Consider the following 57278-nt stretch of genomic DNA (forward strand, 5'->3'; position numbering starts at 1 on the left):
TTATATGGAAACCCGCCCGAAGGCGCGGGCGTCGCGGACGGCTGCGACCCGGAAGATCGTGCCCGTCGTGCCCCGCGATGCTCGGCGTACCCAGGAGCGGGTGCTTCGGATTGTCTTCCAGCCCTATATCGATGAACGCGGGCGCTTGCACGAGACGAGCGCGGTCCACGCGGTCGTGCAGAGCGGTGAATGGCAGCAACAGTCGCTGGCATCTGCAACGCTTATTCCTGATCGCAATGCGTCCTCGATGAGCGCGATGCCGGAATCGCTCGCAGACGCCGTCGATCGCGCCGACCCTGCGATCGTCGATGTCGCGGCGATCGATCCAGACCTTCCTGATCCTGCGGCGGTGGCCGCCGCGCGGGCGCGCAGTGCCGATCCGGTCGCAGCGATCAAGTCCGACGTTGCGGCTCGTCTAGCCCCCAAGGCGGGCCGCAACGCCCCGGGCCCCGTACCGACCGCGGGAAGGGGCCGGTTGCAGCCGGCGAAGGCACCCACACCAGCGCGGGAGGCCGCTGGCCCAACGGGTAACCCAGGCGCAGCGCCAGCCTTGTCGAAAACGACAATTGCCACTCCGTCCGGTGTGGCGATGGCGCCCAAAACGACCATCGGTGCCGAAGCGATCGCGCGGGTGAAAGCGAGTCCACAATATCAAGCGCAGGCAACCGAGGCTCAAGACGGGGCACGAAGCGCGGTCGGCGCAGGAACGCTGCCGGCAGCCAAGCCAGACGCCAAGCCAGTCGTCCGAGCCGCAGGATTCCCCGCGTCCGTGCCGCAGGAGAATTGAGATGGCGCGGCGCTTTTTCGACGATCTCCTCGCCGGCGTGTTCGGTGACAGCAAGCGTCCCGACGCGCAGCAGCCGGATCTCGCGGTCCCGATGCTCGCGCATTGGCTGCCCTATCGCAGCTACGATCCGAAGACGGGTATCTTCTACAACAGCGCGTCGCGCGGATTTGTGATCGAGGCGGCGCCACTGGTTGGAGCCGACGAGCGCACCGGCGAAATCCTGGCACAGTTCCTATCCGAGGGCATTCCAGCACCGGGATGTTTGCAGTTCCACCAGTGGATGTCACCGCGCATCGGCGAGCGGCTCTCGAAATGGTATCTGCCGCGCTATTCGGCCCGCGGCGTCTACGAACGGATGGCCAAGCACCGCGTCGATTTTCTGACGGACGGTGTCTGGGACTCGTTATCGGCCGACGCGCCATTCTGCCTCCGCAACCACCGTGTCGCAATTTCTTACTCGACCCCAGAATCGTCGAGCGTGTCTGTCGAGCAGATCGTCTCGGTGATGGAAGGGATCATCTCTTCGCTTGCGTCGATCAACGTCGCGGCGCGCACGATGGACCCGGTGGCACTGATCGGATGGATCGACGACATCACGTCGCCGACCACCGCCGCCGGCGATGACGCCGTCAGCTACAATCCGCTCGATCCGATCGCGGACCAGGCGATCCGCCGCGACATCGAGTTGCAGGTCGAGCCGGACCGGATGTTGCTACGGACCGAGCGCTTCCGGCCGACCGGAAAGACGGTCAAGGGCGCGCCGGAGATCGGCGAAATCTATCCCGACGTGTTCGATGTCCGGTCGTTTTCTGTCCGCAATCTGCCGACGCGCTGGGCGCCGTGGGACGTGGCGCGTCTGATCGGTGACATGTTCACCGACAAGCTCCGCATGCCGTGTCCGGTCGCGACGAACCTTTGCATCGATTTCCCCGACGCCCAGGCCTCGACCAACAAGGCGAGCTACAAGTTCATGCGGACGACGAGCCTCGCCGATTCAAAGTCGTCGAGATTCCTGCCACAGTTGCGCGACCAATCTCAGGAGTGGCGCTACGTCAACGAGGAGATCCGGCAGGGTCGCAAGCTCGTCCGGGTATTTTTTAGCGTCACCGCCTTTTCGCCCAAGGGCAGGGGTGACAGCAACGAGCGCGTGCTCAAGTCGGTATATCGGGCTGCAGGCTGGGACCTGCTCGACGACCGCTACCTGCAGGTCATGGGGCTGCTCTGCGCGATGCCGATGACGATGGCCAACGGCCTGTCGAAGGACCTCGAGCGCATGAAGCGGATGCGAACGCTGCTCACCACGACGGCGGCCAATCTGGCACCGATTCAGGGCGAATATCTGGGCGGCCAGATACCCCATTTGCTGTTGATCGGCCGGCGTGGCCAGCCCTTCTTCTGGAGCCCGTTCGAGAATGCCGCCGGCAACCACAATGTCGCGGTCTTCGGCAAGTCGGGTTCAGGCAAGTCGGTCGCGCTCCAGGAGCTGTGCGGCTCGCTCTGCGGCGCCGGTGCGAAGGTGGTCGTGATCGACGACGGCCGCTCGTTCGAGCACTCGGCAAAGCTGCAGGGCGGCGCCTTCGTCGAATTCACAATGAGCTCGGGCTTCTGCCTCAATCCCTTCTCGATGATCGACCAGGCTCAGGCTGCTGAGGACGAAGACTATCTCCTCGACTGCATGGCGATGCTCAAAGCGATCATCAATCAGATGTCGCGCCACATCAACGTGCTCGATGACACCGAGCGAGGCCTGATCGACGGTGCGGTCAACCAAGTCTGGGAGGAGCATGGCAGCAAGGGCTCGATCGATCTGGTGATCGCAGCCCTGGAGGCGACCGGCAACGTGCTGGCATCCAATCTCGGGATCGCGATGCGGCCCTTCTCGTCGGGAGGCACGTACGGGCGCTTTTTTCAGGGTGAAGTCTCGTTCGAGCTGCAAGCGCAGCTCACCGTCTTCGAACTGTCTGACCTGTCGGCGCGCGAGGAACTGCGCAGCGTCGTGCTGACCGCGATCATGTTCATGTCGCAGCAGATGATGCGCAAACTTGATCGCTCGATCCCCAAGGCGCTTCTGCTCGACGAGGCGTGGCAGATGCTCCGTGGCGGCGCGATGGCCGACTTCATCGAGACCTATGCTCGCACTTGCCGGAAATACGGCGCGTCGCTGGTCACCGCGACCCAGTCACTCAATGATTACTACAAGTCGGCCGGCTCGATCGCCGCGCTCGAGAACTCGGACTGGTTCGTCATCCTCCAGCAAAAGCCGGAGACGATCGCGGATTTCAAGAAGCACGATCGCTTCGAGATGGACGATTACACCGACGCCTTGCTGCGGTCGCTGAAGCGCAATGGCTTCGAATATTCGGACATCATGATCAAAGGGCCCGATACGCTCGCTGTCGGCCGCCTCGTGCTCGATCCCTATTCGGCCACGCTCTTCTCCTCGAGCCCGAGGACATTCGCTGCGATCGACGCGCTGATCGCAGAGGGCATGAGCATGGACGAAGCGATCGAGCGGATCGCCTTTCCCGACAATCCCGAAAAATGGGTGAGCAATCTCGTCGAGGCGGACGAGATCGCGATCGCCGCGGAGTAGGATCATGGCGACGGACGCTGACGATGTGACGACCTCCATTACGCGCAAGGGCAGGTTGACGGCGGCCGAGTGGCGGTCCGTCCTCTACTTCACGCTCCATGGGTTTGGATTCTTAGGTAGCACGTTGCTGATCACCTGGGGGCTGTTCTTCCTGTTCTTCCTCGCGATCGGGGGCTTCTCCTTCGACGGCTTCATCCACCAGCTCAACAATTTCACCACGCGCTATGTCGCCGCCGATCAGGCCCGGACCGGCGCATTTCTCAACATTTTCGCGATCGCGCACATGATCCTCTCGGCGGCCATCATCACCTTCCGCCGGGATCGCATCCTGCCCGACCGCACGCAGGAAGGGACCCGCGATCATGGCTGATCAACCCGAACTCGACCTCCCGCCCGCACCTCCCGCGTCCCAAGCCGCGCTTCCAAAGCGCCGGGTTGGCTTTGGAGGCTTCACGCGACAGCAGATCATCATCGGCCTGGTCATGTTGGCGCTGTTGATCTGGGGGATGTGGGTCACGCGCGCTCTCACGGCGCCGAAGCAGGATCACATCGTCTCGGCCAGGCTGTCGGCGCTGGTGGGCGATTATGTCGAGGCCCAGCGATTTTCGGGCTCACCGCCCGATCGGGTCCAGGCCGAGATGAGGGCTTTCATGTCTTCGCTCGACAAGGAGCTGCAACGCCGGAGCGAGGGCGGGCAAGTCGTGCTGGTCGGCGAGGCGGTCCTCACCAAGAATGTGCCGGACATCACGGAGAGCCTGAAGAAGGCGGTGTTCGCGTCCGGGGTTCCGGAGCCGAAACGCGTTTCCGTCGAGCAGCTGCAGCGCATGCAGGAGCTGTCGGCCGCTCAGGCTGCTCTCATCGCCGCGCGGCAACCGCCCTTGGCACCGTCGGGACAGATCGACCCTATGGCTGGTGCGCAGGCGATCTCTCCGCAGGATCCGTCCGCCAGCGGTTCGTTCGCGCAACCGTTGCCGCAGCCGGCGCCTGGGCAGGTGTCCGGACCGTCGGTCTCAACCTTTGGAGGCCCCGATGGCAACGGCGGTCAGTGAGCTCTCCGCCCCACGCTGGCGGCCGCGCAAGCGCCTGTGGGCGATGCTGGTCGTTGCGCTCGTCGGAACGGGGCTAGTTAGTGCGATGAGCTCATGGCGCGACGGCCACGTCTTCCTCATCAACGCGAGCGATTCCCTCCCCAATTGGGCTTTCCTCATCCGCCGGCACCAACCGCCGGCGCGCGGCGACTACGTGTTCTTCGATCCGCCGCAGAGCGCGCTTCTGCGCCGCCATTTTGGGACGAAACCTCAGATGTTCGGCAAGATCGTCTATGGCATGCCGGGCGATGTGGTCGCGCACCGCGGAATGGTCGTGACGATCAACGGCAAGCCCATCGGGCAGATGAAACCGCTCACGCGCTTTGGCGAGCCACTGACGCCGGGCGCGGAGGGCGCGATCCCCTCGGGTTGCTATTATGCCGGGTCTCCCCACCGCGATGGGTTCGACAGCCGTTACGCCGAAATCGGTTTCGTCTGCGGCCGCCAGATTGTCGGTGTCGGGGAGCCCGTGCTGTGAAGCGGCTGCTCGGCGTTGGTGGAGCGGCCGTGCTCCTCGGTATAGCCGCCTTTGCCATGAGCCCTGCGCGCATCGAGGCGCGTGACTATGGGCAGACTGGCCAGGCCTTCCCGGTCATCGAGCCGGATCTGCTTTCGACGATCGAAGCGCGGTTGAAACGCGCTGAGGCGACCGGCGAACTCGCGCGCACCAACGAGATGTTCGCCAAGCGCGTCGAAGCGAAGGTTCGGCGACCCACTCCCGTTGCGGGTCTTTCACCTGCGACCGAGACCAGAGACTGGACCTATGACCCGACTGTCCAGCTCGAGCACGATATTCGTGACCAGAAGGGCAACCTCATCGGCCGCGCCGGACAGCGCATCAATCCGCTCGACTTCGTCGCGATCAAACAGGCGCTCGTGTTCGTCGATGGCGACGATGCAAATCAGATCGCCTGGGCCACGAGCCGGTACACCGATCTCAATGCCAAGATCATTTTCGTCAGCGGCTCGCCAATCGAGGAGATGACGAACCGGAAACGCCGCTTCTACTTCGACCAGGAGGGCAAGCTCACCTCACGTTTCGGCATCGAACACACGCCCGCGGTCGTGCAGCAGAACGGTCGCGTGATGCGAGTGTCCGAGCAGGTGCTAAAGAAGGGGAGGGCCGGCTGATGCCGCTTTGGCTCGATCTTCTTCGAACGCCGATGGCTGCACCGGAGACCCCGGTGCTTCGTCGCATGCGGTTCACCTGGCAGGCGCTATGCCTCACTAGCGCGCTCGTCGTTGGTCTCTTCTCGCCGCTCCGCCACGCGATTGGCCGCGTGGCGCCAATCGGCGCCGCCCTGATCCTGTTCGCGACCGCCGCACACACCTGTCTTTACCTGCTCCGAAAGCAGCGCGCCGACCGAGCTTTCCTTGAAAGCGTGGGAGGCGGCGAATGACCGGGCTGCCTCGCCGCCTGTTCGGCCTCTTCGCGTTCTTGCTTGCGATGATCGCTCTGGCGCCCCCGGCAACCGCGGCCGGGCCGACCTGCAGTGGCAAGTTCGTCAATCCGATCACCGATGTCTGCTGGTCCTGCCTCTTCCCGCTGTCCGTCGGCGCCTTGAGGATTTGGCCGAGCAGCCGTCCCGATCCCAGCAATCCCGCGTCGCCGATCTGCGCCTGCGCCGACCCGCTCCCTCGCATCGGCATATCGGTCGGGTTCTGGGAGCCGGCGCGCCTCGCGGATGTGACGATGAAGCCGTGGTGTTTCCCCAACCTTGGCGGCATCCGGATCGCGCCCGGATTCGATATCGGTCAGGGCTATCTGACCGGGCCGTCCATGGTCGGCGGCCGCTCTCAAAGTACGGCAAAATGGCACGTCCACTGGTATGTCTATCCGCTTCTCTACTGGATGGAGATCCTGACCGACTTCGCCTGTTTCGAGCAGGCGTCGTTCGATATCGCCTACATGACCGAAGTCGACCCGCTCTGGCAGGATGACTCGCTGGCAGCGCTCATCAATCCCGAGGCGATCGTCTTCGCCAATCCCATCGCGCAGGCTGCCTGCGCCGGCGATTGCATCGCCGGCACCGTCCATCTGCCACTCGATCCGCTGTTCTGGTGCGCCGGCTGTCAGGGCTCGATGTATCCGCTCAACGGGAACATCCCGTCCTCGATCGGGCACGTCCAGTCCTCGCGGCTCGCGCTCTCGCGGTTCGCTTTCAAGATGCACCGTGAGGCGCTTGCCTGGGGGACGATGGGATCGGCCGGGCTCTGCAAGAAGTATCTGATGCCGATCATGCGCAAGCAGCAATATCGCTTCCAGATGGTCAACCCGATCCCGACCGTGAGCGGGCGCTTCGCCTGCTCCGCTATCGGTGCTTCCACCATGCCGCCCGACGCTGGACGTGCCTATCCCGCCGGCGGCGAGGACATGGGCTACCTCGTCTGGCGCAAGCGCAATTGCTGCGTGCTCTAGGGGGTCTGACGATGCGCTATCTCACCATCGGCATCCTCGCAGTCCTTGGTGCCGCTGGCGTGTCGGCGCTGCTCGCGCAGACCGTCGACGGCGTGGACGTCCAGGCGATCAAGAAGCGTTCGACCGATCTCGCCGCAGAAGCGCAAGCCTTCGTCGACCAGGTCAAGGACAGGGGCGACCAGTTCCGGGAAGAAGCCGCTCAGGTTCGCGAGGGCGGCACCGAAAATATGCGCAAGGTTGCGACGATCGATCTTCCAAAGGGTCCGGCAGGACCGGTCGATTTCGACGAGATCGTGAAGGGCGCGTCCCAGAATGCGAGCGCAAAGGGTGGGGAAGCGCCACAGTTCATCGTCTTCGCAAGCCTGTCGATGCCCGACGCGACGCTGAAACAGCTCGTGCGCGACACCTCAAGCGCAGGCGGCGTGGTCGTGTTCAGGGGCTTTCCGAACAATTCGGCGAAGGAGTTCGTGACGCGGCTCGGCAAGGTTGTCGACAAGGGGCAGTTCGCCAGTATTGGCATCGATCCCCGACTCTTCCGCGCGTTCGATGTTCAAGCCGTCCCAACCTACATCACGGTCTCGTCCGACTTCGACCTATGCGCCGGCTTCTCCTGTCAGACCAAGGTGCCGCCTTATGACCGCATGATCGGCAACGTGACGGTTGAATATGCTCTTTCGACCTTCGCCGAGGGAAGTGGCCCCGGCGCGCGTGTGGCCGCGGTGGCGCTCTCGAACATGAAGCGCGATCGGCAATGATCGCGCGGCGCCTCTTGGGAGGATTGTGCGCGCTGCTGCTCACGACTGAGCCCGTCGCCGCGCAGGAGATGACGGTCGACCAAGCCCGTGCTGAGGGCAGGGCGATGGCCCAGGAGAAGAGGAACGACTCCTCGCTGGTTCCTTCGAGCGACGCGCAGGCTGCGGCCGTTCCTGGCTACACAGGCACCAGCCAGCCACAGACGACCTATTATGACGACCCTGACAAGCTCGTCGCAGACGCCCAGGCGCTGAAGTCATCAGACCAAAGCTACCGGGTCACAACGGACGCCGATCACACCCGCGCGACATTCAGCAACGCCGAGATCCTGGCGACGACGAACCGCGCAACGACCGTCGAAAGCGACCCGTCGGCCTATCTCGCAGGCGAGGCGTATAGCAGCACCAGCGGAAGCTGCACGCCGCTTCCGCCGGGCTCAGGAACGAGCGGATACTACGAGGCCACATGCAACCAAGGAACTAAGATCGAGCAGGAGTCCCGATCGTGCTCGATCACGATGGTGCCCGAGACCACGACAGTCGACGCGTACAAGTTCTTTGTCGTGCCTAATGGAGCGTACGGCACCCCCTTTGCGCGATATGATGCGATGGCGCCGCACCTGGCTTCTGGTGTCTGCCGGCCGACGGGCATCGTGATGCAGGCTTGTCAGGCTCACAGGATTTACGGCGTTTCGACGAACAAATTCTGCGACGATTATAACGCCACCGAGTATGTCTGCTCTGAGAACCTGACCGATCTCTCCCTTCTTCCAAGCCCGATCACGGGCCAAGGCTGGCACGCCAAGACGACCGAAACCCAGGTGACCACCAAAAGGGTCGATGGTTGCGGAGCCATGGCCGGCGATACGATGTGCACGGCCGATGCCGCCGGGGAAGTCTGCACCGAAGGCCCGGAGACCCGGATGATCGACGGCGTACCTGTCACGCAATCGTGCTGGGCGTGGAAGCGCAACTTCACTTGCAATGTCATGTCGGCGGGCAACGATTGCGGCGATCTGGAGAGCAATCGGTCCTGCACGTTCCTTCGTGAAGATTGCCTTGATGATCCGCAGAGTGGGGCCTGCAAGGTCGCGGAGAAAGTGTATCGCTGCCCGACCCCATCGAGCACGGTCGGGGGCGACAAGCAGTATATATGCGGGGACGACGTCTACTGCATCAACGGCGATTGCGAGCCGATCGTCCGCGAGGCGTCGACCGAGTTCAGGGACGCGCTCGTCGGCCTTCATGCACTCGATCAAGCCGGCAAGGAGTTCAACGAAGCCGATTTCAAGGTTTTCACCGGCACACGCGAGACCTGCCACAAACCCGTATTCGGCTTAATCAATTGTTGCGCGGGAAAGGTGTCCGGTCTCGTGCCGCTCGGTGCTGGTGCAGCCGCGCTCGCCGGCGGGCCGGCCGCGATCGCCGCTTTCGCCACGCCGTTCCTTGTCCTGTTCGCATGTAGCCAGGACGAGATGAAGCTCGACATCAAAGATCGGATGGGCCTTTGCCATAATCTCGGCAGCTATTGCTCGTCGAGCTTCCTCGGGATCTGTTCGACCAAGCGAACCGCCTATTGCTGTTTCGAGAGCAAGCTTTCGCGCGTCCTGCAAGAGCAGGGCCGCCCACAGCTCGGCAAGCCTTGGGGTAGCGCGAAAAAGGAGCAGTGTCAGGGCTTCACCGTCGACGAGTTCGCGAGGCTCGACCTGTCGGTAATGGATTTCACCGATGTTTATTCCGACTTCATGGATGCAGCGAAGCTGCCCGATGAGGTCCAGACCATGTCCGAAATTCAGGACAAGATTCAGGACTATTATGATCTTCACGGCAAATGACCGTCGGCCGGCCGCGTCAGGCGCCCGGCACGAGTGGGACATGTCAATCTTCGAGCTGGCGATTTTCGTTGGCACCGATCGCGCCAAGACGCCCGCGCGCGCTGACTTCTTGTCGGAGTTCCTAGCCGGCTGGATCGACTGCAAGATCGCGGTCGAAGACATCGATCGGGCACTTTCGAACATGATCGATAGCGGATGGCTGGCGGTGGTCGGAGAGCGGTTGATGCCGACGGAGAAAGGCCGCCGCGCCGCCGGTGTGTTGCTCAATGGAGTGATCGGGATGGTCGACCAGGCGGATGCTGCTGAAAGGCGCTTCGCCAATGTGGATCGTGCAGAGGCTCGCAAAAAGGGAATCGGATCATGGTTTTGACGTTCGTTCAGCTGCCGGCGCTGATCGCACTTCTGTCAGCTTTGCCGCCCGCGAAGCCGGCCACATCACGCGGCTGTGGAGCCGCTGCCGTCCCCAGTGATGTCGATTGCTGCATCCACCTTGCGCTCTGGGACGGCCAAGCTGCGCACCCACAGCATCCTTCCACGCAATCCGCTGTATCCAACGAAAGGACGTCCAGCGATGCCAAGATTCGCTAGGCTTTCGATGCTCCTGCTGGGCCTGCCGCCGGTCGGCACGGCGGTTCCGCTCCGAGCCCAAGAAACTACCGCCGCTCGCGATGCGATTGAGCAGGACATGCCCGATGATTTCTATTGTGGAGAGCGTCGGCTCGGCCAGTGGTTCTATTGCGCGAAGCCGAAGCCGACCGAGACCCCGCTCAGCGCCGCGGCCGAGCCGCAGGTGAGCGCGGCCGATCGGATCGCGGCGATCGGCAGGCAGCTCGACGAATTGAAGGCGCGTGCGATCCTCGAGCCGAGCGAGGCCAACGTCATTGCCTATGTTCGCTTTCAACGTGAGCAGCTCGATCGCGCGTCCACCTTCTCCGATACCTGGCAGCGGGCGCTCTGGCAGAACCCCGATCTCGACTACACGCTTCAACGACCTGTCTCGACGGTCGGCAAGCGCCTCTGGCTCGACAACCGCAAGGCGGACCGGGATGAGGTCTTGACTAACCTTGGGCAGCGATATGGCTTGTTCTATTTCTACGCGCAGAGCTGCGGCGCCTGCGAGGTGTTTGCGCCGATCCTCCGCTCGGTCACCGACAGCCACAGGATGACGGTGATGGCCGTCTCGATGGACGGCGGCCCGAACCGGGAATTTCCCAACTATGTGGTCGATTCTGGCCAACGAGCCCGCATGGGCGTGCCCGGCAATGAGACGCCAGCGCTTGTCCTGTTTGACACGCAGACGAAGCGGACGATTCCGGTCGGCTACGGCGTGCTCAGTGCCGACGAGATCATGGACCGCATCTTTATGCTGACTAACACGAAGGTGGGGAGCGATTATTGATGGAACAGACACCAGAGCTTGGGCGGCGGTCCCCTCTCCACAGGAAGATAGCGGCGTGTCTGGCGATGGTTGCTGCGTCCCATTTCGCCTTGATCGGTGTGGCCCGGGCCGACGTCGCCTCGGAGATGAACGGCTTCTTCAACGACGCTGGCGGTGCCGCGAATGTGACTGGGCCAACGGCCTTCCAGGGCCAGTCGGCAGGCTATTATTCGCTCGGAAATGTCTGGACCCGCTTCCCCCAGAAGAGCGTTTCGCCGTTCAATCTGCAGCTGCCGAGCGCACGCGCCGGCTGCGGCGGTATTGACCTCTTCAGCGGCAGCTTTTCCTTCATCAACGCCTCCGAGATCGTCGCCATGTTGAAGGCGACGGCGAACAATGCGCTCGGTTTCGCCTTCAAGCTCGCCATCGATTCCGTGTCGCCGGAAATCGGGAAGGTGATGGATGAGTTCAGCCAGAAGGCACAGCTCCTCAACCAGATGAACATCTCGAGCTGCGAAACCGCGCAAGCGCTGGTCGGCGGAATCTGGCCGCAAATGGACTCCACCCGTTCGACGATCTGCGAAGCGGTCGGCAACAGCCAGGGCGTTTTCTCGGATTGGGCCGCGTCCCGCCAAGGCTGCAACAACGGCAACAAGCGGGATGCTACGATTGCTGGCAACACCGACGCCAACATGAAGGATCAGCTTGTCGGTGAACCCCATAACTACACGTGGGAGGCGTTGAAGAAATCGGCCAAGTTCGGCGCCTTCGACCAATCCTTTTCCGAATACATCATGACGCTGGTCGGCACTGTCGTGACCCAGCCTTCCACGGATCCGTCGGTGGGCGGCAAGGTCGTGATGTTCGGTCCGGCGGAGGAGGCCGTTGTCACGGCGCTGCTCGACGGCACGGCCGACGCGCCGGCGGTCAAGATGCTCAAATGCAATGATACCGACTGCTACGATGTCGGCGAGCAGACCCTGACCGTTCCGGCGTCGTCCGCGCTCCGGCCGCGGATTGCCGGCATGATCAAATCCATGAGCAGCAAGATCCGCACGGATACCGCGCTTGATGCGGCCGAGAAGCAGCTTCTGAACATTGCGACCGTCCCGATCTACAAGATCCTCGCCGTTCAGGCCTACGCACACTACGCGCTGACCGATGGCGAGATCGAAACGCTGTCGGAGATCGTGGCCGTCGATCTGTTGGCTGCTATGCTCGACAACATGCTTGATCGCGTCGAGCAGGCTCAGACGCATTATCAGACGTTTGACCAGGTGACCGCCAATCAGTGGAAGCAGCAGATCTCTGCGACGCGCCAGAAGTTTGCCCAGCGAGATGTAAAGCTCTCGAACAAGCTGCAGGTCACCATGCAGATTATCGACCGCAGCATCATGCTCGAGTCCACCCTCCAGAACTCGATGACGCCGGGGATGTCGTCCGCGCTCAATTTCTCGCGCGGGCTCAATGCACAAGGGCTGAACTAGGGCAGGGGAGCTGCGGGGATGGTGGAGGTCTTCACGGTTGGGGGTGGCGAGTATCTCGTCAACACCTTCAACGCCGTCGCTGCCTGGTCCGGGGGTGGGGGATATCGATCCTTGCTCCGCGTCGTGATGGTGATGGGCCTGATCTACTCGTTGCTCGTCGTCGCGTTCACGCTCAACTTTCGAGTCTGGCTGAACTGGTTCCTGCAATCGACACTGATTTATCTTTGCCTGATGGTACCGACGATCGATGTGAAGGTGACCGATCGGATCAATCCGTCGCTGGCACCGGCAACGGTTGCGAACGTACCGCTCGGGCTTGGGGTGCTTGCGAGTTTCACGACTCAGATTGGCGATTGGCTGACACGTACCGCCGAGACTGTCTTCGTTATGCCGGGCGAACTCAATTACTCGAGCAATGGCATGGTCTACGGCGCGCGTCTGTACGATGCGACCCGCAACTTCGTCATCCGCGACGCTGAGTTTTCGACGAACCTGGAAGAGCACTTCAAGAAATGCCTGTTTGGCGATGTGATGCTTTACCGCAAATCACTCACGGTCCTTGCGCAGTCGAAGGACCTCTGGACGGACATCGGGCCAGGATCGGAAGCTCGATCGCAGGAGTGGTTAGAGCGCCAGGGCGACGGCACGGTGAACAGCGCGATCGTCACCTGCCGGCAGGCCTACGATATGCTCAACGCCCAATGGGCGCCGATGATAGAGGCAAACACGCCGCTTTGGGGCAAGGAACTCTATCCGAAGCTGAGCAACACGCTCGCGGCCGACAAGCTCAAACACGATCTGCCGATCGCGAACGCTGCCTTCACTGGATCGGGCAGCAACTATTCTGACTCGATGCGACAGAACACGGCCATCAACGCATTCATGCAAGCACGAAACAGCATGGCGGGCGGGTCCGGCGCGGCGACGATCGATACCTTCGCGCAGACGCGCGCGGACATACAGGCGCGCAACACCTACAATTCGATCGCTCAGCAGGCGATGGCCTGGGTGCCGATTTTGAATATCGTCCTCACGGTTGTCTTCTTCGCGATGTTCCCGGTGATCTTCCCGTTGTTCCTCATGCCCCAAACGGGGCTGACGACGTTGAAGGGTTACGCGATGGGGTTCTTCTACCTCGCCGCATGGGGACCGCTGTACGTCATTCTCCATATGATCTGCATGACGAGGGCGGAGGCGGCTGCGGCCGGTGTTGCCAGTGGCGGCGTGACGCTTGGCACCTATGCCGGCATAGGTGCAGTGAATGGTGAGACGGCGACGATCGCCGGCTTCATGCTGATGAGCATCCCGTTCCTCGCTGCCGGCCTGGCGCGTGGAGCCATGTCGATTGCGGGGCAGGCGACGTCGATGCTCGCGCCCGCGCAGAATGCGGCGGAGGCGGCCGCACTCGAGCAGACGACAGGCAATTATTCCTACGGGAATGTGAGTTGGGCAAATTCCACGTCGAACATGCGCCAGAGCGATCAGTGGACGACGGCACCGAGCTACATGGGCGGCGCGACCAGCGTCGGCTGGCGGCAGGATAACGGCGCGGTCGTGTCTGGCTTCGGCAATGGTCAGGAGGTGTTCGACACCAGCGGCGCAATCTCGCGGCTAGGGTTCACGCCAACGATGAACTCCGGAACGGTGGCGGAGTGGCGGGAGATGGCGAGCGACGCGCATCGTCAGGCGCAGGCGTTCGAAAATGCCGCCCAAGAGATCCTGACCAGCACGCATACCAACCGCAGCGCCTTTGGAACCTCGACGGAACGCTCTTCGGGCTTCGAATCTGGTGCCGGTAGTTCCGCAAATACCAACGTCGAGAAGTTTGATCGGACGACCGGCTCAAGCTCACAGGGCCTGGAAGAGCGCTCATCGACCGGCCAGAGCCAGCGGATCTCCGAAGGTCACGATCGGCAAGCTGGGACGACAGATCAAGTCGCCGGTTCGCTTGGAGGGGCGCTTGGTGGGGCTGGGCGGGGAGCTACTGGCGGGAAGGGCCGATTGGGCAGCCTGCTGCCAAACGTCAGCGGCACTGTCAGTGTCAACAAGACCGGAACTCAAACGGATAACCTGCGGTACGGGACGGATTCGAGCAAATCTACTGACTCTTCTAGCTCCTCGTCGAGCGGCGTGCGCGATGAACACTCGAGCGGCATCGGAGCATCCACCTCCGACGGCACTTACGAACGGTCTGGTGTGTTCAGCCGGTCTTCCGCAACGTCTTCCTCCTCGCAAAGCACTGAAGATGCCCTTGCACGGGCGCGCTCCTACACGGAAGCGGCACGCAAGATGGAGGAGCTGTCCGAGTCGCTTTCGCGCGACGCCAGCTTCGCCGAAACGCACGGGATGCAACTCAGCGAAAATCTGAGCCAGGACCTCGCGCAGTGGTACCGGCAGCAACAGCTGCTGCACCCGAACCTGGACGCGCCAGAACTATGGGCGACGAACCTGACCGACCAGCAACGTGCTGTCAGGTCGCAGATGATCCAGCAATGGTCTCAGGAAAAACGCGACGCGCTTTGGAATGAAATCCAGGGCAGCATCTCCGAGCCAAATTTGGTCGATGTGCGCCGCACGGATGTAGGGGGGCCTGGCGATGTCCGAGCGTCTTATCGCCCGCACGGGGTTGATCGGCTTGGCAGCGGCAGCCGGGGCGGCGATCCAAATGCCGCCGCAAGAATCATCGACGAGGGTCGGGCCAGGCTGAGCGACGACAGAGCTGCTGCAGAGGCCGCCCGATCCAATCGAGCTGGCGCAACCGTTGATTTGCAATCGGAAGTAAACCGCGATCAAAATCGCGGATTTTTCACCGATCCTGATCTTAGGAAATGAATGTGCAAATCACCAGGCCACGAACAGATAGACGCCAGTTCCCACAAGCAACACCAGCGAGATGAGGCCTCCGATTGCTCTGCCGGGTGTGAGCGGTCTATCGTCGCTTGAATCAGTGATCTGAGGGTTCATCAGCTGATATTCTGCTGTGAACTGCTCTTCGATGTAGACCGGACCGCCAGGGAGGTCCTTCGTTGCGAGGTAGGTTCTCAGGTCGTACATGTCGAAAGCTCCGGACACCGATTTTGTACAGTGTTCGAAGTTTGTTCGCAATGGCCTCTTGCCAGCTATCGGGTTTATCGAAGCGCGACAGATCGTGCTTATGTCCCTACGAATGCTCGAATGAAGCCCCTCGGGCTGGGCATTTTTGCCTTCCCTCCTTGCAGCTCGAGAATGCCTCGAAGAGATGCGGCCAGTGCTTTTCAAGCGGCGATCCGCGCCGCCGAGACCAGCTTACGAAGCGCTCGGTTGAAATTGTGTCGATTTCAGCCTATATGGAACTGACTCAACAGGAATGATCGAATGGTTCGTCCGGCAAATATGGGATTCGTTGATGCGGACCGTGTCCTTCACGACCGCATAGTGGCAAGCACCGATCGCATCATCAAAATGATGCCGGCGGCGGCAAAGGCGGCCGCTATCAGCAGCATCGACGTGCCCAGCTTGGTCTTTCATCTGGCTCTTGGCATTCCGGCGGTCGAAACGGACAATCCGGAGGCCGCAGAGAGGATCACGAACGCCATCGCTTTCAAGCGACGGATGATCGACGCCGCGGGCGGGGCGCTGACTGCGGAGAAGGTGCGCGCACTGCTTGGACACAAGACGATTCAGGCCGTCTATAAAGCGGTGAAGGATCGCCGACTGCTTATGGTCGAGGACAATGGGACCAAGCTGTTCCCGGTGTTCCAGTTCGACGGCAACGCGATCATCCCAGGAATCTCGAAGGTTCTCAGTGCCGCTCCGCACACGACCGGCTGGGCCATTCTGCAGTTCCTCGTTGGTGGCGATGAAGGTCTTGATGGATTGAGTCCCATCACGCTCCTCAAGGGCAGCGACGCAGAGGTCGAACGCGTCGTGCGATTCGCCCATACGCTCGAAGACTGACGCATATGGCAGCGAAAGGGGGGATACCCGTGGCGACGATCGCTACGGGAAAAGTGCTACATCGGGTTCACGGCGCGACGGTGGCTGCCAGATGGTATGGACGCAAGGACGCGACCTGGCGGTGGGATGATCCCGAAGGCAAGTTCGGGGTTCTCTATCTGGGAAAGACGCTCGTAGGGCCATTTGCGGAAACACTGCTGCGAACACCGGGGGATAGAGACGTCCTTTGGGATCAGGTGGCCAGGAGACGCGCCGCTAACTTCACAATTATGCGGCCAATCCGTCTAGCCAAGGTCCATGGACCGGGCCTTGGCTGGTTTAAGACCACCGCCGCCGGTGTCTCTGCCGACTTCGATCCGGTCGACAATCCGGGTGCCTATGTGGTCCCACAGCAGATTTCCGCAGAGATTTATAAGAGCACGAGCCTGGACGGCATTCAGTACCGATCGCGGTTCGATAGCGATGAGCTCTGCATCGCACTTTTCGATCGGGCTGATGCGGCGATCTCGTTGGGTGCCGAGGGCGTGCCCATCGGCAAGGACTGGACCCAGAAATTGCTCGCCGATCGTGGCTATACGCTGATCGAGCTTTGAACCAGGCCCGGCCGCTTACGGCGCTATGCCGCTCGCGGGCAGATCGAAGGGACCAGCCAACCACGAACTGAGATATTCGGCCACCATCGCGAGGTAATGCTCGCGCTGGTCGGGAACGGCCCGCGTGAACATCTCCAGCGGCCAGGCAAGCAGGCGATCAAACGGGCGCGGGTGGATGGCGAAACGGGCGGCAAGTGGGATTGCCAGTTCGGTAGCCGCGGCGGCGAACAGGGCGCGCTGGATATGACCGTTTCCATCGAGAAACGGATGGATTTTGCCGAACCAGCAGAAAAGGTGCGTCAAGGTCAGGAGCTGCACAAAAGGCTTAGCAGACCTTGCGGGAACCAGTTCGCGACGAACTTCGGAGAGCATGAAATCGAGCCGGGCGACGACGTTCTCGGGCTCCTCGAACGAAAAGCTCTTTTTCGGGCTGAAGACTTGCGGGGCGCCCAAACGCCGTCCCTCGAGCGATGTCCCCGCCGCACCCCGGTAGGTGCCGGCATATTCGGGGTAACCGGGCGGCGTGAATCCGACGAACAAGGTGCGGTGAAGGTCTCTGGGATCGGCCAGTATGGAAGAACGATAGGCGGGGTCGACAAGGATACGCTGTTGGAGAGCCGTGCAGGCCTGCGTCATCGCCGCATCGTAATTGGGCATGGCATATGCCTGCCATTCTGGCGCTGTCGTCATTGCCGGCTCGTCCGGGATCTCGAGTTTCGCTTCGAAGCCAGAATTGCCGGACAGCCCGGCATCACAGAAACTCCTCACCTGCATGGTCGTCGAACAGTGCGGCATCGCGGACATAGCCGGCGACTGTGTCGAGCGACTTGTGGCGCGAGTGGTCCTTCATCTTGAACAGGTTCGCTCGCTTCGCGGCCGCCTCGGTAAGGAAGCCCGCGCGCAGGGAATGCCCGGAGAACAGGGCTGGGTCGAGCCCTGCCGCCGACGCGCAGGCTTTGACCAGACGAGCCACGGTCTTGTCGGTGATCGGGTCGGCCGTCAGCACGTCCCCCCGCGTCAACCGACGAAACACCGGGCCTGTCCGGGGCTTTCCGATAGCGGGATCCAAGCCGATCAGATCGGCGGCCTCGAGCCAGTCGTTGAGGAGGCTCACCGGCCGGATATGACGGCCTTCGGGGATCGCAATCTCCTGGCCCTCGGCTTCCTGATCGCCTTTCGAACGGGGGATCGATATCCGCACGCCCGCGATTTCGAATTCGAGATCGGGCAATTGCATGCCCGCTATTTCGGAACGGCGAAACGCGCCCGCCATGCCGACCGCCAGGATCGCGCGATCGCGCTTGGCGCGCAGGCCTGCGTTCGTGATCGTCGCAAGCATGGCGGTGAGCACGTCCGCCGCTGCAGGCGCCTTCTGATCCTTCTTCCGAGCATATTTGCGGCGTACGCCCGCCATCATCTGCGCGATAACGCCAGCGGCATCGCGCGCCATGGGAGAGGCAAGGCCCGCCTCTTTGTGGTGATGGTTGATCGCCGCGACGCGGCGGCCGATCGTGACCGGTGCGATGCGGGCCTCCGCCTCGACATGCGCAAAGAGCGCGACGATGTCCGGATGGGCGGGCAGGGCTTCGACGTTGCGGGCATCGCAGAAGTCGCAGAAGCGCTGCCAGTCGGATGCATAGGCTTTTTGCGTTGAGCCAGCCTTGGCGGCCGCGAGCGTATCGCGCGCGCTTTCGATCTCGGCGAGCAGGTCGGCAGGGAGATCGGCCGATAGTGGCAAGAGGTCGCGGCCCATCAGCAGCGCACGCCTGCGCTATCTTGGGTCCGGTCGCGCGCGCCCTTGCCGGTTGCGCTACTCGCGCACAGCGCCGCGTGCGGATCGGAAAGAGCAGGAAGCATGTCCGTCACTTAGACGCTTCCTTGGCAAGCTGGTCGAGTTTGGATTGGAAAAAGCGCTCGCTCCATAGGCTGAGCGACTTCGCCTCGGCCGGCCGCAGGAACCGGTTCACGTCGGCCGTTGCCGCGCGCCAATCGATGGACGTGATCCTCGCCTTCAAGGCCGCGACAAGCCACTCGCCGTCGACATGCAGGTCTCGCTGGTCCTGCCAAGGCCCCGCCTGCAGGATCGCTGCGCCAAGAAGCGAGAGGTTGGGGTAGACGCCGTTCGCGACGTACCAGGAAAAGTCGAACCAGTCGCGGCCCTTCAAATAGGGGCGGCACAGCAGCGCATGGATCTTGAGCGCGAAATTGGACTCCAGATCCTGGTGCCGCACCTCGTAGTCGGCGGGGAAGTCGAGGAAGGTTGTCGCTTCGCCAGAGCCCGCCGGCGGATTGGTGTCGATCTCGAGCTTGATTCTGATCGTCTTGGCGCGGCCCGATCCCGCGTAGCTGAGATTGAGCTGGCTTGCGATCGAATCGTCCTTGAGGATCGCTTCGCGCACTGCTCTGTCCATCTTGTCCTTCGGCTGGGCTTCGAGCTTCAGGCCGAACTGAGCGAAGATTTCGACGAGCGCGGAGAGGTACGGGGACCATTGGAAATCGGGGTCCGGCACGCGCAGCAGGAAGTCGAGATCCTCCGAAAAGCGGGGAAGGGCGTGCAGGATGCGCAGGCTCGTGCCGCCCTGGAAAAGCGCGACGTCGAAGAAATCGGCGCGCCAGAGCGCGTAGAGCACGATCTCCTGGATGATCTCCTTGGTCGCGTTCTCCTCCTCGACGGCATTGGTCGCGCCATAGTCGCGGAGTTTCTTCTGGAGCATCTCAATCATCGCGCGATGCATCCAGCGAGGGGGATCGGTTGCCGCGGACAGCAAGCTCGAGGGAACGGAGGAAGTCGTTGACCGCCTTGTGCTTGTAGACCGATTTCAGCGACGCGAATTGCTTGCGTTTGAGCGTGTGGAGATGATCCTCGTCGATGCGCAGGCCGCTGGTTAGCCAGTCGAAACCCGTCCAGCGTTGCTTCCGCAATGCGACGAGGTCGAGGAGCGCGCGCAAGGGGCTCGCAACGAACGCGGTGAGGGCACCCAATTTCTGCCGCTCCACGCCCACCAGGAACTGATATTCGTGGATGGCGAGCGGATGGAAGGTGAACCGGCCCATGACCGGGGTGTCGAATTCAAGCGTCTTGCGTCCGGGCGTCACGCTTGCGGTCGCGTAGACTGCCTCGGGAATCCAGCCATGGTGAGCGAGGGCGGTCTCGAACGAAACATAGCTGCCCGGAATGAGGGCCTGGGCCACGGCGAAGGGATGAATCGCGTCCGATCGATAGGATTTGCCCAAAAGATAGGTGCCGCGCTTGAGACGGACGAGCGAACCGTCCTTCAGCGCGCGGTTGACGAGCGCATAGCGACGCGCAGCGCCGCCGTCGATCGCCTCGCCAAGCTGGCGTTCATCGAAAACGCGGCCGGCGAGCTTGCCGTCAGACAGGGCGGAGGTGAGGGCGCTCATAAAATTCCCGATACTTGCATAAAGTGAAAGTTTCAAGAATTTTATGTAGGAACGGAATGGACGTTTTCGACAATGCTAGCCTCGAACTGCCGCTTGACCGACCGCCAAGCGAGAATGTGGAGCATTCCGGGAGAGGAAACGACAGCGCTTCCGCCTGGCCTGGCCTACCGTGGTGTCTATTCGTCCGTGTAACCGCGCCAGCGCTGCAGGATCGGGACAATGTCGTCACCATGCCCGAACGCGTCCGGATAGATGCCGCTTGGATACTGGCCAAGGAACGTGAAGATCGTCGCCATGTCGGCGGCGATTGCGCGGTCGACGCCAAAGAGATCGGCGAGATCAAAACCGCCCCAATCCGCTCCATTGTGCCATGCGAGAAGGAAATTGGCGACACGACCCGCCTGACCGGTGTCGCTGCTTGCGAGATCGAACAGGCGGTCGACTGCGGCGCGAACCTCGGGTGCGATCAGGGGCGTTACGTTCATGGCGAGCATCATCGAGATCGCAGGCCGGGAGTCAATCGGTCGATGCCGGCGCGAGTGCAACGATGACGTGAGAACGCATTGCTCGATATCGGCAGCCCTCTCGAAGCCAATTCTTATGTCCGAGAATCGCGTTTATCGGACGCAACTAAGACCCTGCACGCGAGCAGGGGCCGCCCGATAAGCAGCCCACCTACCGGATCACACCGTAAGAGAGCGCCAGGTAGCCGTTGATCGCGCGGACGAGGAGACCACTTTAGGTAGGTACGTGATCGTATTGGAATGCACATCCGGCAAGGACATCTGTCGGTTGATAGTCTCCGCTCCAGCCTCGGCTTCGACCACGCTCAGAGATCAGATGTAGATTCTTTCTGGCCCGCGACGACACCACGTACACGAGCTTCTTCGCTGTCTCGACCTGATCTGGGTCGCTGAAATGTGGGACCATGCCTTCCAGCAACCCATAAGCGATCACCGCGTCATATTCGGCGCCCTTGACCCCATGGATCGTCGACACAGTAATGCCAGTCCGGCCCGCAAAGACCTTCCTGAACATCGCCAGCTCGGCGATCGCCGCCGAGCCTTCCTTGACGAGCCGGTCGATGCGCTTCTGCGAGCATTCGAAGAAGGCGTCGTGGTGCTCCTGGAGCGACGCGCAAGCGTGGTAATCGATGCCAAAAGCGGCGCATAGCTCGTCGAAAAACGCTCGAAGGAAAACGAGACCATCGGTCTCGGCGATGGTGATGGCATTGCAGGCGCGCAGCAGCGCCTTGCGGTCCAGCCCCGGAATGTCGATGCCCACGTCGCTCAGGCCCGAGATCACTTCGCCCGCCCATCGCATTCTGCGCACGTAGAGTTGCGGAGAAGCCTCCGTCAGGATGATCCGGGCGAGCTTGTACCAAAAATTATCGACGTCGCGCGCGAAGGGCACCATTCCTGGGCCGTCGAACGAATAGCCCGGAAGGGCTGCGACCAGCCGCCGCGTCATGCTCGCGAGATGAACCCACCAGGGGGCAACGATGCAGACCTCTTGCGGAGCGATGCCGAGCGTTTCGACGTTGTACTTAATAAGCCGTACAAGCTCGTCCTCGAGTCCGTCGCGGTGGGTCTCCTGGTCGAACGACACCACGCTCGCATACTTCCTGTCCGTGCCCACGGGCTCGATCTTAGCAGGGAAAACATTGTAAAGGCCGAAATAGCTCACGATGCGGGCGGACGAGCGGTAATTGTCCGATAGGTCCATTTCCTTGAACGCGATTCCACACCGCGTACCGAAGTCCGCTGCAGTGATCGCATAGCCCCCAAGCGAACCATAAATCGCCTGATTGGGGTCTCCCACGACGAAAGCGGACGCTTGGCCTTTCGACCCCTTCAAGATCGACGCCAAGATCGCATATTGTATCTCGCGCGTGTCCTGAAACTCATCGACGAGCACGCATTCGAAGATCGAACCGAGGAGTACGCTGATTGAGGGGTGCTTCTCGATGAGCTGGTAGGCGTAGAAGAGGATCAACTCGAAATCTACCTGCCGCTCGGCACGAAGCTTCCGCCAATAGGCTCGCAGGACCCCCTTTATCGCCTCATGCTTAGCCGTCTTGTTGCAGGTCAGAACAAAGCCGCTCGGCTTGAAGTAATAAGCGCAGTCGAAGCTGGTGAGCTTAGTGTCCCGCACCGCGCTGCACAGCTCCTCGTGCATACATTCGGTGTCATGGGCGTTGATGACCCGAAACCCGTGCTTAAGCGCCGGATGGTAGACCCCATAGGGCTTGAGGATCCACTCAATGCAGAAGGAGTGTATCGTGCCGATCCACAACTGGCTCGTATCGACGCCGAGCTGTTCGATCCGCTCGTGGATCTCGTCCGCCGCCCGGTGCGTGTAGGTGATCGCCACAACGCGCTTCTTGTCCGATTTGAGCTGCGATAGCAGGCGGGCGATCTTGTAGGTGAGGGTTCTCGTTTTCCCGCTTCCCGGGCACGCAACAAGGAAAACGCTGCCGGGATGTTCGATGGCCGCGACCTGCGCGTCGTTCAGATCCTTCCTGTCCCAGACAAACATTTCAGAAGCTCGCCAAGATTGCGTTGATGCCGTCGGCCGGAAAAGCCTGGAGCATCTCGGCCCGGATCCCGGCAAAGTCGATCTCGCTGCGACGGTAGCGGCCAATCTGCGCGCGCATCGCGGCGATGTCCGCGGGCGCGTGAAGCTGAGATGCTGCGAGCACCGACAGCCGATAGTCTAGCACGCTCGCCCACGTCCCGATCGAGACCGGGATATGCACCTCGAAGATCGCGTCGAGGATATAATCCGGGATGACGGTCTCTGGTGTGATCATGCGCCCGAGTATGATCGCGAACCAGCCCTTTCCGGCGTTGCGCGCCATCGTCAGCACGCGCGTGCCGAAGCGCGCGATGTCACCCGATTCCAGTTCCGACTTCGACGTCGCGATGGTGGCTGCATCCTTGTAGACGTCGCCCAGCACCGAAACGACGGTGCCGGCGTTGCCGGAGGAGACGAAATCGACCTCGAAGGTGTGATCGGCGAAATGCGTCGTCAACCAGCGATTGCCGTCGCACAGCTGCTTGAGCGCCGCCTCGCGCCGAAACCCTGCGACCTGTGACGCCAGCGCCTTCTTCTTCGCGGCGATCTCATCGTCGTCGTCGAGCATGTCCTCGACCGTTTCGATGAACGCGCGGTCGAGGTCTGTGATGATTGCGCAGCGCTTGCGGATGCGATCGTCGTGAAAGAGGATTGCCACATTCTCGAAGCCTGTGCTGCGGATGTTGATCAGGCTGATGCCCAACTCGTCCAGGCTGACCCCGAAGACTTTCTTGACGAGGATCGGGATCAGGATCTCCTCCGCGTCGCCCTCCACCAGCACCACACTTTTGGCGAAGAGCAGGTTGCTGCGGACCGCATCAAGGTAGCGCTGGATGTTGCCGATCTGACCGACATCGAGTCCAGCGGACGGCTGGAAAACTTCGCATCGCCCGCCCTGGCGGCCGAGAATGCTTATGTTCTCGACGTTGCTGACCTCGGAAATGTGGGTCGAGTGGGTCGAATAGATGACCTGGGTGTCATCATAATTCAGCCGGTCGAACAGCGTCTTCTGAATGTGGGTGTGAATGTGTGCCTCCGGCTCCTCGATCACGAGGAAGTTGGCGAAGGACTGCTTCTGCTTTTGATATTTGAACTCGAGCAGCTTCAGCGTCAGGTAGATGAGGTTCGCGCCGCCTAGGCTCAACTCGTGGATCGCGCCCTCATATAGCTCCTCGCTCTCGCCCACGAACAGCTTGAGCGACTGGAAGAGGCGGTCGGCCTCGTCGGAAAGGTCGGAGCGTATCGAAATTGATCGCGGCGAATAAGTCCCACCGGCTGCATCGGTGATCGTATCGCGGATATCGGTGCGAATGGTGCCGACATCCGGCAGGCCCTCGATCGCACCATTGAGCCCTTTAACGAGTGCGCTGATCGGCTCAAAGCTCTGCGGGTCGATCTCGCCGCTCCGGCCCTTGAGCAAGGTCAGCAGCGGATTGGTGCGGTTGTTCTGGAAGTCGGCGACCACATCGCGCAGTGCTTGCACGAAGGTGAAGCACACCTCGCGCGAGATCGAGAGCATGCCTGGGATTACGCCTCCGATAGCGGGGTTAGTCAGTTCCTGGGGGAATATTACTGCATCAAAGTCGCCGACCAGCTGCCTGTAAGTGTCGGGTTCGATGAAGTCGGCGGCGCTCTTGCCGGTGAAGATCGTTTCATAATCCGCTATGGTGATCTTCGAACGTGCCTCGGCGAGGCCGGCGGTATCGCCGACGGCAAGGTCGGCCAGCACCCGCCGAACTGCCGCCTTGGGGCGAAAGATGAGGTTGTAGGTCGCCTTGCCGATCGCGCCGTCGGCGACGTTACCGGTCCCATGCAGGAAGAGGGACTGAATCGCCTCGTCCTGGGATACATCATCGAACTCGAGGCTGATGACCACCCAGTGACCCCGCCAGTCGCCGAGGCCACGGTGGAAATCCTTCTCGTCGAGCCGATATGCCGAGCGTAGCAGCGTGTCGTCAAGCAGGAGGCGCAGCGCCCGGAACAGGTTGGTCTTGCCCGATCCGTTCTCGCCGATGATTGTGTTCACGCCCTTGTTGAAGATTACGTTCGCGCGCTCGAAATTCCGATAATTGACAAGTTGCAGCCTTGAAATGTGCACGAACGACGTCCCCCGTTTGATCTGTAGCCTGTTAGTTCTGCCTGTCCGAGAAGCGGTTGTAGGCATCCATTCTGTGCACGAGCAGCTCGACGTCTCGCAGATAGATCTCCTTTCTCAGGAAGCTGATCTCCGCTTCGCGCCGGGCATCGTCGACATCGACGTACCAGGCGCGCGGATTTGGATTGCCATCACCGTTCCAGCGGTATCCGCGCGCTTTGAGCGCATCCTTCAGGTCATAGGGTGAATTTTCGGCCCAGATGCGCCAGGTGGGCTGGCGCGCCCGGTCAAGCAGGATCGCAAGCGCCGTCCTGTTGGACACCGGAAGGTCCGAGGCGAGCAGTTCGATCACGGCGCGGCAATCATGCTCCGCCCGGTGCCGATCGTAGAAAAAGCCTGCGCCCGCCGCGAGATAATGGAGCTTAGTGCCTTCAAAGCCTTCGGCCGCCCAGTCGATTTGGGACATCGAGCACGCCCATGCCTTCGTAGCGAAAACGTCGCTGAGACGCTCCGCAAAGCGGCGATCGAATCCGGCATTGTGGGCGATCACGAGCGCGGCCGGCCTGGCGAAGGCGGCGACCTCAGCCACGTCTATCGTATGGCCCGCCACCATGGCGTCGGTGATCCCCGTGATCCGGGTGATCTCAGGAGAGATCGGAGCACTGGGCTCTTGGAACCGCTGGAATGTCTCGCCGATCTCGAAAACCCGGCCGTCGAGGGAATAAGTAAAAGAAATCATCGCCAACTCGATGATCTCGTCCTTCTGGAGATCAAGGCCGGTCGTCTCCACATCGATGAGGAGCGCCGTCTTGGTCGGCGTGCCGTCAGGTGGCGTAACCGTCGAGCGCGGCATGAGGCGTCGCTGGACGCGATAGTTGTCACTCGCGCTAAGAAGGTTGGCCAAATCTGCCAGATCGGGGGCGGTGTCGCTCATGGGCTCTGTCCCTATCAAAGCTGTAGGCCGAAGGGCAGTGCTCAGATAGTGGGTGACACCTTTTGATGCTTCGACTTAGCGCTCCACTTGACCGCACGCCAGTCGATGATGTCCAAGTGCTGTCATCCTTACGGATATTGGCAGTTCCGTAACGGTGGTTTCATTTGCGGAATGATTGTTGAAACACTTCCTCTAGTCCTCAATCTTCCCTATATGTTCCTGATCCACGACACCGCCACTGGATCGATGCCGATGACCGTTCATTCTCCAATTACGTCCGCCGAACCGTTCCTGCTTCGCTTCGCCACGCCGAGGTCCGCCGACGCCGAGATGCCGGGTCGCTATTCGTCCGAGCTGGGGGTCTGGGTTGTGGACGGCGAGGACGGTGCCGTGCCGATCATCGAGGTCGCCGGCGGTGGGCTGGTCGTGACGCAGAGCAAGACCATGACGCAGGTCGAGGTGGACGACGACGATCCGTCGCGCTTCGGGGTGCTGGAGACGAGCACCGGGACGCGCGTCCGACAGGAGGTGGACGACGAGGACGCGTCCCTGTGCCTGCCCGAGTTGCAAACAAAGACCGAGGTCCAACAGGAGCGGGACGACGAAGCGGTAGCGCCATATTGGTGAGCGCGCTTTCCGGATTGATCCTCCTCGTAACCAACAAGCGCGACGTGACGACCGACTACGTCGTCATGGAGATGCGCCGACGCGGCATGCGCTTCATCCGCCTGAATACCGAAGACCTGCCGCAGCATGAGATCGCGATGGTGGATGGCGACCCTTCGAACCTCACGCTGACCGGACCGTGCGGTGACCTGTCCCTCGCGGATGTGACGGGCGCCTACTATCGCCGGCCGGGCAATATCGAGGTTAGTGGGAGCGACGCCGTCGCCGAGTACGTCGTTGCGGAATGGTCGGCGATAGTCCGGAGCCTCTGGAACGCACTTGAGGGGCGGTGGCTGAACTCTCCGTTCTCTATCCTGCGCGCCGAAGACAAGCCGAGGCAGCTCGCCGCCGCCCGCCGCGTCGGGCTCCAGATCCCTGGCACACTCGTCACGAATGCGTTCGGGCATGCCCGCGCCTTCCTCGCAGAGGGGCCTATGGTGGCGAAGCCTCTTCGGCACGCCCTCATCAACGACGGCGAGATCGGCAGTGTCGTCTTCACCAGCCGGGTGGATGCGCTTGATGCGGCCGACGCCGACGGTTTTCGGCGTGCGCCGATGATCCTGCAGCGGGAGATTTCGAAGCGGTCGGACATCCGATTGCTCGTGGTGGACGACCGAGCCTTCGCGACCCGCATACTGTCCCAAGCCTATGACGAGACACAGGTCGACTGGCGGAAGGCCGTTCGCGGGGATCTTGACCACGAGGCCATGGAACTGCCGGTTGATGTGGCTTCCGCCTGCATCTCGGTCACACGCGACCTCGGCCTGCGGTTTGCCGCGATCGACCTCATCGAAGATCCGGATGGCCGCTTCTGGTTCCTGGAGGCCAACCCGAACGGGCAGTGGGCCTGGATCGAGCAGCGAACGGGCGCCCCGGTGTCGGCCGCGATCGTCGATGCCCTTTGCGCAGGCTCATCGACGTGACCTGGCATTCGATTGCCAGTGCGGTCTTCCCGTACATCGAGCCGCTCACTCCGGCACAGAAGACCGCTGAGGCGCAACGGCTTCAGCAGGATCGCGCTGCAATCCGGGCGGCCGTCTGGAACTCGAACGAGGAACGGGCGCTCGATGAGGCGCAGAAGGTAGCGGCGGCCGAGATGGAGAGGGTCCGCACGGCTGAGGGCAAGGCGACGACCTACCTCGCGGTGCTGGCGGCGCTGGTTCCGGTCATCATCACGCTGCAGGCGGCCAATTGGGAGAAGAAGGCAGGACCGGCACCGGACGCGGCGCGGCTGTTCGTGCTCGCGTTGGCGACGGTCTACGTGGCGGGAGCCGGGTTCAACGCCTTCAAGACCCTGCAGGTCCGGGGTTTCCAAAAGCTCGGGGAGCCCGAGCTCGTGGCCGCTTGGCAGACGCCGAATCCCCTTCGCAAGCTGACCCGCGGCACACTGCTGGCGACACGTAACTCGCGGGACGTGGTCAACGAGAAGGTCACGCGCATCCTGGTCACGCACGAGCACTTGCTCCGGGCGTTCGGGATATTCATCCTGCTCCTGCTGCTCGATCCGCTGTTCTACGCGATGGGCTTTCGCAACGCCGCGCAGGAGCCACCCGCCCCGAAGGTCGTCATCGTCCAGAAGCCGGCGGCTAGCGTTCCGTTCGAACTGAAATGCACGATCGCTCAGCCCGTGAGGCCGTCCGGCGGGCCGACCGATGGTACTGTCATCTCCGAGGCGCGGCCACGCCGGCCGGTCAAGCCGCGGACGGATCGTAGACGCGTCGATCCGTCGCCGACGAAGTCGTGTCCCACTGCCGGAACCACTCCGACCCTTAAGATCGCGCCTGTGCCTCAGGACGGAGCTAAAGTCCCATGACCCTCCTGACGGCCGCGATCATCGCGCCGGACACGTCGCACTGGGCCGATTGGATCGACGCCGCCATTAGGCCCACATCGCCCAAGGGCCAGGTGGCCCGAGATCTGCACCAGCGTCTGCTCGAGCAGGGGCGCATCCCGTTCCTCTCCTGGCATCATCTGGAGGAGCTGCTCGTCGTAGACGATCCGGCGAACGCCAGCGCGCGGGTGGCGTATCTCCAGTCGCTTCCGATGATGGCGTGGATGCGGATGCCGGGCGAGCGTGGCTTGGGCGGGATCGTCGATATCCTAGCGGCCGAGGCAATCGCGTACGATTCCGGCTGCCAGACCGTGGCGGAGGTGCGCGATCACGTGCGATCCCGCCTGCTGACGACCGGAACTGGCGTCGCTGCCGTCGGAGAGGACGGCTGGGTCTGGGACGTCGCGCGTCCGCTCATGAGGGAGAGGCGCCAGCACATAGGAATGGTCTCGGCTCTCTCAGGCATGCGGACGATGGACGAGGGGCAGACGGTTGGGCAGCTGTGCAAGCAGGAGATCCGCGCGCCTGCCGATCGGCAGAAGGTAATGGCCATGACCCACCGCAACGCTTTTTTCCGCGCCAAGGCGGCCGACCCGCGCCGGAGCGACGCCGAGGCGTTCGAGATGGCGAACGACTTCGTCCTGCGCGTCATGCAGGAGATGCCTGCGGAGGACGTGACGGTCCGCCAGCTCCTCGTGGACACCTACGGCAGGCAGGGGATCGACGAGCACGAAATCCGGGACGAGTGCACCGTCGCGGAACTGTCGGAACTGGGGACGTTTCGGTCGCATCTGCGTCTCGTCGCGGAGAAGGCGGGCATCCACTTCGAGCGCCTGAAGCGCGTGAGCATGCAGAGACTCCCGAGCTGGCGTATCGCCGATGCGCTGAAGCGCCACGGGCAGGAGCGCCCCACTCGGCCCGGCAGCGACGTTCACGACCAGCACCTCGCCGTGTTGGCCGCCTACACCGACGTCCTGTTCGTCGATAAGCGCACCCTTGAAGACTTTCGGCGGGTCAAGTCCAAGGAGACCGAGCTGAGTGGGCTTTTCGGGACCGTGAAGAGAGCCAGCGTGTTCGAAGCCATTGTCGACTGACGCGCCTTGATTCAGCGTGTCGATCATGTGCCGTGACATGACCGGCTCGCGATCTTATCTGTCGTTGGACCATCTGTCCGATCACGAGGTTCGCGTTGGCCGACGAATCAGAGGTCCCGCGGCGAGATCATAATAGCTGAGAAGGTCTCGGTTCTGGACGAACGCCAGCTGATGCGCATCGAAGAGGTTCGCTCCGAACCATTTTGAACGGCTTGCATGACGTTCAATTCCGGGTGCCCCGGCATGTCGGATAGCGGGTGCACCCCCAAAATTGGTTGCCCGCGCGATGGCCTTTCCGAGCAGTCCGTCGCCGCATCGACGATCCGCACTGCGGGCAGCTCGGCGCAGCTGCGATCCCTGTCGGTGCTGGGCGAGGCGGCGTACCCGGGGATGGAGCCTGCCGGGCCTTGACTGTAAAAGGCACAGCAGCCGGTACGGGAAGTCCAAGCGTCTTGAGATCGTGCGCCGCCTGGGCGCGCTTTGCGAGTGCGTCGAGCAGAGCAGGATCGCCGTTCCGCGCACGCGTCGTAATCTGCTGCGGGCCTGTCTGAAGCGCGGCTAATGCCGAGCGTATCTTGGTTTGGAGATCGTTGCGCTTTGCAGCCCAATTAGCGCGAACAGCATTCTCAGCTTGTACGTCGGAGGCGTCTGGAGTCGAGTTGTAGGTAAATCTGTCTTCGTGCGTCTTGCGCCATGCTAGCAGCTTCGCCGTCATCGCCTCACCGAAGCCGGGCACCGCGCGCACGGCGTTCGACTTGATGTCTGCGGCGGTCTCAATCCCATAGGATGCCAGGGTCGCCGTTTTGGCCGCGCCAATGCCGGCGATGCGGGCACGCCGGATGAGAAAACGATCAAGATACTCCTCCCGCTTCCGCGTCTCACGCGAGGCCTTCAGTTTTTGGATATTTTGCGCGAGGTCGTGGTCGAGGTTGCGATACGCTCGGATCCAGGTCTCAACGTCGGCTTTGACCGTGACGAGTTCGCTGAGGCCGAGCCGATCGACGAACCCCTGCTGCAGTGAGCGAACCCGGTTATCCGCGTCGCTGTATGCCGTCTTGAACGGTGCCTGTTCAACAGGGCCGCCGAAGAACCTGATGAGGCCGAAGATGCCGATGCCGATCCACACGATCGCGAAATTGACGGCTGCCAGAAAGCCGCCGACGGCGGCGATCAGGGCTATAGCGCCCAAGGCCCGATGGCCCATGCTCGCGCGGTTGGCCGCGGCGACGGCCTCACTCGCGGTCGTGATCTGACCGGACCAAGTTGGGAGTAGGGAGGCCGGATCAGGCAGCTTGATCGCCGCAAACTGCGCCGCGATCCGCTCTATGTCGAACGACCCACCGGGTGCGATCTGCGGGGTGGGGCCAAGCAGGTCGGGGAACATATCGACCCCGGATCGGCCGGCGACACGGCACCATAGGCAGGATGACGCCGCTGAAGGATAATAGTGGGTTCGAACCTTTCCGCAGTGGCTTAACGCCTGCTCAAGTTCCTTCATCAGGGTCGCCCAAGTTGCCGCGCTTGGCCGCGCCGCCGGATTTCGACCAAAGGCCGCTTCAAATGCAGCGGCGATCTGCGGCGGGAAGTCCTTCAAGCTCACCGATCCAGGCGGCGGTGTGGTCCGCGTCTCGGACGTACGGAGCTGTGAAAAGGCAAAGCGATGCTGTGCAATCGCGTCGCTCATCGAGATGTCACCGCCAGCGAAGCGGCCGGCGTAGGGGTGCTTTCCCATTGCGAGGAGGTGGAAGATAGCCACCGCCAAGCCAAAATTGTCATGCGCTTCCGTGCGTCGGATAGTCGAAAGGTCGGCGCCGTGCAGTTCGGGTGGTGTGAAATCAGGTACGCCGACCACGCAAGGAAACAGCTTTCCGTCTCTGGAGTATTGAAAGCTGTCGGCGTCAATGAGCGAGACGGTCGCCTCGTTCGATACAAGAACACCCGAGTGGTTGAAGTCACCGATGACGCAGCCGCTCTGATGGACCTTCACCACCGCGTTGGACACGTTGAGGGCCGCGCGCACGAGGAAGCGGTAATCGGCTTTTGGGAAATGAGCCTTGCGAGATTTGGGGCCGTAGAGTTCATGGATTGGCCGGTAGCCAGATACGAGGCGCATCAGGAAACCGAGGAAACCGCCTTTGCCATCGGTCGCGATCGCGGCCGGGAACGCCACCAATTTCGTGGTGTCGGCAAGGTCGGCAAGCACCATCGCTCGCACCTTCGGTTCGCGTTTCGCCCGCAGCTCGTCCTTGTAGATTTTCACCGCGCCGTCGGGCTTGTTCTCGACAGCAAAGACTTCGCCTTCGCCCCCTTTCCCGATCCGCTTGCCCAGCGCAAATGGCCGGCCATCAATCTTGATCGCCGGCTGGGTCAATGCCGCGATACCAATACCAGCGTCTTATCGTCGTCGGTGCGATCGCAGATGGCAGGACCGTCGAGGTAGCGCCCTAAAGCTGCCGAGAGGCTGGCCAGCCTCCCACGCTCCGCCGCTTGGTCAACCGGTTTGATCATCGGATCAAAAAAGCGCGCGTGCGGCTCCTGGTTTGCATGGTGCAACGCTATGCTGTCGATGCCGTCGGAGAATGCGGCGAACGCGTCGTAGTCGCCAGCAGTCCGGCGAGTGATCTGCAGGCGCGGTTCCGGATCGTCTGTCACGAAGTAAGTGGTGGCGGCAAACTCGCCATTTTCGGGCCAGCAGATCGCCTCCCACTGCCCTGCCTTCCGCGCGACCAAGGCGCTGTCCCCGATCTGAAGTGCCAGCAGTTCTTCGCCAAAGACCAAAAGGGCAATCAGGGTAGATGCGAACTGGCGCTTCGTGAGACCCCGCTTCTCTGCTACCGACGCAAGCCTGTCCCTGACGGTATCGAGCCACTCGTGAATTTGATCGTCGGGCGGCAGCCCGCCGTGGTTCGCGGTCCAGTCGCAGATAGCGGTCGACAGCATGCGGCAGACGAGGGAAGCGCCCTCGCCGCCGTGACTCGAGCTGCCCGCTCCGTCCGACACCACAACGCACAACGTATCAGGGCCTGACACCTTGACGGTATAGGCGTCCTGCTTCCGCGTTCCGGCTTTAAGGTGCGACGTTCCGATCCTTGAGGCCGCGGCCCACCGCCACCGTCCTGGATCAGCCGGCAACGGCCCAGCCGTCCGGTGCCGTAGGGTTGGCAAGCGGCACGGCGTCGCCAGGATTGGACTGCGACACGGCGCTCAGCGAGCTCGAGAGCCACTGGAAAAGTTCGCGGAACGCGAGACCGCGAAGCTTGAGTGGCGCACGCGTGGCGAGCTGGGACAGGACTGACATGTCGGCTCCCTCGACAGCGGCCGAGTAAAACATGAATTCCTTGCGCTCCTCACCCTCATGGACGCGGCGCTTTGCTTCCTTCCAATCGTCCGTGGGAGCGCCATCGGTGATAAGGAACACCCAAGGCCGGTAATATTTGATGCCGTTCTCACGGTACCGATCTTTTCGCGCCCGCAGAAGGTCGAGGGCTGTAACCACGGCCTCTCCGAGCGGCGTGACGCCGTTCGCTTCAAATGCCTCCGGATACCAGCCGTCGACCGTCGTAAAGTCGGTTCGCGTCTGGACCGGCCCAAAGGTGACAATGGCAAGCTCAACCCGCTTCGCCGCCATGGCGTCGCCGATCAGCTCTTCCTTAAATTCGATCAGAGCTTGGTTGAGCTGGTCGATCGGCGCACCGCGCATCGAGGACGAAGTATCAATCAGGAGGACGCAGGGGCAGCGTTGCTCCGGGTTCTCGGCAAACTCGGCGTCGGCAAACGGCTGTTGTTCGAAATCATCCACGACTCAATGTCCCCCAGACTAATCATTGCTGTTGTTTTAGCCACAGCGGCACAGTCGGCCCAATCTAAACGCTAGGCATGATCACCTACCCGTGCGGAAGCGGAAAGAGCTGACGAAGCATCGCGAACGGGAGCCCAGTTTCAGCAGCGTGCCGCACCTTGCGTTCAAGCACCACGTCTATTGGGATATTCCGATCGAGGGCTTCGTAAATGTCTTGCCCATCCATGCAGATGACACGTTTCGCAGCCTGCCCGAATGCCTGCAGGCCAACATTCGTGAAGCCCCCGAAGCTGACAAAGAGCCCGCGTGACCAAGATGCCTTTTGCTCGACCTTTCCGTGGAAGCCGTGGAGCTCGAGCACACCGATTGGGTCCTTCTGCCACTTCGCCTCCAGAAGGTAGGTTTCATGACCGAGCTGGAAGCTGCCGTCGATTTGCTCCCCGACGAGCGTGAAAGGGGCGCGGGCGTTGAGATGAAAGGTGTCGAAGAGACGCTTTAGGTAAGTCTCGAACGCATATCCACGAGGACGAGGATCAAGACCCCAAAGCCTGTTGAGCTCGTCACGCAGCTCTTCATATTGGTTGCGATTGAAGATGGGTCTGGGCGCCGTGCCGGCCGAGCCGTCACCGCGCTCAAGCCGCTTGATGAGCGCCAGAAGCTGCCCTTCACCCAGCGGTCTGATCTCACTTCGCATAGGCGCCGGCATCGCCCCCCGATATGCCAAGAGGCGGGTCAGGACTCGCGCGGCGGAAGTGTCATCAACTTGCTTCAGAAACGATCGCAGCCGGCTGGCCTTAGAGGTCCCCTCCGTCGCGTAGTCATCGCTATATAGATCGACGTCGAACTCGAGAGTGAAGAACTCCCGCATAGTGCTATTTGAAAAGTCGAGAATGTAGCCCTTGCTTTCGCCGCGCAGGACCTCGTCGATCATAGTCAGTTCGGCGGGAACGATGGAGCTCATCGGTCAGGCGTCCCGGGTCAGCCAGCCGACAACGATACGTTCGAAATCGACATAGGGTATCTTGGCGGGAGCAAACTCCAACGCTGCGGCGAGCGCAGGAAGATCGGCAGTAAATTGCTCGTACAGCCGGACGATCTTGTCGCCGCTAGGGATCTGGCGCCGGGAAACGTTTGCAAGCCAATCTCGCGTCTCGCGGATGGCAGCCTCCGCTTTGCCACCATGCTCGTGGATGTCCATCCCGGCGAGATCGGAGATGAACTTCTGATAGCGAAAACGCTCGATATCGAGGATGAGCAGCCGCTTGTCGTGCTGAGCGGTGTTGCCATAGCGCTTGGCGCCGAGGAAGAGTCCCAACTCAAGCGGCATATTGAAGCGCGGAAGCTTGTGGTCGTCATCCAGCTCGGTTCGTGAGAGATCATGGATCCCGTAGCGGCATTCCTGGATGAGACCGTATAGCTTCTCGATACGGGTCTGCCCTCCGTCGTCGAGTTCCCGCGCGGAGCGTGGGCGAAAGCCGCAAGCAAAGATTGTGAATATCAGGGCTTGGAAAATTGGCTTGAAGTCTGGGTCGAAGGGACAGTTTATAAAAACATCGTCCGTGGACAGCCGCGCCGGTGCCAAGCCTATTTCTTCGAACTATAGACAGTATTTGCAGCCGACCGGGCCTTCGCGATCGTGATCTTGCCACCCTTGCTTGCAGGCGCGAGCACGAATTGGCCAGTCACTGCGCTGCGGCCAAGCTTTTTGGCACCGGTGTTGGTACTTTTGCTGGTCGATGAGGAAGCTGTGGTCGCCATGTTTGATATGTGCTCTTTTGTGACAGGATTCGCAACCCTCAAGCTCTCGTAAAGCGCCTTGGAGGACAAACGTGGATATTCGGTTGACCGCCACGCCCAAGGGTAATGGGTTTCAGGCAACAATCACCTTCTCGGGAGGGGTTTCGATAAGCTCGGCCGAGGCCTTCCCGAGCGAGCCCGAGGCGATTTTGGCCGCAGCCGTGAAGCTGCTGCAGATGCCCGACCGGATCCAGCGTCTTTTCGACGAGGGACGAGCACCACACACTGACCGATGACCGGCGCACCGCTTAGGATCGCGGTCGTTACGTCGATGCCCAGGCCTATCCGGAGCTTACCATGCTCACCCGATTGCCGGGGACATGGCGAAACGCGCGATCGCGGCAGGTCAGTATAACGACCTGCATCCTCTCGGCCGCCTCGATCAAAATCTCGACCATTAGGTCGAGCCGCGCATCATCGGCATAGACGAGCGGGTCGTCCAAGATCAGGGATACCGGGCGGCCTTGCTCCAATAGCATGTCCGCAAATGCGATCCGCGTCAGCACCGCCAGTTGTTCCTGTGTGCCGCGCGACAGATCGCCGCACCCTTCGCTGATCCCGCCGCGTACGATGGCTTCCAGGGTGAGGTCTTCAGAAAAGCTCAGATCGCAGCCAGGCAACAGCCGCTCGATATGGCGTTTCGCTCGCTTCGCGACCGGCCCCACGAATTTCGCCGATGTCTCATCGCGCGCTTCGTCGAGGGTGTCGCGTAAGAGCTTCAGCGTGTCGGCCTCCTCGGTGATCCGCTGAAGAGCCGCACGTGCCGCCTCTGCCTCTTCCCGGGCCCCTGCCTCTCTGTCAGCAAGTCCCTTCCCGCCCTCACTCTCGATGGTCCCCTCCAGCCGCGCGACGTCCATCTCGAGTTTTGCACGAGCCTCCCCCGCCGCCTTCAGCCGCGCATCGATTGTCTCGATCCTGCGCGTGATCGCCGCAGGATCGTGCGCGGTCGCGTCCCGGGTGGCATCCTCAAGCTTCACTGCTGCTTCAGCCGTCTGCTCGCGGGCCCGAGCGACGTCTGCCGTCAGGGTCGGGAATTCCGGGCGGCTCTCGATCGTCTCGATCTGGTTGTTTGCGTTGGCGAGCGTGCTGGTCGCGCCCGCTTCCGCGCCAGCGAGCGGCGCATCCTCTTGTTCGACCCGGCGGAGAGCCTCAACTGCGCCTTCCTGCGAACCTTCGGCCCGCGCTAAAGCGGTGTCGGCATCTTCGAGCCGGGCAGTGAGGAGCGTGATATCCGGGATGTCGGCTTCGACGGTCTCACTCTCGTCGTTCATTTCAGCGATGAAGAGCTTGAGCGCATCGGGGCCGGCAGCGAGCCCGATAACGTCATCGGCCGGCGTCACGGCCGAGATGCGCGCCGCGATCGTGCGTAACTCGGCTACGGCATCTCGCGCGGTATCGTTGCGCGAGCGCGCCTCCTCCAAGCTCGCCAGCCCGAGCTCTCCCAACGCAGACTTTTGTCGCTCCAGCGCCGAGGAGAGCGCTCCCTCGGCGCTCGCCGCCCCGGCCGGCGGCGTGATAATCAGCTCGGCATTGCCGAACCGGAGGCGGGTCTCACCCGACAGAGTTCGCTCGCCGAGCGTCATCGGTTCGCCATCGATCGATATGCCGTCAGCGTCCCCGACAAGGGCAATCCGCGTCGCACCTGCGGCGAGCGCCGCGCGCGCCTCAGCTACGAGCCGTTCGTTGGCCTCGATCGCTTCCATCGCCTTGGCGGGAATCAGCGTCGCAGTGAGTGCTGCGGCCTCTACCTGAAGCCGCTCTAGGTCAACCAACTCGGCGTGCCGCGCGCGTGCCGCCGACACCGCGCTTCGACGGCGCGACGCGCGCAAGAGCTCCTCGCCCGCGCTGAGGGCACGGCGGGCTTCCTGGCGGGAGGTGCGCGCGGCTTCTAAGGCGCTGCGCGCATCAGCAAGCCGTTGCTGCGCCGTGGCCAAGCCCTCGCGGACTTCGGCGCGGCGTGAGCGCGCAGCCTCAAGCGCGAGTTCAGCGCTGGTGCGTTCGTCGGTCGCCTTCCGATGACGATCGACGAGATCTTCAAGGTTGCGCGTCTTCGCGCTGATGGCCTCATGCTCGGCCCGCCGCGTCGCGAGGATTTGCGCAGCTGCGCGCGCCGTCTCGAGAGAGGCAGTGAGATCCTTCCGCGCTTGCACGTCTGTGTCGTCCGCGATCTCGCGGTGAACGATCTTCAGTCTGGAGCGCGCACTTTCGAGTTCGGAGAACGTCCTCTCAAGCCCAGCGAGACGTTCGGCGGCGTCGCGAGCGGCCGCTTCGGCCTGTTCGACGCGCTCTCGGGCTTCGTTTTGTCGCCCGCGTTTTTGTCCCGTGGGGGACCAGTATCGCCCGTATTGCTCGTCGATCCTTGATCGGACGCGCGCGTACGCGGGGCCTCCCATGATCGAGCCAACCTCCGCTTCCAGGGTCGATCGGACTGTGTCACGCACGATCTGCCCTGGTCCGGTGACCGCGAGCGCCTCCGTTTGTGCGACCCAAAGAAGTCCGAGCGCGCCGTATGTGCCGGCGTCGCCCTTTTGACTGGTGTCGCGCACCGAGCCCAGAAGCGCGTGCAGGCGAGCTTCTGCTTCTTCGCCCTGTGCCTTGCCCTGTGGACCGGTGACCTCGATCGATGCGCCGCGCAGGAAGCGCTTGGTTACCGTCCATGGTGCGCCATCGGCATCGAACGAAACCTGAATCTCCGGTCCGACAGCTTCGCCATAAGGCGCGAACGATTGGGCAAGCTGGTTCTTCGTACCGTGGCGAACGAAAAATGCCGCGCGAAGCGCCTCGAGCACTGTCGACTTGCCGGTCTCATTGGGTTCGATGACAATGTTGAGGCCGTCGGTGAGCCCTTCGATCGCCATCGGCTCCCGAAACTTGCGGAAGCCGTCGATGGCGATACGGCGCAGGTACAGGCTCATGCTCTGTCCTCCCGACCGTATTCGACGAAGAGGCGCTCCAGGGCACGCTTGGCAATCAAACCGTCAGGCCCGCCCGTTTCGATTGAGGCGGAAAGCTTCGCCGCGGCGACACCGAGCATGCCTTCTACCGAAAGGCTTGCGAGGTCGTCTTCGCTCGGGCGGCCGACAAGGTCGCCAGACCGGACGTCGAGATAACGGACACGGTGCCCGACATCGTTTTCCAGCCTGCCCAGCATCCCGACCCGATCCGTAAGGCTGGTGATTCCGGCCAGCGATAGTTCGAGGAGGGTGGACGCGGGATCGATCGATCCCAGCAATTGATCGCACTCGGCATCGAAACCGGCTTGGTCGTTCACCGTCCAGCTTCGCCTGATCCACTGGAAACGCCCCGTGCGGGTCGGGATGACCGACGGATCGCGACCCTCGGCAATATCAACGAGCAGCACTTGGCCTGGCTCATCGCGCTGGAAGCGATCGGTTTCGGGAGTGCCCGCGTACCAGGTACGCGGATCGATATTGAGCGTCCCGTGCCAGTCTCCAAGCGCAAGATAATCGAGGGACGAGCGACGGGCGCGGTCGGGCGCGATCTGGTTCTTGGTTTCGCCTTGGGTGCCGAAGTCGCGGATCGATCCATGCGCGAGGCCAATGCGAATGCGACTGCCGGGTGTCTTCATGCTGTCGAAGAGCTCGGTAGGATCATCGAGATTGTGGCGATGCGTAAGGGGCGCCGGCAGGAGCCAGATTCCTGGCTCAATCTCGTGAGGCTGCGCTTCTGCCAAGACGGTAATGCTGCTACCTGCGCGGTGACGCACGCGGTCCCAGAGGCCACCGTTACGCGCAAAATCGTGATTGCCGGGCAAGAGCCACCACCGGCATGCATGGCGCTCCATTCGGGAGATCGCTTGAACGATCGTGCGGTCGTCTGGTCCCTCGGTGTCGAAGACGTCGCCGGCGACCAGGACGTGATCCGCGCCGTGGCGAACTGCCTCCTTGCCAATCGCATCAATGGCATCGAAGCGTGCCTCGGTAAGTGCGGCGCGGACCTCCGGCTCAAACCGCCCATAAGGCTTTCCGAGCTGCCAGTCGGCTGTGTGAATGAGCTTCATCGTGGCTTCGCAGATCGGTGTGTCATCGCAATCCCATCGCACGGGCCCAGGCATCGACCTGACCAAAGGCATCCTGCTGCCACTCGTCCGGCGTTCGGCCGTCCAGGATATCGGAGCCTTCGACGAAATTGCGCACGCACGTCGGGCCGTAGCCGTCCGGATCGTCGAATTTCGCTACGACATGCGAAAAGCCGTCTTTGCCGCTTTGATGATCGAGCAACGGGCGGCAATCGTCGGCGAGCGCGTCGATCCCGCCGGGATAATTCCGGATCGAGTAGTAGACGTCATAGGCGTCTTTTTGTTTGTATCGGCCGTCGAGCGCGAAGCCTTTCATGGCGAGAAGCGCCGGAATCGAGGCGACAGCGATCATCACCTTGTTGGTCCCGCCCTTGGGCATATCGCCTTCGATCGCGACGAGCTCGTGGAAGTGAATGGCAAGCTCCGCGCCCGACGCACGCTGGGTCGCGAATTCGGTGGTGAGCGGCGGCCGGTTCTTTTCCAGCACGGCGTCATAGGGCCGCAGGAACTCGACGATCACATCGATCGGCGGTCCGTCATCCTTCGGCTGGACCGTCCGGACCATCTGGAAATATTTGAGCGTGTCGCGGGGTGCGTACCCCTGTTCGTGGAGGGCATCGACGAGAGCGACATACTCCTCGCCGGCGGCCAAGGCCTGCGCGTCGAGACTGAGATCGATGTCGAGGGTGCCGACGTGGCGCATCTCGCTGTCCTCGAGCAGCAGCCAAGGCACGGCGCCGCCGATAACCGCGAACTTCCCGCGAAAGCTGCCCAGCGTCTGGCCGATCTCAACGAGCACCGACTTCACCGCGGCGCTGGTGCGGTCGTCATAGTCTCTGGCCGATTGCGGTTCGTCGTTCATGAAGGCCACCGCAAAAGCTTGTCCTTCAGATGTTCTGCCCCTTCGACGCCGCGCTCGCCGCCCGCCATGAGATCGAGATAGGTCTGAACCGGGCTGGTCGCGATGACCCCCGGTGCGACGGTCCGCGCGTCGTCGAGCACGCCATCCTCATCGGGGACGCGCACGACAATGTTCGCCCCCTTCGCGGGTGCAGTCAGATTTAGGATTGTTTGCAAGGTGCCAAGGCCCTTCTCGTCTGCGTAGAAATAGCTGGTGCTCTGGCGAACGAAGGGCGCGTACCAATCGGCCGCGCTGAACGAGGCCAGCGCCACCCTTCCCTGCTCGGTCGCTAAATCACGCAGCCGCTCCACCAGGGCTTTGCCATGAAGGTGGGTATAGAGGCGGACCTCCTCCCCTCTGGGCCGCTCATAGTTGCGGGCCCATTCGTCCAGCAAACCGGAAGGATCGACGAGCCGCAGCCCCTGTTCGGTCTGGTCGGCCCATTCCCGTTCGCGCAGGGCGGTTCCGATCGTGCTGACCAACCCGAGACTGACCTTGGCTTCTTCAGCAAGCTCGGTCACGCGCCAGGGCCGATGCGGCTCGTTCAGTAGTACGCGCAGGATCCGGGTCGACTTTGGCTTGAACAGGGTCCGCAGGGAACGTCGTTCGGGATCGGGTTTCCCTTCGACCTTGCGCTCGATGAAGATGGTATCGACAACGAGGCGCGCGTTGCCCTGGAAATCAAGATAGGCGATGTCTTCCTCGCGACATGCCGCCTGCGCCTGTTCAGATAAATAGGGCGCGATGAACATCGGCACGCCCTCTTGGCCAGTCTGATCCAGATACCGTTTGAGCTGGTAGGCTACTTGGTGCGCAATCCGGGGTTGCCCGTTGCTTTTGACCTCGACCACGAGCCTGAGCGGTCGGCCGGCGAATTCGGTTTCAGCGACGATGTCTACGCCTCGATCAGCCTCGCCTGGCTTGCCAGTCAGCGTCATTGGGCCGACGGCGAATTGAGGGATTGAGCCTAGAAAGGCCTCGAGCGCTTCTGCCGCCCGCCGTTCGATGCCAACAGGGTCTTTCACCGAACCGTTGAAACCACGATTCGGCTGAAATAGCAAATAATTTCACTGAAACGGGCTTTTCAACAAACCGTTGAAAATGAGAAATCTGTGAAACAAGGCCCATCCGATGGGGGTATCAGGCCCTTTGAGACCAAAGGGCCCGCGCGGCTGCCTCAGTGATCGTGTACACCGCCTCACGTTGAGCGCCACGATTATGGTGGTCTACACGGTAGCCCTGATAGTGTCGCCGGACCAGACCGGCGCGGACGAGATCGGAGACGGCGCGACTGACATTGCACCGACCAGAGCGCCGGACCCGCTCACGAACCTCGTTGTCGATCGCCTTTGCTGCCTCCCCTGGGTCCTCTGGCAAGGCGTCCTGCGCAGCGAGCGATGCTTTGACCTCTTCGACGATGATCAGGCGACGCGCATCGCGCTTTGCCATCGGAACGAGTGAATCGCACAGCCAATCGCGGAGCGGCACGCGAACCTCGTCCTCGGTATCGACATAGGGGCCCGCTGAACCGCTGTTCCCCCCGGCGGCTTTGGCAATGAGGTTGAGGACCATGAACGCGTAGCGCGGTCGCGGCGAGAAATCCGCGATCCGTTCGATCAGCGCCGGCAAATTCAGGCTCTTGGCAGGCGCTCCCTGGCCGACTTCAACGGCATCAAAAAGGTCGGCTTGGTGGAACATAAGATGAATCTTAGCATCGCTTGCGGCAATGTGAATCCCGTTCGTGCGTCTTTCGTCAGTTTTTTCTGCTGTGACACTTCTGGCCCGCTTGGCCGCTCGCGCGGCGGCACGTAGGTTAGCCACACTTGGTCTCTAGGCTTGCTCGACGGCACGGAGGCGCTCGGTAACGTCGCTGACTCCTGCTGCATCCCACACATCATCGCGAAGGTAAAATTTATGGCTCTTCGTATAATCGACGAAGCTCGTTCTCTCGAACACCACGCTTGCAGGGATCAGCGCCGCGCGAATGACGCAGAAGTCGTCGTTGAAGAGAACGCCGGCCAATATATCGAAACCGTCCGTCGACCGGATCGCCGACATCTGACGCGACTTGTTGCGCCTGTGCAGCCGACGGCCCTTGATCTGATAGCGGACGCCGTCCGAGTCCACCGCGTCGAACCCCTTCTTCGAATTGGCCTCCTGCTCCCAACCGAAAGCTGTGCAAAAGAGATATTCGGCCAGGTCTCCCGTCGGATTGTTGGCAGACCGCAAGACGTCGCGCGATCGTAGTTCCTCGTTGATTGCGGCATGGAGCGCGAGCATCTCCGCGATAGACTTGCCGTTAAGATCGTTCATCAGAGCAATCTGCCGGATTCCAACGTCGGCCGCTATCCAAGAGACCTCCACAATTTTTTCGCGTCGGAAATGTGCCCCTTTCCGCCGGTCGTTGCGGCGACGGCGCGAGAGGCGATCTCCATCACGCTTGACTCTGGCGCGCCTTCATCAGAACAAAGAGGGAACGAGTCAATCACCTTCCGAGTCTCTGTGATGCTATGCGCGAGTCAGCCGTCCTTGATGATCTACGTGCGCGCATCGCGCAGATCGAGGGCACTGATGGGCGACACGACGCCATTCCATTCGGGATCGAGAGCATTGATTGTCGCCTGCCAGGCGGTGGCATAGCCACCGGCACCCTTCACGAGATCGCGGGCAGTACCGATCTGGCTGATGAGGCGAGCGCTACCGTATTTCTCGCCGGAATTCTCGCGCGTGTAGAGGGCCCGGTTTTTTGGTGCCTCCGCTGGCGCGACCTCTTCGCCCCTGCCCTTCACCTGGCAGGGCTGCATCCGGACCGCGTAATTCACGTCGAGGCTGGCAGCGACACCAACGTGCTCCTCGCGATGGAGGAATGTTTGCGCCAACCAGGCCTTGCCGGGGTGGTCGGGGAGGTGGCGAAATATTCGACTACTGCCTCCAAGCGCCTGCAGCTTGCAGCAGAAGGTTCGGGCGTTGCCGCCTTCGTCTTCCGGCGCGCTTCCAGGGTTAAACAGGCCGTCGAGGGAACGGCGGCCGCAACGCGTTGGCGAGTAACGGCTCACCCAAGTGAAGATCTCGGCATTCCGAGCCTGGGGCGACCACGCTGGCGGGTTGAGCTGGAACGCGTGCGCGGCGGAAATCCGCACAGCTGGATTGTGGAGGGCTGCGATGCGACGGGTCGTATCGCTCTTCCTGCCGCACTGGTCGACCGACCGGCTGCGCAGGAAGAACGCAAATTCGTCGCCTGAGCGGCACGATCCAATCGCCTGCGATGCGCCGCTGGTGACGGCCATCCCGGACCACGGTCGCCGCGTCATCGCAGCGATCGATGCTGGCGCTCGCGCTCTCGGCATCAAACCAGGAATGACAGTCACAAAAGCGCGCTCGCTGGCGCCAGAACTCCGGGTGGTCGACGCGGAGCCCGATGCGGATCTCGAGGGCCTGCGCCGTCTCGCGCTCTGGGCAGGTCGGCGCTACTCACCGTTTGTGTCCCCCGATGCACCGGACGGGCTCTGGCTCGACATCACGGGTTGCGCGTCGCTGTTCGGGACGGAGAAGGAGCTCCTGAAGGATCTTCATCGTCGCACCGCGGCGTCCGGGCTCTCGGTGCAAATCGCGGTTGCCGACACTGCGGGCTGTGCTCACGCCGTTGCGCGGCATGTCCCTGCGGGTCGGCCCGTCACAATCGAGCCCGGAGGTCACCGCAAAGCGATCGCGATTCTGCCGATATCGGCGCTCCGACTTCCCGGAGGCGATGTCGAAGCCCTGCGAAAATTGGGGTTCGAGCGCATTGAGCAGCTCATCGACGCGCCGCGGCCACCGCTTGCCAAGCGGTTTGGTCGTGAGCTGCATCGACGTCTCGACCAGGCGTTGGGGACGCTCCATGAGCCGATTGATCCGGTCTTCCCCGAACATCTTCCAAAGGCTCGGCGGGGTTTCATGGAGCCTATCGCGACACCGGAAGCCTTCGCGTTGGTAATTGGCGACCTCGTGTCCGATGTCGTCGATCAGCTCAGCCACATCGGCAAGGGCGCACGCCGCCTGGATTGCTATTTCCATAGGGTCGACGGGCACAATCAGGCGGTCCGGGTCGGAACAGCTGCGCGCCATCTCGCCAAGCTGCTCTGCGCCAAAATCGAGACGATCGAGCCGGGCGAAGGCATCGAAGCCATGACGTTGGTCACCCCGCTAGCCGAAGCTCTGGGCTCAACACAGGGCGAAGGGCTCGAGAGCCTCGGGCGTCAGGGTCCAGACCTCGCGGCTCTGGTCGATGCTCTCGCCAATCGGTTCGGCCAACGCAGCCTTCATCGGGTCAGTCCACAAGCGAGCGCGATGCCAGAGCGCTCCACGACCATGCTGCCGGCCCTGAGCAAAATCACCGATGCGGGATGGGATGATGACCTGCCCCGCCCCGCTCGGATGCTGCATCGGCCCGAGCAGATCGAAGTGATTGCGCTTCTGCCGGACGATGCTCCGCGCATGTTCATCTGGCGGCGAAAACGATACCGTGTGACCCAGGGAGACGGCCCGGAACGCCTCCATGGCGAATGGTGGCGTGAGAGCGGGATTGAAGCTGAAAAGGCCCTCACCGTCCGCGACTATTATCAGGTCGAGACCCAGACGGGTGGCCGCTACTGGCTGTTTCGCTTAGGCGACGGGACCAGCCATGCCACCGGCAACATGCGCTGGTTCATCCATGGCGCATTCGCATGACAAGCGATGCTCGCTATGTCGAGCTGCAGGTGACGACGCATTTCAGCTTCCTGCGCGGCGCGTCATCGCCCGAAGAGCTGTTCGCCGCCGCGGCTTTGCTGGGACTGCCCGCGCTCGGCATCGTCGATCGCAGTTCCGTGGCGGGCGTCGTGCGCGCCTGGGACGCCGAGAAGACGACAGGCGTGCGTTCGATCATCGGTTGCCGCCTCGATCTCGTGGATGGCACCGCCTTTCTCGTCTACCCGACTGATCGCACCGCTTATGGGCATATGTGCCGCTTACTGAGCATCGGCAAAGAGCGCGCTGGAAAGGGTGCGTGCCACCTTGACTGGTCCGACCTCGAGCAATGGCATGAGGGCCTCATTGCGATCCTCGTTCCGGACCGCGCGGATACAGTGGCCGAAGGGGCGCTCGCGCGCGCCAGGAGGATCTTCCGAGATCGCCTATATCTGGCGCTATCCATTCGCCGCCGGCCGAAGGACGCGATCCGACTGCGCGATCTCGCGAACATGGCGGCCGCCGCGCACGTGCCGACCGTCGCCACCAATGATGTTCTCTACCATTCGCCAGATCGGCGGATGCTGCAGGATGTCGTGACCTGCGTCCGGGAGCGATGCACGATCGACGAGCTTGGCGATCGGCGGGAGCGATTTGCAGACCGCCACCTGAAGACGGGCGAGGAAATGGAGCGACTCTTCCGCCGTTACCTCAAGGACGCCACCCCGGTCTCGCGCACGCTGGAGGTGGCAAAACGCTGCACGTTCAGCCTTGAGGAGCTGCGCTACCAATACCCGGACGAGATCAGCGTTCCTGGTCGAACGCCGCAGGTAGAGCTGGAACGGCTCACCTGGGAAAAGGCGCCCGAGCGCTATCCTGAAGGGATCGAAGGCAAGGTCCGCACCCAGCTCGAGCACGAATTGAAGCTGATCGCAGATCTGGAATACGCACCGTATTTTCTGACGGTTCATTCGATCGTCGCCGAGGCGCGGCGGCGTGAGATCATTTGTCAGGGGCGAGGGTCGGCGGCGAACAGCGCGGTTTGCTACGTGCTCGGCATCACGTCGATCGATCCCGTCCGATCTGAGCTTCTGTTCGAGCGCTTCGTTTCGGCCGAGCGGCGCGAGCCGCCCGATATCGATGTCGATTTCGAGCATGAGCGCCGCGAGGAAGTGGTCCAGTGGATTTATGAGACCTATGGCCGGACGCGGTCTGCGTTGACGGCGGTCGTGACCCGCTATCGTGCACGCGGCGCGGTCCGCGACGTCGGAAAGGCGCTGGGTCTCAGCGAGGACATGACGGCCGGCCTCGCCGGTGCGGTCTGGAGCTGGAGCCGCGAGGGCGTGGAGGAAAAGCATGCCGAGGAGCTCAACATGGACCTCAGCGATCGGCGGCTCGCGCTGACGCTGGAGCTGGCGCGGCAGCTCATCAATACCCCGCGACATCTATCGCAGCACCCAGGCGGATTCGTGCTCTCCCGCGATCGGCTCGACGAGCTCGTTCCGATCGAGCCAGCGGCGATGGAAGACCGACAGGTCATCGAGTGGGACAAGGACGATATCGACCTATTAGGGTTCATGAAGGTCGATGTCCTAGCCCTCGGCATGCTGTCATGCATGCGGAGGGCGTTTGAATTCCTTGAGGCTGACAAAGGGGTGAAACTCGATCTCGCCACGATACCGGCAGAGGATCCGGCGACCTACGCGATGATCCGCAAAGCAGACACTTTGGGCGTTTTCCAGATCGAGAGTCGCGCGCAGATGGCTTCCATTCCGCTGATGGCGCCGCGTACCTTCTATGATTTGGTAATTCAGGTGGCGATCGTCCGCCCGGGACCGATTCAGGGCGATATGGTCCACCCTTACCGCCGGCGGCGAAACGGTGAGGAGGAGGTTACCTACCCCACCGAAGAGCTTCGACGGGTGCTCGAGAAGACCTTGGGCGTACCGCTGTTCCAAGAGCAGGCGATGCGCGTCGCGATCGAGTGCGCCGGCTTCACGGCGAGCGAAGCCGACCTCCTCCGCCGGGCAATGGCTACCTTCAAGCTCACCGGCGGCGTCTCCCATTTCCGCGACAAGCTGATCGATGGGATGGTGAGCCGCGGATACGACCACGAATTTGCAGAGCGGACGTTCAAACAAATCGAGGGCTTTGGCTCCTACGGTTTCCCGGAAAGCCATGCCGCGAGCTTCGCGCTGATCGCCTACGCGAGCAGCTGGGTGAAGTGTCATCATCCGGATGCCTTTTGCGCAGCGTTGTTGAACGCGCAGCCGATGGGTTTTTACGCGCCGGCGCAGATTGTGCGTGACGCGCGCCAGCACGGTGTAGAGATCCGCCCAATCGACGTGAACCACAGCCGATGGGACTGCACGCTGGAGCCCGGAAGAGGCAAATATCTCGCCGTAAGGCTTGGTCTTCGCATGGTCCGTGACCTGGCGAACGGGGACGCAGCATCGATCGTGAGCTCACGGGCGGACACACCTTACGAGAGTATCGAGGAGATCCAGCGCCGCTCTGGCGTCGGCCGCGGCGCGCTTGACCGGATCGGTGAGGCCGATGGGTTCGGGTCGCTAGGAGGCAACCGACGCGAGGGTCTGTGGAGCGTGAAAGGCCTCGGCACCGCGGCGCTGCCATTGTTCGCGGCGGCGGACGAGCGAGAGGGCAAGTTACGGCAGGAAGCCATCGAGCCCACGGTCATTCTCGCGCCGATGGGCGAGGGTGCGGAGGTGGTGGAAGACTATCGTGCCTCAGGCCTGTCGCTGCGCGCCCACCCTCTCGCCTTCCTGCGCGACGAGCTGCGGGCGCGCAAGATGATCACTTGCGCAGAGTTACAGACCGTAAAGGACGGCCGTTGCATCAATCTCGCCGGGATCGTGCTGGTCAGGCAGAAGCCGGGCTCAGCGAAGGGGGTCATGTTCATCACCCTCGAAGACGAGACGAATGTCGCCAACCTCGTCGTCTGGACGAATGTCTTTGAGAAGCACCGCCGTACTGTGCTGGGTTCGTCAATGATGGGTGTGCGGGGACAGGTCCAACGTGAGGGCGAGGTGATCCATGTGATCGCGCAGCGGCTCGACGACCTGTCGCCCCTGCTCGCGAGCGTCGGCAACCGGGAGGATGTCGCCGATATCTACCGAGTAAGTCGCGCCGACGTGGTCAAGAGCCCGATGCGACCTGATCCACGCGACGCGGAATCGCCACTCGGTCGGCAGCCGCGCGACATCTTCATTCCTGATCTACGGCTAGGCTCGGGCATCGTTCCAGGCCAGCAGACCGAGGGGATCAAGATCAGGCCGCGCAATTTCCGTTGAGGCGCTACAACGCCGTTCGAACAACTAGCGGACAGACTCGTAGATGGCCGAAAACAAGAATCAGCACTTCGTCCCGCGAATTCATCTCCGACCATTCACGGTCAATGGGGAAGGATTGGCCATCAACCTGTTCAATCTCGATCGCATGAAGGCCATTCCCAACGCGCCGGTGAGGAACCAGTGCTCAGGCGACTATTTCTACGGCCAAAACCGGCTTCTCGAGAACGCGATCAACTTCATCGAGGATCCCTATGGGCCGATCGTTCGCCACCTATCCGAGGGCAGCGCCGTGGGCTCCGCGGTCAAGATCGTCCTGAAGCGTTTCGTCTATCTCCAGTATATGCGAACGGAGGCCGCGTCGCGGAAAGCGAGCGAAATGGCACTCGCCATCCACGATGTTCCCGGTTCCGATCTCCCCGTCCCGACGGTCCGCGAGGCATCGAAAGAGGCCGTCCAGGCGGCGATGCTGCACTACAAGGATACGATGCGGATCGTCGATGACCTGACGCTGTGTATCGTGCGCAATCGGACTGGCCTACCGTTCTTCACCTCCGACGATCCGGCTATTCTGACAAACCGCCTGCACATTCAACGCCCGCGCAGAGTCGGATCGAGCTTCGGCGTGAACACGGCAGGAGCAGTCTTCCTGTTACCGCTCTCGCCCACGCTTTGCGCGATCCTGTACGACGGAGCTGTCTATAGCTCCGATCACCGGGCCCATTGGATCGAAGTCGACCGGCGCCAGGACATAGAAGCCCTTAACGTGCACCAGATACTCGGTTGCTGGGCCAACATTTATTTTCGGGAGTGGGATGGTCGCGACCAAGTCGCGACGCAGGCCGCGGCGACCAAGCCCGGCCGCCCCGAAGCACGCCACACCATAACGCAGGCGGTCCTCGAGAAGACGAGCGATTGGGGCGAATATTACGCGGTCAGAAAGCCCACGGACATCAGGAACGGCGAGAAAGTGCTCGTCCATGTCACAACCAACCATCCTGTTCCGGATGCGTGGCCCTCATTCCTTCGCTTTCGTGCAAACGGGCACGCCTATTCGAATGATACCGGCGCCGGCCTGACCAGGAGATGGTGCCTCGAGCAGGGTTTTGTGCAAGGGAACGGCTATCGCAAGATAGCGATCTAGCGCGGGGGCGTACCGATCACAGGCTCAACCGACGTCGCCTAGCAGATCGCCCATAGCGTTGTTCGCGGTCGGCACCCAGGCCGTCAGTCGGTCGGCGATCGCACAAAAGCATCGGGTGAAAGCGACCTGGCCTCGATGAATGTCGACCGAATGGTCGGGCTCGCCAGTGTGCACGATCGAACTGCGAGCATAGTAGATAGCTTCGACGCTGTCCTGATAACTCGCAAGGCCAGGCACGCCCTTCATGCAGATACCGATCCGGCGTCGCAGCCGCTCCGCGATTGCGGGGGCATATTGATCCGTGAGCAGCGTTTCGAAAGCGACCGCGAGCGCAACGATGGCCTCGGCCTCATTTGCGCGGGCGCTGAAAGACTGTCGAAACCAGTCCAAGGCGGTGAGCAGGCGCCGATAGAGGCGGTTCTCAGGTTTTGAGCGAGTGGCCAGGTTGACGTGACGGAAGTAGCCCCGCTCGACCGTGTTCAGGGCTTGCGTCACCCTGGGTGCAAGCCTCTTCATCCGCGCCGTTGCAAGAGCGCTAGTGGAAAGCGTCGCGGCTACGTCGGAGAGCTTCGCCAATTCCAACTGCGAGACGTTCATTGGCACGCGGCGGGTCGACATAGGGCGTCCGCGGATCGCTTCGCCAATCAGATAGTGGGCAATGTCGAGCGTTTCGAAATTGTTGACGAAAGACGAGTTGCGATGCCGGTCGAGCGGCCCGACCGTTTCCTGCGACAGACAATGCAGCATCAGAAGATGCGCCGCCGCCACCCGGATCTTGAGCGAATAAACGAACTGGTTCTCGTACATGTCGCCGGTGAACGACGTGATCCGGACCAGCATGAGGGGGTTTTTTCCGAACCATTTCGCCGTGTAGGCAAAGTGGCGAAAATCCGATTTGTCGATGCGCTGTTTCACGCCCAGGCCCCGGGCCATCCGTTCAACGCTGGCAACGGCCGCATCGAACGAATTGCTTTGGGTGCTGACCGCGAAGCCAGCCTTCCTGAAAATCGCCTCGGAACGGAGCTTGCTGTCTTTCGCGAAAATCCGCGGCATCTCCATGCCGAACCCGGTCAGTGGGTAGAGGACGAAACCGGGGCGGTCAGCGCCGGCGGCCGCGAGCGCCGCGATGACGCGCACCGGCACATTCCCGCCACCATCTTTCGTAGTGTGAAGGATGTAGTCGTCGAGCAGGGAGCGACCGATATAGAATTCGTTCGACCAGAGGGTGCGCGCGATCGCCGCACGGAGCTGCAGGATATGATGCTCGATTGCCTGACGATCCTTGGCAGTCAGCTTCGTCTCATCCGTGACCAAGTCGTCGATGCTGTCAAACTGGGTCAACAGGTTATGCTTCCCCTTCAGGTAGTCGTCAGACTGTGTGAGCTTCTTGCCGAGGGTCACCGTCAGGCCGCCGAGCGTGGAAGTCATTCGCCCGCCTCGGTCTCACGGGAGGCCTGCCACTCGCGTGCGGCCACCTCGATGTCGAAGTTGGGAATCGACAAACCGACGATCGTGTTGATGAAAGTTTTCGCCTCGGCGATGACGGCTTCGGCCTCATCGGGATTGCTGAACGCCCCTTGATGGACCACGGCATTGCGGACCGTGTTGATCTTCTCGGCCGACGCCTTGAGCGCTTTCCCGATGGGACTCTTGTCCGGCGTCGCAAAATAAATCGGGACGAACAATCGGGTTACCTTTAGTGGAAGGCCGTTCGCCCAGCGCAGAAACATATCGATGATCGTATCGTCGAACTCGGTCTTGCGAGCCCATTCAGCCCGAATCGCATAGTTCGCCGCGATCTCTGCCGCGGTCGCGCATCGGACTATCGCTGCGGATGGCTCCTCGCGAAGGTGCAAGCCGGACAGTTTGGTCCATTGTGACTGCAATTTCTCGAGGTCGGTGCGCTCATTGTAGGGTTTCGATGATTTCTTGCGCTGCGCGTTGCCGTTCGACTTTCCCATTGCCCCCTCGATCTCGCCCTCAGTCTGATAAGGGCAACGTCTTCATTATCTTTTCTTTGTCTAACGTATAGCGTGCGATGGGCCGGCGTGAAGATCCGGGGTGCGCTCGCCCAAACGGGGGAAACCAATGACCGCAGTCACGGCTGCCAAGGTCTATTACATCAAGCTGGGTCGGGGCGGCGATTGGGAAGCTGAGAGCATTCGCGACGGCGTGCTTCGCTTCGGCTACCGCGAGGCGCCGCACGACCTGTGCGTCGCGGGCGACTGGGCGGGTGTGTGGGACGCCATGAAGACGCGCCGAGGGGACGCCGGTGCCGCGACCCGCGACGTGAAGCAGATCCGGGCGTTCTATGAGAGCGGCGAAGACACCATCTTCATCACCTTTGTCGGCGGCATGCTCTATTGGTGCCGACCGACGGGCAAGATCGAGATCCTGGCGGACAGCAGCCACCGCCGCTCAACCCTCCACGGGTGGCACAACGCGTCGATTGGCGGGAGCTTGTTGACCGCCGATAGACTGTCGGGGCGACTGCTCAAGGTGCAGATGTTTCGCGGGACGATTTGCGACGTCGGTGCGGCCGACTATCTACTGCGCAGGCTGAGCGACGAGTTGTCGCCGGAAGTCGCGGCTGCCGAAGAGGCCGAACGCGCCCTCACCACCGCTATCATACCGCTGATGCGCCTACTGACGTGGCAAGATTTTGAATTGCTGGTCGATCTCGTCTTCTCGAGCAGCGGGTGGCGCCGGCTCAGCCAGGTCGGCCGAACCCAGAAGACGATAGATCTCGAACTGCTGCTTCCGAGCACCGCCGAACGGGCCTTCGTGCAGGTGAAATCGCAAGCCACGCGCGCGTCGCTCGACGATTATGCCGGCCGGCTTGCCGAGGCAGAAGCCTATGACCGCATGTTCTTCGTCTGGCACACCGGCAACATTCCGGAAAATGAAGGGCCGGAAGGCGTGATTCTGCTCGGACCACAGCGGCTCGCGCGGATGGTCCTAGACGCTGGATTGTCGTCATGGCTGAGGGAGAAGGTTTCATGATGAGGCCCCGCATCTGGGCGCAGCAACTGCCTCGGGCGGCCCGGAGGGGTTGAACGTGGACGGCGAGCCTCATCCCGAGGAGTTGGATGACGAGCCCAGATACCGCCCACTGGCGGATATCGGTCACGCCGAGCTCCATGAAGCCCTGATGACCCTCGCGGGGTTTGGCGAGAACCCGTTTCTGGCCATGCAGGCAAGCCAGCTTTGCCTGGTCGATAATATGCTCAACCGGATCGAGCAGGAGATCTTGGAACGCCAGCTCGATGATGAGCCACCACGCGGCCGGATCGCGCAGCTCTCCGCCCTAACGCCTATGTGGATCTATGCCGCCTATGAACTGCTGCGCACTTGGCGTCAGCGATGCGAGGAGGTCATCAAGCTCGCTGAGAATGGCGGGATCAACCTGAAGGCCACGAACCTCGAACGGGAATTGGGCTACCGGCACTACGACCGGGAGCTGCGCGCCCAGCAGCTCCGCGACGCGCTGGAGCGACCCGAACTTGTCGATCAGATGCGGGTCGATCTGCGGCGGACGGAAATGGGGTTCACCAGGCTGGAATTTCTGCGCGTCGCGCTGGCCAAACATGAGGTGAGCAAGAAGGGGAGCAAAAAGCCGATCGCGTTCGCGCCCGGGCTGGCGACCGTCGACCGGCATTGCGGCGCGATGCAATATGAGCTGAGCAACGGCGGCTCCATCATTGGCTATATTTCGCGCCGGGATGTGGCTGAGACCATCCGCTACATTCCCGAGCTGGAGAACCCAAGTGATGAGGATCTCGCAGGGTTCAGGGCATATATGAACCCGCCAGACGTCGAGCCGCCGGGTGAATGAGATCGAGAGCGTCGTCTTTGCGGCCTCAAAGCAGCGATGCCTGCGCGGCGATCGGCGGATAGACTTGCTGTGGTATCAGGCTGCCCTTCGGCAATAAACCAAGCACGTTCTCGGCAGGCACTGAGGGATCCAGCCAGTCGGCCCAGCGATCACGCGGAAGCGGGACGATCTGCCGGGAATGGTAGGGAGCGATGTCGTCGCCAGGATCCATCGTCAGCATCGTGAATGCTTCCCCGATTTCTGGGTGCGACCGCCAGATGCCGGCGATGCAGAACCACGCATGATCTTTCAATGTGAACAGCCATTTAGTCTTGCGCTTCTGACCGGGATCGGTCGGCGCCGTAAATTCGTAGAAGCCATCGGCCAGGATGAGGCAGCGATGCGAGGTGAATGTGCGGCCTTCCGAACGGAAATTATATACCGGTCGCCCGTTCTGGCCCGGCCAGCTCCATCGCCGATTGATCACCTCGCCCGATCCTCTGCCCTCGCCGCTGCGCACGATGGGCGCGACATCGCTGATGTTGATGTCCGCGCGGGCAGCCACGTTGGGCGTGCCTTCGGGCATTTTGATCCTGATCTTGAGGTCCTCGAAGTCCTCGACAATCGAGGCTATGTCGACCTCGAGGCGATAGTCATTGCACATCGGTCATCCGTTCGGCTCGCCCTTGCGACTCAAGTTCGTTCCATATATGTTCTATTCATGGCTACGCCAACAGCCTTCGACTCCGAGGCTCCACTCGAGAAGCTCTTGCCCATCATCCGGCGAAATCCGGACGATATGCAAGAAGTGGAAATGGTCGAAGCGAGGTGGGGCTCCAATCCCCGCTTTAGCGACGGCACCTCGTATCGGTTCGTGCGATCGGAGGGGAAGACCTTTCCCAACCACCGTTGCCTCGTGCCGGCGTCCGAATTTCACATGACCGTGGGCGACAAGCAATATCGAGTGAAGCTCGACGACGGCAACTTCTTCTACCTGGCGGCGGTCTTGGAGCCGGCGATGGCCGAGTGGCCGTTGTCGTTCCGGGTCATCACGGTCGCCGCCAATCCAGAGATCAGCCGGTATCAGGATCGCCATGGCGCGATCATCCTGCGCCGACAGCGGATGCAGTGGCTCGATCACACGATCCCGGAAATCGAGCTACTGGAAACGCCGCCGGCGCGGACCTTCGTCGTCGAAGAGATCACCAGCGGCCCGCGGCAAAAGGCACTCGCGCTCTAGTTGGGAACGACGATCGCCATCGCGGAGAGCTGACTAACCAAGGCCGCCCTGGTTATAGGGACGTCGAAGCGCCATTCGAGCAAACGCGTGCCGTGACGCGCGAGCAACATCCGCTTCTTCGCGTCCCGCGCGCAGGTAAGCTCGAAGCCTTCCTGTCCGCCAAAGAGCGCGATCGGCTCGTAGTGCTGCTGCCCCTGATACTCGATCGCGAGCCGCAGCTCCGGTACATGGATGTCGATGGACTGCATGCCGAGGAACGCCGGCCGCCATTGGTGGACCGCTGAGGGCCAAATCGAGCGGACCAGGTCAAAAAGCGTAACCTCTGAAACCCAGCCACGCCCAATCTCAGGGATGGAACGCTCCCGGCGGAACGCTTCCTCGGCCGCCACAAAGGCGCTCGCAAAAAACTCCGACGCGCCAGTATCGGCGACGCCAATATTCCTCGAAAAGATCCGGCCGCGCCGCCCGCTCGGGTTTGAGAACTGACCCATGTGGCGCCGGTATGTCGCCCAATCGGCAGCGGATGGGAGCGGCGGGATCATCGACGATCCAAAATCCGGCCGCAACCGGGTCATCTCCTCAAGGACCGGCGGCTCTAGGGCGAACTGAGCGTCGAGATGGTCGAGGAAAGCATCGAATTCCTCGAGCAATCGCCCAGCGATCAGCGAGTTCACTACGTGCTTGCGGGCAAGAACGCGGATATCCTGAGCCTGCAGCGGCGTCTTCGTAAGAAACCGAAGGTAGATGACCTCGTCGAACATCGGCTCGCGGTCGCGGCCGGGAATAGCCTCCACCAAGACGAGGGCTTCGTCGAGGCAATCAGCCTCAGTAAGCTCGAGCACACGCTGCCAGTGGGGATCTGGGTCCCATGGTCCGCCGGTCAGGTCGGGCAGGTCTTCGGGAAGGCCCTCGCCGTCGACGCCCCGCCATTGGTCGCCAAGCAGGCGGGCCTGAAAGCCGTAACCCCTTGCCCTTTCATTGTCGTTCCAGATGCGCGCGATCGGCAACATCGGGTCGAGCGGATTGGACGTCCAAGATTGACCCTGCGGGATTCCGTCGGGCCGCATGACATAGCCGATATCGAAGCCGGCGGCGGGATAGTCACCCATGGCGAGGTCACCTATCGATTCCACAATGCGCTCGAACAACCGGACCTGATCCATGCGCACTCCGATCGAGACGAGCACGCGCCCACGCGTCGAGGTTTGGCGCGACACGGCCGGCGCATAGGTGGCCAGCTCGACGGCGCGCTGCCGGCGGATACCCGGTCCCTCCAGGAAGTGGATCCGGTGCGTGAGCTCCTCGGGGAAATCGGGATAGGTCAACGGAACAGGCGCGACAGCCTTGGAAGGTCGCTTCTTCGGCGGGGCTTCCGGGCCATATTCCGCGAGCAACTCACCGCAGAGCGCCGATAGCCTTGTAAAATGCGTCGCTGCGGCCGAACCCGGCTCGCGCTTCCCGGCAAGCGTCCCATAGAGTTTCCGCCACTTGGCGAGATCCTTTCGGTAGAGCTCGCGAAAGGTCCGATTGCGCAACGTGTCCTCATACAGCTTGGCCGCCGCACGAAACTCCGCGAGTCCGACGTCTCCCGTTTCAGGCGGAGGAGGCTTGAGGATCATGGTGTCACTCGTCAGCCGAACGACGGCGAGCCATCCGCCCAGCCGGACGCCTGCCACAGGATATTGAGCTGGTCGCGCAGCTGAGGCTGCATGGCGGCGGAAAGATCGTCTGCCCGCAACTCGGGCAGGAACAGCTCCGGCTTTCGTATCGTCCTGCCGCCCCCGCGGGACCGCGTGAGCTCAACATCCTCAACGCCACGAAAGGCGATGGAAACGAGACCTGGTCCGGTTAGCCCGATCGCCGCGAGGACGCCGGCTAGCCGTTCAACATGCGCCACGATCGATCCCTCAAGCGCGCGGCCATCAACGAGGATTTGCTCGTCCCCATCATCAACGCGGCCACCAATGGTTGCTTCATATTCGATGACACCTGGACGGACGAAACGGGTCCGCCATCTGGTTTCGGGATTGTTCTCTGTGCGGATCAGCGGCAGCCCGAAACTCCACCACTGGCGCTCATCGGAATCCGACTGGACCCTGACCTGCATGTCCGGTGGAAAACGCAATGCGGCGGCCAGCACGACCTTCGGGTCGAGGGATGGCCGATCCATCGCAACAAGAGGAACGAGGCGAAGGGTCATGCTCGGCACGGCGACGATCTCTGGGAGCCCGCCCCGCATGCGATCGGCGGCAAGCTCGCCTACCGCCTGCCTCGCGGCTTCCCACCTGGGATCGACCTGCGGCGCGGTAGGTGCCGGTGCCGCGACACGGATCCGTGACCGGCCAACCTTCTCGAAGGCGTCGATCGAGTCGATCAGAGTCGTCGACCGCGCATTGAGATCCCGGATTGCGTCCAGGGTTCCCTGCTGAAGGCCATGACTGACATCATAGCCCGTCTTCGCCCACGCCATGTTGGGATTGCGATCCATGACATGGGTGCGTTCGTAGACCAGCTCCATCAGCGAGCTATTGGCTGCGCGCAGCGCCGTAGACGCTTCCTGCAGCGCCTTATCCTCGAAATCGAACTCAGCTCCTGCCCAGGTGGAAGCGATATCATCGAGCGGATCGAGCGCCTTTCGCGGATAGGGCTCACCGAAGTTATGCTCGCGCAGGAACTGGCGCAGCCGCTCCGGGATCTGGGTCCGGAACCGCTGGAGCAATGCGATATCGTGAGGATGTGGCTGCTCCGGCGGCTGAGCCGCGCGAAGAACCTCGTCATCAAGGATCAGGCGAAGCGCGCTCTCCAGATCCTTCTGCAGTCCGAGCCGGGCCGCCTGACGATCCTCGTCGGTCGAATCTGGCGGGCAGTGAAAGAGGATCGGCCGCTTGAAATGGGTAAGGTCGAACGGGAGAGGATGCTCATCCGGGTGACCCATGGCCGTGTTCATCACGCCGATCATCCTGGCCCAGCCGCGAGACTTCAACGCCCAGCCGTGCTCGAGCAGGACATTGGGATTGGGCGAAAGCTGCCCCTTGGCCCGTTTGGCGACATGGGTGAGGTCGGAG

At 62.0% G+C, this 57278-nt stretch carries 53 protein-coding genes (2 of these 53 running past the window's edge); 28 read left to right on the plus strand and 25 right to left on the minus strand.

Annotation, left to right across the window (positions count from 1 at the left end; genetic code table 11):
* From traV to ACP7BY_RS17215, 14 genes are all read left to right on the plus strand, one after another.
* Positions 1 to 787 carry the 3' portion of a type IV conjugative transfer system lipoprotein TraV gene (gene traV / locus ACP7BY_RS17150; RefSeq protein WP_010405688.1) on the plus strand. 230 nt of this gene lie to the left of the window's left edge, so the window shows 787 of its 1017 coding nt (coding positions 231–1017); its start codon lies beyond the left edge, outside the window; the stop codon is at positions 785 to 787.
* 1 nt (position 788) lies between these two features.
* Positions 789 to 3380, plus strand: coding sequence for a type IV secretion system protein TraC (gene traC, locus ACP7BY_RS17155; RefSeq protein ID WP_010405690.1), 2592 nt, complete (start codon positions 789 to 791; stop codon positions 3378 to 3380).
* A 4-nt stretch (positions 3381 to 3384) separates the two neighbouring features.
* Entirely contained in the window at positions 3385 to 3750 is a 366-nt protein-coding gene (locus tag ACP7BY_RS17160; protein WP_010405691.1) for a hypothetical protein, read from the plus strand.
* The gene (locus tag ACP7BY_RS17165) at positions 3743 to 4429 is read left to right on the plus strand and encodes a type-F conjugative transfer system protein TrbI (RefSeq protein ID WP_010405693.1); all 687 of its coding nucleotides are present in this window, start codon (positions 3743 to 3745) and stop codon (positions 4427 to 4429) included. Before ACP7BY_RS17160 ends, ACP7BY_RS17165 begins: the two co-directional genes overlap by 8 nt.
* Positions 4410 to 4946, plus strand: coding sequence for a S26 family signal peptidase (locus ACP7BY_RS17170; RefSeq protein ID WP_010405695.1), 537 nt, complete (start codon positions 4410 to 4412; stop codon positions 4944 to 4946). Before ACP7BY_RS17165 ends, ACP7BY_RS17170 begins: the two co-directional genes overlap by 20 nt.
* Positions 4943 to 5599 (plus strand): type-F conjugative transfer system protein TraW, encoded by a 657-nt coding sequence (gene traW, locus ACP7BY_RS17175; protein ID WP_010405697.1) that lies wholly within the window; start codon positions 4943 to 4945, stop codon positions 5597 to 5599. Before ACP7BY_RS17170 ends, traW begins: the two co-directional genes overlap by 4 nt.
* Positions 5599 to 5868: a hypothetical protein gene (locus ACP7BY_RS17180; protein WP_010405700.1), complete on the plus strand. Its 270-nt coding sequence runs from the start codon at positions 5599 to 5601 to the stop codon at positions 5866 to 5868. Before traW ends, ACP7BY_RS17180 begins: the two co-directional genes overlap by 1 nt.
* Positions 5865 to 6887: a conjugal transfer pilus assembly protein TraU gene (gene traU / locus ACP7BY_RS17185; protein WP_010405703.1), complete on the plus strand. Its 1023-nt coding sequence runs from the start codon at positions 5865 to 5867 to the stop codon at positions 6885 to 6887. Before ACP7BY_RS17180 ends, traU begins: the two co-directional genes overlap by 4 nt.
* 11 nt (positions 6888 to 6898) lie before the next feature.
* Positions 6899 to 7642, plus strand: a complete 744-nt coding sequence (trbC, locus tag ACP7BY_RS17190) for a type-F conjugative transfer system pilin assembly protein TrbC (protein WP_010405704.1) — start codon at positions 6899 to 6901, stop codon at positions 7640 to 7642.
* A complete protein-coding gene (locus ACP7BY_RS17195; protein ID WP_010405706.1) occupies positions 7639 to 9474 on the plus strand; it encodes a conjugal transfer protein TraN in 1836 nt (611 codons plus the stop codon). The genes trbC and ACP7BY_RS17195 overlap by 4 nt, the downstream gene beginning before the upstream one ends.
* Positions 9455 to 9844 carry a hypothetical protein gene (locus tag ACP7BY_RS17200; RefSeq protein WP_033964353.1) on the plus strand — a complete coding sequence of 130 codons (390 nt, stop codon included), beginning with the start codon at positions 9455 to 9457 and terminating at the stop codon, positions 9842 to 9844. Before ACP7BY_RS17195 ends, ACP7BY_RS17200 begins: the two co-directional genes overlap by 20 nt.
* Positions 9845 to 10069: 225 nt before the next feature.
* Entirely contained in the window at positions 10070 to 10873 is an 804-nt protein-coding gene (locus ACP7BY_RS17205; protein WP_010405710.1) for a conjugal transfer protein TraF, read from the plus strand.
* Positions 10874 to 10938: 65 nt separating this feature from the next.
* Positions 10939 to 12339, plus strand: a complete 1401-nt coding sequence (locus ACP7BY_RS17210; protein ID WP_010405711.1) for a conjugal transfer protein TraH — start codon at positions 10939 to 10941, stop codon at positions 12337 to 12339.
* An 18-nt stretch (positions 12340 to 12357) separates the two neighbouring features.
* Positions 12358 to 15171, plus strand: a complete 2814-nt coding sequence (locus ACP7BY_RS17215) for a conjugal transfer protein TraG N-terminal domain-containing protein (protein WP_137788464.1) — start codon at positions 12358 to 12360, stop codon at positions 15169 to 15171.
* Positions 15172 to 15180: 9 nt separating this feature from the next.
* Here the strand turns inward: ACP7BY_RS17215 and ACP7BY_RS17220 are convergent, their stop codons facing one another.
* Positions 15181 to 15393, minus strand: a complete 213-nt coding sequence (locus ACP7BY_RS17220; protein WP_010405712.1) for a hypothetical protein — start codon at positions 15391 to 15393, stop codon at positions 15181 to 15183.
* 300 nt (positions 15394 to 15693) lie between these two features.
* On the opposite strand from ACP7BY_RS17220, the gene ACP7BY_RS17225 reads away from it, so the two are divergent.
* Positions 15694 to 16275, plus strand: coding sequence for a hypothetical protein (locus tag ACP7BY_RS17225; protein WP_231565016.1), 582 nt, complete (start codon positions 15694 to 15696; stop codon positions 16273 to 16275).
* Between the two features lie 29 nt (positions 16276 to 16304).
* Entirely contained in the window at positions 16305 to 16868 is a 564-nt protein-coding gene (locus ACP7BY_RS17230; protein ID WP_231565015.1) for an RES family NAD+ phosphorylase, read from the plus strand.
* Positions 16869 to 16883: 15 nt separating this feature from the next.
* Here ACP7BY_RS17230 and ACP7BY_RS17235 read toward each other — a convergent pair whose 3' ends face one another.
* The 8 genes from ACP7BY_RS17235 to ACP7BY_RS17270 form a co-directional block, all read right to left on the minus strand.
* Positions 16884 to 17672, minus strand: coding sequence for a Fic family protein (locus ACP7BY_RS17235; RefSeq protein WP_231565014.1), 789 nt, complete (start codon positions 17670 to 17672; stop codon positions 16884 to 16886).
* The gene (locus tag ACP7BY_RS17240; protein WP_010405721.1) at positions 17620 to 18621 is read right to left on the minus strand and encodes a site-specific integrase; all 1002 of its coding nucleotides are present in this window, start codon (positions 18619 to 18621) and stop codon (positions 17620 to 17622) included. Before ACP7BY_RS17240 ends, ACP7BY_RS17235 begins: the two co-directional genes overlap by 53 nt.
* 109 nt (positions 18622 to 18730) lie before the next feature.
* Complete coding sequence (locus ACP7BY_RS17245; RefSeq protein ID WP_029622689.1) at positions 18731 to 19591, minus strand: nucleotidyl transferase AbiEii/AbiGii toxin family protein; 861 nt, start codon at positions 19589 to 19591, stop codon at positions 18731 to 18733.
* Positions 19584 to 20270 carry a type IV toxin-antitoxin system AbiEi family antitoxin domain-containing protein gene (locus tag ACP7BY_RS17250; RefSeq protein ID WP_010405725.1) on the minus strand — a complete coding sequence of 229 codons (687 nt, stop codon included), beginning with the start codon at positions 20268 to 20270 and terminating at the stop codon, positions 19584 to 19586. Before ACP7BY_RS17250 ends, ACP7BY_RS17245 begins: the two co-directional genes overlap by 8 nt.
* Positions 20271 to 20446: 176 nt before the next feature.
* Positions 20447 to 20755, minus strand: coding sequence for a DUF7673 family protein (locus ACP7BY_RS17255; protein WP_010405727.1), 309 nt, complete (start codon positions 20753 to 20755; stop codon positions 20447 to 20449).
* Positions 20756 to 21008: 253 nt separating this feature from the next.
* Positions 21009 to 22808 (minus strand): UvrD-helicase domain-containing protein, encoded by a 1800-nt coding sequence (locus ACP7BY_RS17260; protein ID WP_010405729.1) that lies wholly within the window; start codon positions 22806 to 22808, stop codon positions 21009 to 21011.
* Between the two features lies 1 nt (position 22809).
* A complete protein-coding gene (locus ACP7BY_RS17265; RefSeq protein WP_010405730.1) occupies positions 22810 to 24945 on the minus strand; it encodes an ATP-dependent nuclease in 2136 nt (711 codons plus the stop codon).
* 31 nt (positions 24946 to 24976) lie between these two features.
* Entirely contained in the window at positions 24977 to 25876 is a 900-nt protein-coding gene (locus tag ACP7BY_RS17270) for a 3'-5' exonuclease (protein ID WP_010405731.1), read from the minus strand.
* 87 nt (positions 25877 to 25963) lie between these two features.
* On the opposite strand from ACP7BY_RS17270, the gene ACP7BY_RS17275 reads away from it, so the two are divergent.
* From ACP7BY_RS17275 to ACP7BY_RS17290, 4 genes are read left to right on the plus strand one after another with little or no spacing between them, the layout of a single operon-like run.
* Positions 25964 to 26503: a hypothetical protein gene (locus tag ACP7BY_RS17275; protein ID WP_231565010.1), complete on the plus strand. Its 540-nt coding sequence runs from the start codon at positions 25964 to 25966 to the stop codon at positions 26501 to 26503.
* Positions 26500 to 27465, plus strand: coding sequence for an MvdC/MvdD family ATP grasp protein (locus tag ACP7BY_RS17280; RefSeq protein WP_010405735.1), 966 nt, complete (start codon positions 26500 to 26502; stop codon positions 27463 to 27465). Before ACP7BY_RS17275 ends, ACP7BY_RS17280 begins: the two co-directional genes overlap by 4 nt.
* Entirely contained in the window at positions 27462 to 28355 is an 894-nt protein-coding gene (locus tag ACP7BY_RS17285; protein ID WP_137902817.1) for a hypothetical protein, read from the plus strand. Before ACP7BY_RS17280 ends, ACP7BY_RS17285 begins: the two co-directional genes overlap by 4 nt.
* Positions 28352 to 29467: a hypothetical protein gene (locus tag ACP7BY_RS17290; protein ID WP_010405740.1), complete on the plus strand. Its 1116-nt coding sequence runs from the start codon at positions 28352 to 28354 to the stop codon at positions 29465 to 29467. The genes ACP7BY_RS17285 and ACP7BY_RS17290 overlap by 4 nt, the downstream gene beginning before the upstream one ends.
* Positions 29468 to 29690: 223 nt before the next feature.
* Here the strand turns inward: ACP7BY_RS17290 and ACP7BY_RS17295 are convergent, their stop codons facing one another.
* The 5 genes from ACP7BY_RS17295 to ACP7BY_RS17315 form a co-directional block, all read right to left on the minus strand.
* Positions 29691 to 31838, minus strand: a complete 2148-nt coding sequence (locus tag ACP7BY_RS17295; RefSeq protein WP_010405741.1) for a helix-hairpin-helix domain-containing protein — start codon at positions 31836 to 31838, stop codon at positions 29691 to 29693.
* Positions 31835 to 32632: a PP2C family serine/threonine-protein phosphatase gene (locus tag ACP7BY_RS17300; RefSeq protein WP_342626509.1), complete on the minus strand. Its 798-nt coding sequence runs from the start codon at positions 32630 to 32632 to the stop codon at positions 31835 to 31837. The genes ACP7BY_RS17295 and ACP7BY_RS17300 overlap by 4 nt, the downstream gene beginning before the upstream one ends.
* Positions 32589 to 33266, minus strand: a complete 678-nt coding sequence (locus ACP7BY_RS17305) for a vWA domain-containing protein (protein WP_010405744.1) — start codon at positions 33264 to 33266, stop codon at positions 32589 to 32591. The genes ACP7BY_RS17300 and ACP7BY_RS17305 overlap by 44 nt, the downstream gene beginning before the upstream one ends.
* A gap of 85 nt (positions 33267 to 33351) precedes the next feature.
* Entirely contained in the window at positions 33352 to 34227 is an 876-nt protein-coding gene (locus ACP7BY_RS17310; protein ID WP_010405745.1) for a restriction endonuclease, read from the minus strand.
* A 3-nt stretch (positions 34228 to 34230) separates the two neighbouring features.
* Positions 34231 to 34848 carry a hypothetical protein gene (locus ACP7BY_RS17315; protein WP_010405746.1) on the minus strand — a complete coding sequence of 206 codons (618 nt, stop codon included), beginning with the start codon at positions 34846 to 34848 and terminating at the stop codon, positions 34231 to 34233.
* Between the two features lie 247 nt (positions 34849 to 35095).
* Between ACP7BY_RS17315 and ACP7BY_RS17320 the strand changes: the two genes are divergently transcribed.
* Positions 35096 to 35299, plus strand: a complete 204-nt coding sequence (locus ACP7BY_RS17320) for a hypothetical protein (RefSeq protein WP_010405748.1) — start codon at positions 35096 to 35098, stop codon at positions 35297 to 35299.
* Positions 35300 to 35344: 45 nt separating this feature from the next.
* Here ACP7BY_RS17320 and ACP7BY_RS17325 read toward each other — a convergent pair whose 3' ends face one another.
* From ACP7BY_RS17325 to ACP7BY_RS17350, 6 genes are all read right to left on the minus strand, one after another.
* The gene (locus ACP7BY_RS17325) at positions 35345 to 37609 is read right to left on the minus strand and encodes an ATP-binding protein (protein WP_426288221.1); all 2265 of its coding nucleotides are present in this window, start codon (positions 37607 to 37609) and stop codon (positions 35345 to 35347) included.
* 365 nt (positions 37610 to 37974) lie between these two features.
* On the minus strand, positions 37975 to 39084 hold the full coding sequence (locus ACP7BY_RS17330; protein WP_033964351.1) for a metallophosphoesterase family protein: 1110 nt from the start codon (positions 39082 to 39084) through the stop codon (positions 37975 to 37977).
* Between the two features lie 22 nt (positions 39085 to 39106).
* Positions 39107 to 39964 carry a nucleotidyl transferase AbiEii/AbiGii toxin family protein gene (locus tag ACP7BY_RS17335; protein ID WP_010405751.1) on the minus strand — a complete coding sequence of 286 codons (858 nt, stop codon included), beginning with the start codon at positions 39962 to 39964 and terminating at the stop codon, positions 39107 to 39109.
* A complete protein-coding gene (locus ACP7BY_RS17340) occupies positions 39961 to 41064 on the minus strand; it encodes a type IV toxin-antitoxin system AbiEi family antitoxin (protein WP_010405753.1) in 1104 nt (367 codons plus the stop codon). Before ACP7BY_RS17340 ends, ACP7BY_RS17335 begins: the two co-directional genes overlap by 4 nt.
* A 79-nt stretch (positions 41065 to 41143) precedes the next feature.
* Complete coding sequence (locus ACP7BY_RS17345; RefSeq protein WP_010124799.1) at positions 41144 to 41701, minus strand: hypothetical protein; 558 nt, start codon at positions 41699 to 41701, stop codon at positions 41144 to 41146.
* Between the two features lie 132 nt (positions 41702 to 41833).
* Positions 41834 to 42316 (minus strand): hypothetical protein, encoded by a 483-nt coding sequence (locus ACP7BY_RS17350; RefSeq protein WP_010405759.1) that lies wholly within the window; start codon positions 42314 to 42316, stop codon positions 41834 to 41836.
* 197 nt (positions 42317 to 42513) lie between these two features.
* On the opposite strand from ACP7BY_RS17350, the gene ACP7BY_RS17355 reads away from it, so the two are divergent.
* From ACP7BY_RS17355 to ACP7BY_RS17370, 4 genes are read left to right on the plus strand one after another with little or no spacing between them, the layout of a single operon-like run.
* On the plus strand, positions 42514 to 43245 hold the full coding sequence (locus ACP7BY_RS17355; protein WP_010405760.1) for an ImuA family protein: 732 nt from the start codon (positions 42514 to 42516) through the stop codon (positions 43243 to 43245).
* Positions 43166 to 44710 (plus strand): DUF6504 family protein, encoded by a 1545-nt coding sequence (locus ACP7BY_RS17360; RefSeq protein ID WP_137902826.1) that lies wholly within the window; start codon positions 43166 to 43168, stop codon positions 44708 to 44710. The genes ACP7BY_RS17355 and ACP7BY_RS17360 overlap by 80 nt, the downstream gene beginning before the upstream one ends.
* A complete protein-coding gene (locus ACP7BY_RS17365; protein WP_137902818.1) occupies positions 44707 to 48018 on the plus strand; it encodes an error-prone DNA polymerase in 3312 nt (1103 codons plus the stop codon). Before ACP7BY_RS17360 ends, ACP7BY_RS17365 begins: the two co-directional genes overlap by 4 nt.
* 43 nt (positions 48019 to 48061) lie before the next feature.
* The gene (locus ACP7BY_RS17370; protein WP_033964349.1) at positions 48062 to 49159 is read left to right on the plus strand and encodes a DUF4238 domain-containing protein; all 1098 of its coding nucleotides are present in this window, start codon (positions 48062 to 48064) and stop codon (positions 49157 to 49159) included.
* Between the two features lie 24 nt (positions 49160 to 49183).
* On the opposite strand, the gene ACP7BY_RS17375 is transcribed toward ACP7BY_RS17370, so the two are convergent.
* Both ACP7BY_RS17375 and ACP7BY_RS17380 read right to left on the minus strand, forming a co-directional pair.
* Complete coding sequence (locus tag ACP7BY_RS17375; RefSeq protein WP_010405763.1) at positions 49184 to 50587, minus strand: HEPN domain-containing protein; 1404 nt, start codon at positions 50585 to 50587, stop codon at positions 49184 to 49186.
* Positions 50584 to 51120: a hypothetical protein gene (locus tag ACP7BY_RS17380; RefSeq protein WP_010405765.1), complete on the minus strand. Its 537-nt coding sequence runs from the start codon at positions 51118 to 51120 to the stop codon at positions 50584 to 50586. The genes ACP7BY_RS17375 and ACP7BY_RS17380 overlap by 4 nt, the downstream gene beginning before the upstream one ends.
* 127 nt (positions 51121 to 51247) lie before the next feature.
* Here ACP7BY_RS17380 and ACP7BY_RS17385 point away from each other — a divergent pair, with 127 nt between their 5' ends.
* Positions 51248 to 52162, plus strand: coding sequence for a hypothetical protein (locus ACP7BY_RS17385; protein ID WP_010405766.1), 915 nt, complete (start codon positions 51248 to 51250; stop codon positions 52160 to 52162).
* Between the two features lie 55 nt (positions 52163 to 52217).
* Positions 52218 to 52994, plus strand: coding sequence for a hypothetical protein (locus tag ACP7BY_RS17390; protein WP_010405767.1), 777 nt, complete (start codon positions 52218 to 52220; stop codon positions 52992 to 52994).
* A 25-nt stretch (positions 52995 to 53019) separates the two neighbouring features.
* Here the strand turns inward: ACP7BY_RS17390 and ACP7BY_RS17395 are convergent, their stop codons facing one another.
* The gene (locus tag ACP7BY_RS17395) at positions 53020 to 53637 is read right to left on the minus strand and encodes an SOS response-associated peptidase (protein ID WP_010405769.1); all 618 of its coding nucleotides are present in this window, start codon (positions 53635 to 53637) and stop codon (positions 53020 to 53022) included.
* Between the two features lie 57 nt (positions 53638 to 53694).
* On the opposite strand from ACP7BY_RS17395, the gene ACP7BY_RS17400 reads away from it, so the two are divergent.
* Positions 53695 to 54213 carry an SOS response-associated peptidase family protein gene (locus tag ACP7BY_RS17400; RefSeq protein ID WP_029622703.1) on the plus strand — a complete coding sequence of 173 codons (519 nt, stop codon included), beginning with the start codon at positions 53695 to 53697 and terminating at the stop codon, positions 54211 to 54213.
* Here ACP7BY_RS17400 and ACP7BY_RS17405 read toward each other — a convergent pair.
* Both ACP7BY_RS17405 and ACP7BY_RS17410 read right to left on the minus strand, forming a co-directional pair.
* Entirely contained in the window at positions 54210 to 55832 is a 1623-nt protein-coding gene (locus ACP7BY_RS17405; RefSeq protein WP_040601631.1) for a hypothetical protein, read from the minus strand. The two genes, ACP7BY_RS17400 and ACP7BY_RS17405, sit on opposite strands and share 4 nt — an antisense overlap.
* Positions 55833 to 55843: 11 nt before the next feature.
* A protein-coding gene (locus tag ACP7BY_RS17410) for a hypothetical protein (RefSeq protein WP_010405772.1) crosses the window boundary here: on the minus strand, positions 55844 to 57278 show its 3' portion. It continues 227 nt past the right edge of the window; only the last 1435 of its 1662 coding nucleotides appear in the window; its start codon lies off the right edge, out of view; it ends in the stop codon at positions 55844 to 55846.

Origin of the sequence: Sphingomonas sp. PSPC2-2, assembly GCF_049897725.1 — a bacterium.
In the GTDB taxonomy this organism is placed as follows: domain Bacteria; phylum Pseudomonadota; class Alphaproteobacteria; order Sphingomonadales; family Sphingomonadaceae; genus Sphingomonas.

Bases quoted from the DNA above. Each gene is read 5' to 3' on its own strand.
- traC (WP_010405690.1), top strand. From the start codon at position 789: ATGGCGCGGCGCTTTTTCGACGATCTCCTCGCCGGCGTGTTCGGTGAC.
- ACP7BY_RS17160 (WP_010405691.1), top strand. From the start codon at position 3,385: ATGGCGACGGACGCTGACGATGTGACGACCTCCATTACGCGCAAGGGC.
- ACP7BY_RS17165 (WP_010405693.1), top strand. From the start codon at position 3,743: ATGGCTGATCAACCCGAACTCGACCTCCCGCCCGCACCTCCCGCGTCC.
- ACP7BY_RS17170 (WP_010405695.1), top strand. From the start codon at position 4,410: ATGGCAACGGCGGTCAGTGAGCTCTCCGCCCCACGCTGGCGGCCGCGC.
- ACP7BY_RS17180 (WP_010405700.1), top strand. From the start codon at position 5,599: ATGCCGCTTTGGCTCGATCTTCTTCGAACGCCGATGGCTGCACCGGAG.
- traU (WP_010405703.1), top strand. From the start codon at position 5,865: ATGACCGGGCTGCCTCGCCGCCTGTTCGGCCTCTTCGCGTTCTTGCTT.
- trbC (WP_010405704.1), top strand. From the start codon at position 6,899: ATGCGCTATCTCACCATCGGCATCCTCGCAGTCCTTGGTGCCGCTGGC.
- ACP7BY_RS17195 (WP_010405706.1), top strand. From the start codon at position 7,639: ATGATCGCGCGGCGCCTCTTGGGAGGATTGTGCGCGCTGCTGCTCACG.
- ACP7BY_RS17200 (WP_033964353.1), top strand. From the start codon at position 9,455: ATGATCTTCACGGCAAATGACCGTCGGCCGGCCGCGTCAGGCGCCCGG.
- ACP7BY_RS17205 (WP_010405710.1), top strand. From the start codon at position 10,070: ATGCTCCTGCTGGGCCTGCCGCCGGTCGGCACGGCGGTTCCGCTCCGA.
- ACP7BY_RS17210 (WP_010405711.1), top strand. From the start codon at position 10,939: ATGGTTGCTGCGTCCCATTTCGCCTTGATCGGTGTGGCCCGGGCCGAC.
- ACP7BY_RS17215 (WP_137788464.1), top strand. From the start codon at position 12,358: ATGGTGGAGGTCTTCACGGTTGGGGGTGGCGAGTATCTCGTCAACACC.
- ACP7BY_RS17220 (WP_010405712.1), bottom strand. From the start codon at position 15,393: ATGTACGACCTGAGAACCTACCTCGCAACGAAGGACCTCCCTGGCGGT.
- ACP7BY_RS17225 (WP_231565016.1), top strand. From the start codon at position 15,694: ATGGTTCGTCCGGCAAATATGGGATTCGTTGATGCGGACCGTGTCCTT.
- ACP7BY_RS17235 (WP_231565014.1), bottom strand. From the start codon at position 17,672: ATGTCCGCGATGCCGCACTGTTCGACGACCATGCAGGTGAGGAGTTTC.
- ACP7BY_RS17240 (WP_010405721.1), bottom strand. From the start codon at position 18,621: ATGGGCCGCGACCTCTTGCCACTATCGGCCGATCTCCCTGCCGACCTG.
- ACP7BY_RS17245 (WP_029622689.1), bottom strand. From the start codon at position 19,591: ATGATTGAGATGCTCCAGAAGAAACTCCGCGACTATGGCGCGACCAAT.
- ACP7BY_RS17250 (WP_010405725.1), bottom strand. From the start codon at position 20,270: ATGAGCGCCCTCACCTCCGCCCTGTCTGACGGCAAGCTCGCCGGCCGC.
- ACP7BY_RS17255 (WP_010405727.1), bottom strand. From the start codon at position 20,755: ATGAACGTAACGCCCCTGATCGCACCCGAGGTTCGCGCCGCAGTCGAC.
- ACP7BY_RS17260 (WP_010405729.1), bottom strand. From the start codon at position 22,808: ATGTTTGTCTGGGACAGGAAGGATCTGAACGACGCGCAGGTCGCGGCC.
- ACP7BY_RS17270 (WP_010405731.1), bottom strand. From the start codon at position 25,876: ATGAGCGACACCGCCCCCGATCTGGCAGATTTGGCCAACCTTCTTAGC.
- ACP7BY_RS17290 (WP_010405740.1), top strand. From the start codon at position 28,352: ATGACCCTCCTGACGGCCGCGATCATCGCGCCGGACACGTCGCACTGG.
- ACP7BY_RS17310 (WP_010405745.1), bottom strand. From the start codon at position 34,227: ATGAGCTCCATCGTTCCCGCCGAACTGACTATGATCGACGAGGTCCTG.
- ACP7BY_RS17330 (WP_033964351.1), bottom strand. From the start codon at position 39,084: ATGAAGCTCATTCACACAGCCGACTGGCAGCTCGGAAAGCCTTATGGG.
- ACP7BY_RS17335 (WP_010405751.1), bottom strand. From the start codon at position 39,964: ATGAACGACGAACCGCAATCGGCCAGAGACTATGACGACCGCACCAGC.
- ACP7BY_RS17345 (WP_010124799.1), bottom strand. From the start codon at position 41,701: ATGTTCCACCAAGCCGACCTTTTTGATGCCGTTGAAGTCGGCCAGGGA.
- ACP7BY_RS17350 (WP_010405759.1), bottom strand. From the start codon at position 42,316: ATGAACGATCTTAACGGCAAGTCTATCGCGGAGATGCTCGCGCTCCAT.
- ACP7BY_RS17355 (WP_010405760.1), top strand. From the start codon at position 42,514: ATGCGCGAGTCAGCCGTCCTTGATGATCTACGTGCGCGCATCGCGCAG.
- ACP7BY_RS17360 (WP_137902826.1), top strand. From the start codon at position 43,166: ATGCGACGGGTCGTATCGCTCTTCCTGCCGCACTGGTCGACCGACCGG.
- ACP7BY_RS17365 (WP_137902818.1), top strand. From the start codon at position 44,707: ATGACAAGCGATGCTCGCTATGTCGAGCTGCAGGTGACGACGCATTTC.
- ACP7BY_RS17370 (WP_033964349.1), top strand. From the start codon at position 48,062: ATGGCCGAAAACAAGAATCAGCACTTCGTCCCGCGAATTCATCTCCGA.
- ACP7BY_RS17375 (WP_010405763.1), bottom strand. From the start codon at position 50,587: ATGACTTCCACGCTCGGCGGCCTGACGGTGACCCTCGGCAAGAAGCTC.
- ACP7BY_RS17380 (WP_010405765.1), bottom strand. From the start codon at position 51,120: ATGGGAAAGTCGAACGGCAACGCGCAGCGCAAGAAATCATCGAAACCC.
- ACP7BY_RS17385 (WP_010405766.1), top strand. From the start codon at position 51,248: ATGACCGCAGTCACGGCTGCCAAGGTCTATTACATCAAGCTGGGTCGG.
- ACP7BY_RS17395 (WP_010405769.1), bottom strand. From the start codon at position 53,637: ATGTGCAATGACTATCGCCTCGAGGTCGACATAGCCTCGATTGTCGAG.
- ACP7BY_RS17400 (WP_029622703.1), top strand. From the start codon at position 53,695: ATGGCTACGCCAACAGCCTTCGACTCCGAGGCTCCACTCGAGAAGCTC.
- ACP7BY_RS17405 (WP_040601631.1), bottom strand. From the start codon at position 55,832: ATGATCCTCAAGCCTCCTCCGCCTGAAACGGGAGACGTCGGACTCGCG.